The organism is Kiritimatiellales bacterium (assembly GCA_041656295.1).
In the GTDB taxonomy this organism is placed as follows: Bacteria; Verrucomicrobiota; Kiritimatiellia; order Kiritimatiellales; family Tichowtungiaceae; genus Tichowtungia.
This window is the reverse complement of the sequence record JBBADV010000013.1, coordinates 1-57,671: the sequence shown is the minus strand read 5'-3', so window position 1 is coordinate 57,671 and position 57,671 is coordinate 1. Positions and strand designations below refer to the sequence as shown.

General features: G+C 49.1%; 50 protein-coding genes (1 of these 50 running past the window's edge). 29 read left to right on the top strand and 21 right to left on the bottom strand.

Annotated features, from left to right (window positions below; genetic code table 11):
* The 7 genes from WC959_09155 to WC959_09125 all read left to right on the top strand — a co-directional run.
* Nucleotides 1-1,614 carry the 3' portion of an alpha-galactosidase gene (locus WC959_09155; protein MFA5689299.1) on the top strand. It extends 543 nt beyond the left edge of the window, so 1,614 of the gene's 2,157 nt are visible here — the last part of the coding sequence; its start codon lies beyond the left edge, outside the window; the stop codon is at nt 1,612-1,614.
* Nucleotides 1,615-1,698: 84 nt separating this feature from the next.
* On the top strand, nt 1,699-3,672 hold the full coding sequence (locus WC959_09150) for a DUF3748 domain-containing protein (GenBank protein ID MFA5689298.1): 1,974 nt from the start codon (nt 1,699-1,701) through the stop codon (nt 3,670-3,672).
* Between the two features lie 10 nt (nt 3,673-3,682).
* Entirely contained in the window at nt 3,683-5,119 is a 1,437-nt protein-coding gene (locus WC959_09145; GenBank protein MFA5689297.1) for a sulfatase-like hydrolase/transferase, read from the top strand.
* A 25-nt stretch (nt 5,120-5,144) separates the two neighbouring features.
* Entirely contained in the window at nt 5,145-6,053 is a 909-nt protein-coding gene (locus WC959_09140; GenBank protein MFA5689296.1) for a dihydrodipicolinate synthase family protein, read from the top strand.
* A 506-nt stretch (nt 6,054-6,559) separates the two neighbouring features.
* Nucleotides 6,560-7,693 (top strand): Fic family protein, encoded by a 1,134-nt coding sequence (locus WC959_09135; GenBank protein ID MFA5689295.1) that lies wholly within the window; start codon nt 6,560-6,562, stop codon nt 7,691-7,693.
* 494 nt (nt 7,694-8,187) lie between these two features.
* Nucleotides 8,188-9,573 (top strand): tRNA uridine-5-carboxymethylaminomethyl(34) synthesis GTPase MnmE, encoded by a 1,386-nt coding sequence (gene mnmE / locus WC959_09130; protein MFA5689294.1) that lies wholly within the window; start codon nt 8,188-8,190, stop codon nt 9,571-9,573.
* A 140-nt stretch (nt 9,574-9,713) separates the two neighbouring features.
* Nucleotides 9,714-10,130, top strand: a complete 417-nt coding sequence (locus WC959_09125) for a very short patch repair endonuclease (protein MFA5689293.1) — start codon at nt 9,714-9,716, stop codon at nt 10,128-10,130.
* Here the strand turns inward: WC959_09125 and WC959_09120 are convergent.
* Genes WC959_09120 through WC959_09100 form a run of 5 tightly spaced genes read right to left on the bottom strand, consistent with a single transcriptional unit; the run spans nt 10,123 to nt 15,396 of the window.
* The gene (locus WC959_09120) at nt 10,123-11,715 is read right to left on the bottom strand and encodes a DNA cytosine methyltransferase (protein MFA5689292.1); all 1,593 of its coding nucleotides are present in this window, start codon (nt 11,713-11,715) and stop codon (nt 10,123-10,125) included. The genes WC959_09125 and WC959_09120 overlap by 8 nt on opposite strands.
* Nucleotides 11,687-12,427 (bottom strand): hypothetical protein, encoded by a 741-nt coding sequence (locus WC959_09115; protein ID MFA5689291.1) that lies wholly within the window; start codon nt 12,425-12,427, stop codon nt 11,687-11,689. Before WC959_09115 ends, WC959_09120 begins: the two co-directional genes overlap by 29 nt.
* Nucleotides 12,424-13,230: a hypothetical protein gene (locus WC959_09110; protein MFA5689290.1), complete on the bottom strand. Its 807-nt coding sequence runs from the start codon at nt 13,228-13,230 to the stop codon at nt 12,424-12,426. The genes WC959_09115 and WC959_09110 overlap by 4 nt, the downstream gene beginning before the upstream one ends.
* On the bottom strand, nt 13,211-15,139 hold the full coding sequence (locus WC959_09105; GenBank protein MFA5689289.1) for a hypothetical protein: 1,929 nt from the start codon (nt 15,137-15,139) through the stop codon (nt 13,211-13,213). Before WC959_09105 ends, WC959_09110 begins: the two co-directional genes overlap by 20 nt.
* A gap of 26 nt (nt 15,140-15,165) precedes the next feature.
* Nucleotides 15,166-15,396 (bottom strand): hypothetical protein, encoded by a 231-nt coding sequence (locus tag WC959_09100; GenBank protein ID MFA5689288.1) that lies wholly within the window; start codon nt 15,394-15,396, stop codon nt 15,166-15,168.
* A gap of 145 nt (nt 15,397-15,541) precedes the next feature.
* Here WC959_09100 and WC959_09095 point away from each other — a divergent pair, with 145 nt between their 5' ends.
* On the top strand, nt 15,542-15,772 hold the full coding sequence (locus WC959_09095) for an addiction module protein (protein MFA5689287.1): 231 nt from the start codon (nt 15,542-15,544) through the stop codon (nt 15,770-15,772).
* Between the two features lie 7 nt (nt 15,773-15,779).
* Here the strand turns inward: WC959_09095 and WC959_09090 are convergent, their stop codons facing one another.
* A complete protein-coding gene (locus WC959_09090) occupies nt 15,780-15,902 on the bottom strand; it encodes a hypothetical protein (GenBank protein ID MFA5689286.1) in 123 nt (40 codons plus the stop codon).
* A 64-nt stretch (nt 15,903-15,966) separates the two neighbouring features.
* Between WC959_09090 and secA the strand changes: the two genes are divergently transcribed.
* From secA to WC959_09075, 3 genes are all read left to right on the top strand, one after another.
* Nucleotides 15,967-18,996: a preprotein translocase subunit SecA gene (gene secA, locus WC959_09085; protein ID MFA5689285.1), complete on the top strand. Its 3,030-nt coding sequence runs from the start codon at nt 15,967-15,969 to the stop codon at nt 18,994-18,996.
* Nucleotides 18,997-19,107: 111 nt separating this feature from the next.
* Complete coding sequence (locus WC959_09080) at nt 19,108-20,277, top strand: Fic family protein (GenBank protein ID MFA5689284.1); 1,170 nt, start codon at nt 19,108-19,110, stop codon at nt 20,275-20,277.
* Between the two features lie 12 nt (nt 20,278-20,289).
* On the top strand, nt 20,290-21,099 hold the full coding sequence (locus WC959_09075) for a ZIP family metal transporter (protein MFA5689283.1): 810 nt from the start codon (nt 20,290-20,292) through the stop codon (nt 21,097-21,099).
* Nucleotides 21,100-21,364: 265 nt separating this feature from the next.
* On the opposite strand, the gene WC959_09070 is transcribed toward WC959_09075, so the two are convergent.
* Nucleotides 21,365-22,612 (bottom strand): M48 family metallopeptidase, encoded by a 1,248-nt coding sequence (locus WC959_09070; GenBank protein MFA5689282.1) that lies wholly within the window; start codon nt 22,610-22,612, stop codon nt 21,365-21,367.
* Nucleotides 22,613-22,670: 58 nt separating this feature from the next.
* Between WC959_09070 and leuC the strand changes: the two genes are divergently transcribed.
* The 8 genes from leuC (at nt 22,671) to WC959_09030 (ending at nt 29,246) form a co-directional block, all read left to right on the top strand.
* A complete protein-coding gene (leuC, locus tag WC959_09065; GenBank protein ID MFA5689281.1) occupies nt 22,671-24,086 on the top strand; it encodes a 3-isopropylmalate dehydratase large subunit in 1,416 nt (471 codons plus the stop codon).
* A gap of 25 nt (nt 24,087-24,111) precedes the next feature.
* Entirely contained in the window at nt 24,112-24,492 is a 381-nt protein-coding gene (locus WC959_09060; GenBank protein ID MFA5689280.1) for a four helix bundle protein, read from the top strand.
* Nucleotides 24,493-24,561: 69 nt separating this feature from the next.
* Nucleotides 24,562-25,179 carry a 3-isopropylmalate dehydratase small subunit gene (gene leuD / locus WC959_09055; protein MFA5689279.1) on the top strand — a complete coding sequence of 206 codons (618 nt, stop codon included), beginning with the start codon at nt 24,562-24,564 and terminating at the stop codon, nt 25,177-25,179.
* Nucleotides 25,180-25,229: 50 nt separating this feature from the next.
* Nucleotides 25,230-26,339, top strand: a complete 1,110-nt coding sequence (locus WC959_09050; GenBank protein MFA5689278.1) for an AI-2E family transporter — start codon at nt 25,230-25,232, stop codon at nt 26,337-26,339.
* Nucleotides 26,290-27,153, top strand: a complete 864-nt coding sequence (nadC, locus tag WC959_09045) for a carboxylating nicotinate-nucleotide diphosphorylase (protein MFA5689277.1) — start codon at nt 26,290-26,292, stop codon at nt 27,151-27,153. Before WC959_09050 ends, nadC begins: the two co-directional genes overlap by 50 nt.
* Nucleotides 27,154-27,181: 28 nt before the next feature.
* On the top strand, nt 27,182-27,445 hold the full coding sequence (locus tag WC959_09040; protein MFA5689276.1) for a hypothetical protein: 264 nt from the start codon (nt 27,182-27,184) through the stop codon (nt 27,443-27,445).
* Nucleotides 27,446-27,516: 71 nt separating this feature from the next.
* Nucleotides 27,517-28,455, top strand: coding sequence for a Fic family protein (locus WC959_09035; protein ID MFA5689275.1), 939 nt, complete (start codon nt 27,517-27,519; stop codon nt 28,453-28,455).
* Between the two features lie 47 nt (nt 28,456-28,502).
* Nucleotides 28,503-29,246 carry a type III pantothenate kinase gene (locus WC959_09030; GenBank protein ID MFA5689274.1) on the top strand — a complete coding sequence of 248 codons (744 nt, stop codon included), beginning with the start codon at nt 28,503-28,505 and terminating at the stop codon, nt 29,244-29,246.
* A 448-nt stretch (nt 29,247-29,694) separates the two neighbouring features.
* On the opposite strand, the gene WC959_09025 is transcribed toward WC959_09030, so the two are convergent.
* From WC959_09025 to WC959_09010, 4 genes are all read right to left on the bottom strand, one after another.
* Complete coding sequence (locus WC959_09025) at nt 29,695-29,853, bottom strand: PEP-CTERM sorting domain-containing protein (GenBank protein ID MFA5689273.1); 159 nt, start codon at nt 29,851-29,853, stop codon at nt 29,695-29,697.
* Between the two features lie 35 nt (nt 29,854-29,888).
* The gene (locus WC959_09020; GenBank protein ID MFA5689272.1) at nt 29,889-30,398 is read right to left on the bottom strand and encodes a hypothetical protein; all 510 of its coding nucleotides are present in this window, start codon (nt 30,396-30,398) and stop codon (nt 29,889-29,891) included.
* Nucleotides 30,399-30,467: 69 nt separating this feature from the next.
* Nucleotides 30,468-31,106, bottom strand: coding sequence for a hypothetical protein (locus WC959_09015; GenBank protein MFA5689271.1), 639 nt, complete (start codon nt 31,104-31,106; stop codon nt 30,468-30,470).
* Nucleotides 31,107-31,124: 18 nt separating this feature from the next.
* Nucleotides 31,125-32,444, bottom strand: a complete 1,320-nt coding sequence (locus WC959_09010; protein MFA5689270.1) for a beta-galactosidase — start codon at nt 32,442-32,444, stop codon at nt 31,125-31,127.
* 776 nt (nt 32,445-33,220) lie between these two features.
* On the opposite strand from WC959_09010, the gene ileS reads away from it, so the two are divergent.
* The gene (ileS, locus tag WC959_09005) at nt 33,221-36,340 is read left to right on the top strand and encodes an isoleucine--tRNA ligase (GenBank protein ID MFA5689269.1); all 3,120 of its coding nucleotides are present in this window, start codon (nt 33,221-33,223) and stop codon (nt 36,338-36,340) included.
* Nucleotides 36,303-36,779 (top strand): 3D domain-containing protein, encoded by a 477-nt coding sequence (locus WC959_09000; protein MFA5689268.1) that lies wholly within the window; start codon nt 36,303-36,305, stop codon nt 36,777-36,779. The genes ileS and WC959_09000 overlap by 38 nt, the downstream gene beginning before the upstream one ends.
* Nucleotides 36,780-36,827: 48 nt before the next feature.
* Here WC959_09000 and WC959_08995 read toward each other — a convergent pair whose 3' ends face one another.
* From WC959_08995 to nth, 4 genes are all read right to left on the bottom strand, one after another.
* Nucleotides 36,828-37,118 (bottom strand): hypothetical protein, encoded by a 291-nt coding sequence (locus WC959_08995; GenBank protein MFA5689267.1) that lies wholly within the window; start codon nt 37,116-37,118, stop codon nt 36,828-36,830.
* A 114-nt stretch (nt 37,119-37,232) separates the two neighbouring features.
* Complete coding sequence (locus tag WC959_08990; protein ID MFA5689266.1) at nt 37,233-38,909, bottom strand: Na/Pi cotransporter family protein; 1,677 nt, start codon at nt 38,907-38,909, stop codon at nt 37,233-37,235.
* Nucleotides 38,910-38,980: 71 nt separating this feature from the next.
* On the bottom strand, nt 38,981-40,669 hold the full coding sequence (locus WC959_08985) for a Na/Pi cotransporter family protein (protein ID MFA5689265.1): 1,689 nt from the start codon (nt 40,667-40,669) through the stop codon (nt 38,981-38,983).
* A gap of 196 nt (nt 40,670-40,865) precedes the next feature.
* Nucleotides 40,866-41,519 carry an endonuclease III gene (gene nth, locus WC959_08980; protein MFA5689264.1) on the bottom strand — a complete coding sequence of 218 codons (654 nt, stop codon included), beginning with the start codon at nt 41,517-41,519 and terminating at the stop codon, nt 40,866-40,868.
* A gap of 149 nt (nt 41,520-41,668) precedes the next feature.
* On the opposite strand from nth, the gene nspC reads away from it, so the two are divergent.
* The 4 genes from nspC (at nt 41,669) to miaA (ending at nt 45,266) form a co-directional block, all read left to right on the top strand.
* Nucleotides 41,669-42,826, top strand: a complete 1,158-nt coding sequence (nspC, locus tag WC959_08975) for a carboxynorspermidine decarboxylase (GenBank protein ID MFA5689263.1) — start codon at nt 41,669-41,671, stop codon at nt 42,824-42,826.
* A 190-nt stretch (nt 42,827-43,016) separates the two neighbouring features.
* Nucleotides 43,017-43,691 (top strand): TraR/DksA family transcriptional regulator, encoded by a 675-nt coding sequence (locus WC959_08970; GenBank protein MFA5689262.1) that lies wholly within the window; start codon nt 43,017-43,019, stop codon nt 43,689-43,691.
* Between the two features lie 18 nt (nt 43,692-43,709).
* Complete coding sequence (gene lspA, locus WC959_08965) at nt 43,710-44,177, top strand: signal peptidase II (protein MFA5689261.1); 468 nt, start codon at nt 43,710-43,712, stop codon at nt 44,175-44,177.
* Nucleotides 44,178-44,321: 144 nt separating this feature from the next.
* Nucleotides 44,322-45,266 carry a tRNA (adenosine(37)-N6)-dimethylallyltransferase MiaA gene (gene miaA / locus WC959_08960; GenBank protein MFA5689260.1) on the top strand — a complete coding sequence of 315 codons (945 nt, stop codon included), beginning with the start codon at nt 44,322-44,324 and terminating at the stop codon, nt 45,264-45,266.
* Nucleotides 45,267-45,352: 86 nt separating this feature from the next.
* On the opposite strand, the gene WC959_08955 is transcribed toward miaA, so the two are convergent.
* The 4 genes from WC959_08955 to WC959_08940 form a co-directional block, all read right to left on the bottom strand.
* Nucleotides 45,353-46,036, bottom strand: coding sequence for a 3'-5' exonuclease (locus WC959_08955; protein MFA5689259.1), 684 nt, complete (start codon nt 46,034-46,036; stop codon nt 45,353-45,355).
* A 206-nt stretch (nt 46,037-46,242) separates the two neighbouring features.
* Nucleotides 46,243-48,177, bottom strand: coding sequence for a DUF294 nucleotidyltransferase-like domain-containing protein (locus WC959_08950; GenBank protein MFA5689258.1), 1,935 nt, complete (start codon nt 48,175-48,177; stop codon nt 46,243-46,245).
* 74 nt (nt 48,178-48,251) lie between these two features.
* Nucleotides 48,252-48,980 (bottom strand): hypothetical protein, encoded by a 729-nt coding sequence (locus tag WC959_08945; protein MFA5689257.1) that lies wholly within the window; start codon nt 48,978-48,980, stop codon nt 48,252-48,254.
* Nucleotides 48,981-49,232: 252 nt separating this feature from the next.
* A complete protein-coding gene (locus WC959_08940; protein MFA5689256.1) occupies nt 49,233-50,579 on the bottom strand; it encodes a phosphomannomutase/phosphoglucomutase in 1,347 nt (448 codons plus the stop codon).
* A 234-nt stretch (nt 50,580-50,813) separates the two neighbouring features.
* On the opposite strand from WC959_08940, the gene WC959_08935 reads away from it, so the two are divergent.
* The 4 genes from WC959_08935 to WC959_08920 all read left to right on the top strand — a co-directional run bounded on the left by WC959_08935 (nt 50,814) and on the right by WC959_08920 (nt 55,304).
* Nucleotides 50,814-52,571, top strand: a complete 1,758-nt coding sequence (locus WC959_08935; protein ID MFA5689255.1) for a 30S ribosomal protein S1 — start codon at nt 50,814-50,816, stop codon at nt 52,569-52,571.
* Between the two features lie 717 nt (nt 52,572-53,288).
* The gene (tyrS, locus tag WC959_08930) at nt 53,289-54,491 is read left to right on the top strand and encodes a tyrosine--tRNA ligase (GenBank protein MFA5689254.1); all 1,203 of its coding nucleotides are present in this window, start codon (nt 53,289-53,291) and stop codon (nt 54,489-54,491) included.
* A gap of 188 nt (nt 54,492-54,679) precedes the next feature.
* Nucleotides 54,680-54,976, top strand: coding sequence for a nucleotidyltransferase domain-containing protein (locus WC959_08925; GenBank protein MFA5689253.1), 297 nt, complete (start codon nt 54,680-54,682; stop codon nt 54,974-54,976).
* Complete coding sequence (locus WC959_08920) at nt 54,969-55,304, top strand: HepT-like ribonuclease domain-containing protein (GenBank protein MFA5689252.1); 336 nt, start codon at nt 54,969-54,971, stop codon at nt 55,302-55,304. The genes WC959_08925 and WC959_08920 overlap by 8 nt, the downstream gene beginning before the upstream one ends.
* A 413-nt stretch (nt 55,305-55,717) precedes the next feature.
* On the opposite strand, the gene WC959_08915 is transcribed toward WC959_08920, so the two are convergent.
* The gene (locus tag WC959_08915; GenBank protein MFA5689251.1) at nt 55,718-56,713 is read right to left on the bottom strand and encodes a serine hydrolase; all 996 of its coding nucleotides are present in this window, start codon (nt 56,711-56,713) and stop codon (nt 55,718-55,720) included.
* Nucleotides 56,714-56,946: 233 nt separating this feature from the next.
* A partial coding sequence (locus WC959_08910) for a hypothetical protein (GenBank protein ID MFA5689250.1) occupies nt 56,947-57,671 on the bottom strand: 725 nt, incomplete at its 5' end.

Sequence of the window (57,671 nt, the reverse complement as noted above, 5' to 3'; positions counted from 1 at the left end):
GATTTTTCTTCGACTGATTTTCAATTGCTCCATCTCACCGGCGGATGGGCCTCCGAACGGCACATCACCGTCGAGCCACTGAATTGCGGGACAAAAATTCTGCAGAGTAGAAAAGGGCAGAGCTCACATCGGCAAAATCCGTTTTTTGCATTGCTGGACCCGCATGTGACAGAGACATCCGGCGCTGTGTATGCTTTTAACCTGGTATACAGCGGAAGCTTTTCCGGTGAGATTGAAGTGATTCCATCCGGGTTACTGCGTGCTCAGATCGGGATTAATCCATACGTATTTGACTGGACGCTTCAGCCGGGAGAGGGTTTTCAGACACCGGAAGCCGTGATGGTGTATTCCAGCAGTGGCCTGGGAGAAATGAGTCGTACATTTCACCGGCTTTATCGCAATAACCTTTGTCGCGGACATTATAAATCAAAAGAACGTCCCATACTTGTGAATTCATGGGAGGCAATGTATTTCAAGTTTAAATCGGATGACATTATCAAACTTGCCGGCATAGCACAGAAAGTTGGAATTGAATTAACGGTGCTGGATGACGGCTGGTTTGGAAAAAGGAATGATACCACATCTTCATTGGGTGACTGGTTTGTTGATAAAGAAAAAATTCCTGAGGGAATTGACGGGCTGGCACAGCAAATTCACCGAATCGGAACGGGATTCGGGCTGTGGGTTGAACCGGAAATGATCTCGGTGGAAAGCGAGTTGTATACAAAGCACCCTGACTGGTGCATTCATATTCCGGAACGTCCGTTAAAATTCGGACGGAATCAACTGGTACTGGATTTATCACGAACAGAAATACAGGATTATGTCGTTGATGTGTTATCGGAGGTTTTCAGCTGCGGACTGATTAATTATGTGAAGTGGGATATGAACCGCAGTTTATTCAATCTCGGTTCATCCGGCAGCTGTCCGCCCGGCGAATTATCTCATCGCTACGTTTTAGGATTATACGCTGTTCTTGAGCGAATTACGGCGGCGTTTCCCGATATATTATTTGAAAGCTGTTGCGGCGGTGGCGGGCGGTATGATCCTGGAATGCTCTATTATATGCCGCAGGTCTGGACAAGTGATAATACAGACGCTATCAGCCGGCTTGAAATTCAAAAAGGAACAGCACTTGTTTATCCGCCGGTTACAATGTGCGCTCATGTTTCATCCGTTCCGAATCATCAGACCGGACGGGTTACTTCATTAAAATTGCGCAGAGATGTTGCGATGTCCGGCAATTTCGGTTATGAGCTCGATCTTTGTAAATCGAATGAAGATGAACTCAAAGATATTGCCCGGCAGGTCAAATTTTATAAACAGATACGCCCGGTGATTACAGCCGGCGATATGTACCGGCTGATTGACATCCGTGAGAAAAACAGTTCGGCAGTGCAATACATTTCTGCGGATCGGAAAACGGTTATTGTATTCTATTATAATCTGTCAGGCGAAAGTCGAAAGCTGCTGCTTCAGGCTTTAGATTCAACGGCAGATTATTTCATCGAAAAAGATCAATCGTCATTTTCCGGCGGTGTACTGATGGAGCAGGGAATTAATATTCCGTTAGAGAATAATCAGCAGAGCGCAGTGATTGTTTTCAGAAAGTGATGTGAACAATTTATTATGGAGATGAAATTAAAAAACAGGACTGTGCGGCCTTTTATGGAGAGATGCTTTTTTGAGACATGAAATATGAAAGCTAATATGTGGAATATTTTCATTATTGTATGGATGTTTTGGAGCGCAGCGTTCTCTTCAGATATATCGATTCGTCAGATAACATTTGATAACGACAGTCATTTGCTCGGCCCATATAATCCGTGGTCACCGGATGATGAATGGATCGTTTACACGTGCGGTCCGAATCATTTGAATGATGTTGTAAAACGGACTCATGTAAAATCCGGCAGAAATGAAGTATTATTTGCAATAACGAATCAGACTGAGTTCGGGCCGGGCTGCGGCACTGCCAGTTACGGAGAAAATGGATCGGTTATTTTTATTTACGGCCCGCATAATGCGTCTGCGGAACGGAAATATGAATTCTGGCGGCGCAGCGCAATGATTGTGAATAAAACAGGCACTGCTTTTATTCCGGATGCGCGTGACATCATCGCACCTTTTTCAGCCGGCGCGCTGCGCGGTGGAACGCATTGCCACCAGTTCAGTAAAGACGGGCAGCGGATCGCCTTTACATATAATGACATGCTGGTATCACCGGATTTACGAACCGTCGGAGTTTCTGTTGCAGGGCGGCAGATAACAGTTGATGAACATCCGGAGAATCATAATGGAAAATGGTTCAGTTTATTATTAGTTCCGGTAAAAGAAAATCCTGTTCCGGGCTCCGGTGAACTTTCGCGCGCTTACGAAAACTGCTGGGTCGAATGGCCGGATGGACGTCGCGCAATCGCGTTTAAGGGGAATCATATCGCAACCGATGGAACATCGGTTACGGATATTTTTCTGGTAGATGTTCCGGAAAAAATCGAACCGCAGAATTCCGGCCGCCCGCTTGCCGGAACAGAAACAGAACTGCCGTTTCCGCCTGCCGGTGCGGCCGTTCGGGAACTCACTGATTTTTCAAAGCCCGGGTTGTTGAAAATAACAGCGCGTCCGCGTTTCTGGCTCAGCAGTACACCGGACGGCAGTGCAGTGTTTTTTCAGGCGGAAGATACTGCCGGAATTAATCAGATCTATTCTGTAAAAACAGGTTCCGGTGAAGTTTCGCAGATTACCGCGCATGAAGCGGATGTTTTCGGAACGGTCAGTGTTCATGCATCGGGAAAAAAGATTGCGTATTTGTGCGACGGGTCGGTTTTTGTAACATATCTGTCCGCCGGCGGTTCAGAACGGTTGACCGCCAAGGAGGAATATAATCCGGCATTTGTTTATTGGTCACATGGCGACCAGCTTGTTTTCGGGAACCGCAGTGCTGCCGGTGCACCGGTTCAGCTGTTTATGATTGATCTGTTCCCGCCGGCCACGGTTATTCCCCGTTCACGGTTTGATAAGAGCGGATGGGGCGCGCGGCATGAGACGATTCTGAAAGAAATTGAAAATAAACCGGAGCTGATTTTTGTCGGCGATTCAATCACTGAACGTTGGTATAGCGCCGGGAAAACGGTTTGGGATCGTTATTATAAGCCGCTGAATGCCGCCAATCTCGGTGTCGGCGGGGATGGAACTCAGCATGTGCTGTGGCGGTTAAAAAACGGTGAATTGGACAGAATTTCTCCGAAAGCCGCTGTTGTCATGATCGGGACAAATAATTCCAACGGGGATACTCATACTGCGGAGGAAATCGCGGATGGTATTATTGCAGTGGTTTCAGAACTTCGCGCCCGTATTCCTGAAACAAAGATTCTGCTACTGTCGATTTTTCCACGCGGGACATTTGCGCAGCGCGAACAGCTTCCGGCGCCGGCAGAATATAATGATCAGCGCAGAAAAAATGAGGAGGCCAGCCGGATTGCAGCGGAAATGGCGGACGGAAAACATGTGTTTTATCTGGATATCAACAGTGAGCTTGTTGACCGGAAGAATCGCGTAACTCCGGAAATAATGCCGGATTTAGTTCATCTGAGTTCTGCCGGATATGAAATATGGGCAAAAGCAATGAATCCGGTTCTCGGAAAATTAATGGGAACAAAACGCCTCCCTTAGAGTTTATGAAATGAAACCGTGGAACATAATTTTTATTGTGGCCGATGATATGGCACCGTGGGTATGCGGTCCTGATCGGCATCCGGATGCAAAAGTGCCGACGATTGATTCTTTAGCCAAAGAAGGCGCTTTATTTTCGAATTGTTTTACCGCATCGCCGGTGTGCAGTCCGGCACGAAGCTGTCTGTTAACCGGGCTGTATAGTACAGAAACCGGTCTTACGGATTATTTGTGTACTGATATTCATGATGATTTAGGCGTTGGAGAAGCAACCCAAACCTGGGTGAGAGAATTGCGGGATCATGGGTATCAAACCGCACTGTTCGGCAAATGGCATCTGGGCGAGGCCGATTGTTTTCACCCGACAAAATGCGGCTATGATGAATTCAAAGGCTGGCGTTCAGGCGCCGGAATTTCTTTAAACCCGGAAATGGAAATTGACGGAGTCAATGTTACTGCATCCGGGTACAGCTCTGATCTCATCACAGATTATGCGATCGATTTTATAAAAAAACGGGCTGATGCCCCGTTTCTTGTTTCATTGCATTTCTGGGAGCCCCACGTCAATCAGAACATCACTACCAGTGACGGCGATAGAACATGGCATCCGTTGAAAGATGATGATTGGGATTTATTCAAAGATATTGATCCGGAAGTTCCGAATCCGGATTATCCTAAACTGGATATTCCGCGAGTGAAACGGATGACTAAAGAATATCTGGCCAGTGTTCATGCGGTTGACCGGAATCTCGCCCGGATTTTAAATCTGCTGAAAACAGAGCAGATCGATGATCAGACGGTGATCATTCTTACGTCCGATAACGGATATAATTTAGGGCATCATGGAATCTGGCATAAGGGCAACGGATGGTGGATTCTCACTGATAATCGCGGTGACCGTCCGAATATGTATGATAATTCATTACGGGTTCCGACAGTTATTAAATGTCCGTTCATAAAAAACCCAGGAATCGTTATTAATGATCCGATATCAACATTCGACTGGTTTCCTACGATTCTCGGAATTGCGGGGATAGAGCCGGCCGAACGCATAACTGTTCGCGGAAAGAATCTTTTACCGGTACTTCAACATAGTGAGGCTATTGAAAGAGACGGGCTGTTTATGCAGTACCGGATGTGGGACTGGAATCAAACGGGCGCTGACCTCCGAGCATGTCGTACAAAAAAATGGAAATTGATTATCGATTTTAAAAATACGGTTCCTAATGAACTGTATGATCTGGAAAATGATCCGCATGAAACAGTTAACCTGTATCACTCAGATTCTCCGGAAATAATTGATTCAAGAGAAGCATTGCTGATAAAAATTTTAGAAACAATGAAAAGTATCGATGATCCGATACTTAAACGGTTGGAAATATGTAGCGGAAAATTCGATGGCGAATATGGCTGGATTTTACAAAGAGGTTTCCCCCGAACACGTTGATATATAATTTCCGAGGAAAAATATTATGGCTGACGGAATTTCATTGAATGGGATTATTCCTCCGCTGGTGACTCCGCTGATGGATCGGGATACGCTGGACGCAAGGGGGTTTGAGCGTTTGATCGAGCATGTTCTGTCCGGCGGTGTTCACGGGCTGTTTGTTCTTGGGACTACGGGAGAGGCGCCAGCACTCAGTTATAAGCTGCGCAACGATATTATATCACGTGCCTGCCGGCAGATCAGCGGGCGGGTACCGGTGTTGGTTGGTATCACTGATACCTCATTTTCGGAATCTGTGGCGCTTGCCGGAAGAGCTGCTGATTGCGGTGCCGATGCCGTTGTGCTAGCTCCGCCTTATTATTTTACTGCCGGGCAGGCGGAGCTGATTGAATATGTAGAGCATCTGATCGAAGAACTGTCTCTGCCGCTGTTTCTTTATAATATGCCGGGCTGTACAAAAATTAATCTCGAACCGCAAACAGTAAAATACCTGGCACAATTTAAAAAAATTGCCGGATTGAAAGACAGTTCCGGCGACATGGTTTATTTCCATCGGGTAAGGGCGCTTTTAAAAAACCGGCCGGATTTTTCTTTTTTCACCGGACCGGAAGAACTACTGGCGGAAAGCGTTCTTCTTGGTGCAAGCGGCGGGGTTTGTGGCGGTGCAAATATGTTTCCGGACCTGTATGTTCGTCTATATAATGCGGCAAAAACCGGTGATTTAAAAATCATCAGAGCACTGCACGAAAAGGTTATAGAAATCAGTACTACAGTGTATAGCGTTGGGAAACATGGGTCAAGTTTCCTCAAAGGTGTAAAGGCGGCTTTAAACCTGATGGGAATATGCAGCGATTTTGTTTCGGAGCCGTTTCACCGGTTTAAAGCGCCGGAAAAAGAGACGGTACGAAAACTTATAAACTCATTGGATTTATAACCGGGGTTGTAAATGAAGTGGAATTACCGAAATAGAAGACGTTAGAGAGAAAAATTTCGAAAATGAACGTCTTCGTTGCGATGCCTTCCGAGTGCATACGAAATGATGCCGTTTTTCATCTGATGGACATGGTTGTAGTATATACTGCAAGCGAGTCCACGTCCTCGGTCTGCCTGAACGGTTCCAAGTTTAATTTTAAGCTCATGCAGTCTTCTCGTCAAATTTTTTCAGTAGAGCACCATTTTTCTGATGGTTCGAATTGTCGGATGTTTAGAAATTTTTTATAACCCGTAGCCAGAAAACCCCAATCTTTTAAGACCGAGGATGAATGGCACCCATACTCCGGACTGGGAGCTATTATGCAGAAGACCAGAAGCCACGGGCTTTAGCTCGTGGAGTGGTTCACTAAAAAAATCATACATCAAAATGATATCAAAATATTTGAAAAAATCATAACCTAACAATCATTTGATGAGCCGATTAATCCTTTTATTCGGCTCATGATTATGTTTGTTTTTGAGCTGAATAATTTATATAAACGGCTCATGAAATATAACTGGCAGTTTCCAGAGTGGCCTGAGTTTCATTATGAAATCGCTGGAGTTCAGGATTTAATACTCAAGTTTATCGAAAAAACAGGACGAACAGACGGGCTTTTATCAACATTGCCGGAAACGGAAAAAACGGAAACGATTATTGACCTGATGGTTTCGGAAGCGCTTACAAGCGCGGCGATTGAAGGCGAAATGCTCAGCCGTCCGGATGTAATGTCCTCAATTAAAAAAAACCTTGGATTGCACGCTAAACCGGAAAAAACAGGAGACCAGAGAGCAGAAGGAATTGCGGAGCTACTGGTTTGCGTACGGAATAGCTTTAAAAAACCATTAAGCAAGGAAATGCTTTTTAATTGGCATTCTATGTTAATGAAAGGTGCTGTAAAAATTCAAGTTGGCACATGGCGAACGCATAAAGAGCCAATGTTGATTGTCTCAGGCAGTATCGGAAACGAAACAGTACACTTTGAAGCACCGCCATCGACTGCCGTTCCGGCGGAAATAAAACGGTTTATCTCATGGTTCAATAGAACAGATAAAACAATACAAAGTTTCCCCGTAAAGGCGGCAATTGCGCATCTCTATTTTGAATCGATTCATCCATTTGAAGATGGAAATGGACGAATCGGGCGGGCTCTTTCGGAAAAAGCATTGTCTCAAGGATTTGGATATCCGGTACTACTCAGCCTTTCTCAAGCCATTGAAACAGACCGTACCGGTTACTATGCTGCACTCAAGCAGGCACAACGATCGCTTAATGCCACTGAATGGATTGAATGGTTTGTAAGGACATTGATTACCGCACAGCAACAGGCAGAAACGCAGATTGAATTCGCGGTACGTAAAACAAAATTTTATACCCGCATCAATGGCATGAAACTCAATGAACGACAATTGAAAGTATTACATCGGATGCTAAAAGAAGGCTCGAATGGATTTCAGGGCGGAATGTCGGCAAAAAAATATATGGTGATCGCAAAAACAAGCAAACCTACCGCTACACGTGATTTACAGGCTCTCGTTGAATATGGCGTTCTTATATCTTCCGGCGGCGGACGTAGCACAAATTATCAAATTTCTTTATAGCATTGTTACCTGCGCGATACTGATTTCGTTTATTTACCGGTTGTAACTCGCGATAAGATCACATTTACGGAACAACATGTACTTGTTTCTGAAGTCATAGTATCCGTTCAATATATCTCCCTCTTATCGTGTGATGAGACAAAAGGCGCATAAGGATGTTAGAGTACCGACCCTAAAAACCTTCCGAGTTGCCCGCATTAGGGTTTTTATAGCCCTCTGGCCGCAGTGAACGACGGATGCGAAGATTCTTCTTTTGGGTTGCAGGATTTCCAGCTTGCAAACTGCTACACACGATCGCATATTTTGCTACACAAGCTCTGCAAAGAGGCGGAGCGGATACGACAACAAAGAAAAGTAGTGCCGTTTGTAACAACGTGGTAGTGAGAGGGTTAGCTCAGTCTGGTAGAGCGCTTGGTTTGGGACCAAGAAGTCGCAGGTTCAAATCCTGTTTCCCCGACCATTCTTTTCTTAACAGAAACTCTTATTGTATCAGGATGCAGAATTCCAATATAACCCTGCCGATGAATCAGCACGATACTATTGCCGCAATCGCAACGCCGCCGGGAGAGGGCGGCGTCGGTGTTGTGCGCGTCAGCGGCACCGGCGTTTGGGAAATTGCCGATAAAATTTTTTTCGGCACGCAAAAACCGTCGGATGCCGCCGGCGGGACATTTCTGTTCGGAAAAATTATCGCGCCGGACGGTGAAAAAATCGATGAGGCGCTTTGTCTGATTTTTCGTGCACCGCGCAGTTATACCGGCGACGATACCATCGAAATTCAGGGTCACGGCGGCGCCGTAGTTCTAAAAAAAATTCTGCGCAGCTGTCTCGCTGCCGGTGCCCGCATGGCGGAGCCCGGCGAATTTACACGTCGCGCATTTTTAAACGGTAAACTGGATCTGGTGCAGGCCGAAGCCGTAGCTGATTTAATTCACGCACGCAGTGACCGTGCCGCCAAAGCAGCGGTTGAGCAGCTCGAAGGCGGACTCAGTAAACAATTCACTGAATTATATGACGGAGTGGTTGCTGTTGCCGCTGATATTGAAACGACGCTCGATTTTGTGGAAGACGAACTGCCGGATGATGTTTTTCCGGCGCTTGCCGGCAAATTGAAGGCAAATTTAATGCTGCTGGATCAACTGTTTGCAACGTGGGATGAAGGGCATCTGCTGCGCGAAGGTGCACGCGTTGCTATTATGGGACGGCCGAATGCCGGCAAATCAACGCTGTTTAATGTGCTGCTTGGACGTGACCGTGCGATTGTCTCCGATATTCCCGGCACGACGCGCGATGTCATTGAGGAAGCGTTCATTTTAAATGGAATTCCGCTGCGTATACTCGATACGGCCGGTCTGCGCGAAACCGGCTGCCTGATTGAACAGGAAGGAATCCGGCGCGCGCGCGTTCATTCCGGTTCCGCCGATATCACGCTTTATCTGATCGATTTATCGCAGCCGTTTGCCGGCGAGGATCAATCGTATTTAGAAACACTCAATCCGGCGCGGACGGTTGTTGTCTTGAACAAAAGCGATAAAAAAAAATCCGGTTTCCGGTTTCCGATGTCTGATTTCAAAACCGTTGAAACCTCGTTGATTCACGGCACAGGAAAAAAAGTGCTCGATGTAATCGCCGAAAAACTCGGCGGTATAACGAATGCGCCGGCACACGCCGTAATTTCTGAACGTCATAGGAATCTCTTAATCAATGCGCGCACCGAGCTCGAGCTCGCGCGCGAACAGATTTCCGCCGGCGAAGAATCCGCTGTGCCGGCGGCAGAGCATCTGCGTGCTGCACTCGAGAGTCTCGGACAGATTACCGGTCGTATTTATCACAACGAACTGCTCGACAACATTTTTTCACGTTTTTGTATCGGAAAATAAATATAAGCAGAGTCAAGCAGTTTGAAATTGCAAACCCCGCACTGCAAGCCGGTGCGGTTTGTTTGTCTTTATGCCCGACCATAAAACTCTTCGGGTTTCTTTGCGTGAATTTTTATGTGTTTTATGGCTGAATTTTCACTATGGCAGATCATTTAACACCGGAAAAACGCTCGTGGAATATGTCGCGGATTCGCGGCACCGACACAAAGCCGGAAATCCTCGTCCGCTCCATGCTGCACCGTGCCGGTTATCGTTTTCGTAAAAATGTCAAAACACTTCCCGGCAAGCCGGATATCGTTCTTCCGAAGTATAAAACCGTTATTTTTGTTCACGGATGTTTCTGGCACCGGCATAAAAATTGTAAAGATGCAACCACTCCGAAAACCAATAAAGCTTTCTGGAATAAAAAATTCGAACGCAATGTCGCCAACGATAAAAAACATGCCCGTGAATTAAAAAAACTCGGCTGGCGTGTTATTACCGTTTGGGAGTGTCAGGTAAACACCGGGAAAAAACTGTTGTCACAAATAGAGAAATCGTTCAATTGCGCTAAGTAGAACGCGTATTGTATTTTTTAAAAATATCGTAAACTACTTCTGCAAGTTGCTTTGCAAGATATGGAGGAACTGCATTACCAACTTGATGATATTGTTGAGTCCGTCCGCCTTCAAAAAAATAATTATCCGGGAAAGTTTGAATTCTTGCGGCTTCCCGAACAGTTAAACTGCGGCATTGTACTGGATCAGGATGAATAAAATAATGTCCATCTTTTGAAATATGGCAGGTAATTGTCGATGACGGTTTATCCCAAACCTGAACCTTAAACCGGTCAGAAAATTTTTGATCAGGATTATCTTTTCTTATGTTTTTGTGCTTCGGAAGTAATTCATCAGGAAAATTTTTTAAATGCGGTGCGCGGTTTTTAGCCTTTCCATATGCCGCTACAAACAAATAACGGGCAAGATCTGAATCCATGTGGGTTCGTGTTTCATGATGTGAAATTCCTTTTAATTCCGGATCTGTATACCATCCATTAAGTATATCTAATGGAAATTTCCCCCATCTGTTATAAACTTGTGATTCATTACTTCCGGAAAGTTCTTGCAGCGCTGCAATCAATTCATCGCGGACTTCTTTTTCAATAGATTTCAGCCAAGGCGCCTTTTTTAAATCATGAAAATATTTTTTCCACCGTTCTATGGAATCAGTTCCTTTTGAAAAACCACTCCTCAGTTTTGGAAGATTTCCAATTACTTTCTTTATCGTTATTTCGTTTTTTTCTACTAAAGGCGTTATTCCCCCGTGAATGGCATCAAAAATATCTTCCCGAAGTCCTAAAAGAATTACCCGGTGCCGTGCCTGTGGAATTCCATATTTTTCTGCCTTGATCAAAAAATCCGCTTCCGATCCCTCTGACGGCTCTTCTCCTGTTACAAAAGAGACGATCCGGTATTTATTTTGTTTTACTTTTCCCCACCCATATTGTTTTGCGGCAACAGAAGGGTCTCGAAGATCTTTTAATATTCGCGGGAAAATTTTCTTCCCATGCAATTTAGACGAAAGAATCCCTTTAACATTTTCCATTACAAAAACAGCCGGGGCGTATAACGCTATAATCCGTAAATACTGCTGATAGAGCTTATGCCTGTCGTCATTTTCAAAATCGGCCTTTGTTTTTCCGCTTCGTTCGCTTTTTAAATATCCCAAAATACAACTGCGCCCGATTAGGGAATATGCCTGACAAGGCGGTCCACCAATTAACACCCAGTCTTTGTGATCTTTAATGGCAGCAGTGATTTTTTTATCAATCCAAGGTTGATGATCTGAATGTTCATTTCCTAACTCGGCACAAATAGCTTCGTTATAAGCAAGTTTCCATTCTTCCGGATATAATTCTTCAAGTTCTGTACGGGAAATAATACCTGAGAGATATTGATAATATTCTTCAGGGACTGATCTCCCTGTGTGCTTAAAATAACGAAAAAATGCACGTAACGATAATGTTTGCCGTGCACACGGATCTTTTTCAACAGAGACACCGATACGAAAAGGCCTTTCTCTAAAAATTTCAGAAGAAAAGCCTTCGCCCAACCCGCCTGGTCCTGCAAATAAATCAACTATCGGTATTATGCCCTGCGCCATCTTTCCACCACAAATCAAATTCTCTCGGGAAAAGATGTAGAATATCATCTCGGGTCATTGAAAAAAAGTCATATGTCAAATCAAGCTGTTCTTTCACACGCCAAAATCGATCAACAGATCCCGCTTTTTTTCGGGTAGTCGCCCCTCGCTTAAACGTTTGTAGTTCTTCATCATAATATAATTTGTGAACCGCTTTCATCATTTCCTTATTAGAAACTATCTCTTGACGCGATGCCAGTTGTTCATTGATTTCGCCAACAATAGATACTGGATTAGATAAAAGGGCTGAGGCGAATTCGCCATGGAGTTCAAATAAACTATATGGACCTAAAAGTTTGTGTCGATAGTATTCTGTATATTTTGATGATGGGATATATCCACAAATTTGGCCGGGCTTGCGCACCCCAGTTGTAGAAACTGGGCAAACCTGATCAAAATACGCTAAACTTAACCAAGCCCATAATTCAGGAATTTTTCGAACTCGTGCATTGATTCCACCCAACACTTCACAGAAATATTTTCCAGCAGCCAATCGAGAAGAAAACATTATATCTCTATCAATTTCAGAAAATCCATCAAGAGAAGTAGTCAAAGTTATATCTTCAAGATATTCAAATGGTATGGGCGTATCCCCGCAATCTTGAAGCATCTCTAAGAATTTTCTAAATTTATTCATGCCAACAGCATTAAATGTCCGAACTGTCATTTTCATTCAGGTACCTCCAGCGCTTTGCGCACCATTTCCATCACTTTCTTGGTTCGGCAGAAACAATCTACACAATTTTCTATCCATGCGCTGCATTTTTCACCACCGTGATATCGTCTCGGCCATTTTTCTCCACTCAACTTGCGACCAAACCACAGCCAATTCAATTGCCATTCATCGGTTCCGTCTTCTGTATCCGCAACAGACCAATCTTCTTCACCATATAATAATATGTAGGCAAGAATTTGCCGGACGAGTTCCGGATAAATCATGCAAAAGATCATTTCGTTATTATGTAAAAAACGAACTAAATCAGGAATTGATGAATTTATAACCAGCCAAGGCACCCCGCCGCCTCTTTCAAGATCCAGCCTCCAGATTCGATTGCCTAAATCTTCAAAATCCAGGCCGAGCAAACTCAGTCGGTTCGCATCTCGTTCACTTTCGCTAACAGAACCAACTCCATCAGCCATTGCCAAAATCTGACCATGTGACCCGCTTTCATCCACTATCTTGACTCGAAAGCGAATATCTTCTAAATCAGTGACGGTAAATGAATGTAAATTCCGTTCTTTCGGAACAACCGGATTGCCCACTGTACCAAAACAGAATCGATCAAGCCGAGTGCGATGGTACGCCTCAACATAAATTTTCCCAATATCAGGAAGTTTATTGCGATAATTCTTAAGGTGAATATCGGCTTCGAGGCGCGGGATAGCGCAGGAACGGTCAATACTGATCAATAGATCTGATCGTAGAATTTTAATGCGGTTAGTATAATTAAATTTCTTAGTCCTGCCTTTCATCATTCTCCTCTTTTGTCGGAACAACTTGAACCACTAAATCTCGATTGGGATCGAAGCCGGTTACATCAATCCGAAAATTTTCATTTATTACTTTCAGCTTAAGAACATTATTTTCGCAATAAATGATTTCCGAGCCATTCGTTTTTAATTTCACCGGAGCTTTATTAAACCGAAAATCAAATAAACTATATTTACTGAAATGATTGCCGGACGGAACTCTATATGCTGCTTTGATAACAATAATTTTTGGCGTATAAGTAGCATTTTCAACAGGCAATACCACAAAACCAGTATCGCGGCCAGCGATCTTTTCAGTACGCACCATTCGGATGGAAGGTTCTAGCGGATCAACCGTTTCTTCTAACTCCTTCTTCTTTTTTTCTCCATTGGATTTTTGTAGCTTTCCTGATGGAATATCGTTGGTATTTAGATAAAAAATATCCCTAAAAAAATTCCGATTCTGCTCAGTATTTTTCCGCGAAAGCAGCCGCCAGAGCTCATGTGGAGCATTCTTTACAAATCCGATAGTTTTACTTCCTCGATCGTATTGCTTTGAAAGGTCTTCATTATTACATTGTTCCCATCGATCATGAGCTGGCGGCTCAGAAATTCGAAGTAATCCCCCGAGAACGGGGTCATGCACTTCTATGAGTGCAATACAACCCACATCAAGTTTATTAGGATTCGCACGTTTTATATCAATTCCCTGCCGGATATACTTAGCAGGCACACGCTGAGTAAGATCGGTCTGAGCAAAACAAATATCAAATTCCCCACGATCTGGGTTTGCATCATTTTTTTTGACTCGAATGGGTATCCGCAGCGCAGTTTTTCCGTTTTCTTCAAGTTGATTTTTGATAACACCTAATACATCCTCTGGGATTTGAATATCTGTAACTGAAGGCGACTTGTTCAGATCCGATGTATTTAAAACTATAATGTCTTCTCTGGGAAGTTGAGCACTCCAAATAGCTAAATCAAGTGTTTTCAACAACACTTCATCCGAAGTAACATATTCGCGGGCAACAGCTTTTATCGTATTAAAATTTATAGTAATCTCATCACATCCCTTATAACAAATCCGAACTCTTAATTGATCACGAATAATCGGGTAAAAATAATCTCTGAGAATTGCATTAACTAGAGGCCCTGGAGCGGCGACTCCTATTTTCGGAAACGGAATAATGACAGACAGCCCCGGCTCTGTGCTACGTTGAATATGAAAAATCTCTGTAAATGAAGAAATTTGCTGATTATCTTCCAGTGGATATGCGAAAAACTCTTCATTATTAAACCGTCCATAATATCCGTAAGGCGCATATTTCCGGCCATTACGATGATGTATCTTTAAAATAGATTTTCCCATCAGTAATTTCCGACTATCTTCTACACGGCAAGTTAAACCGAAATAAGTATTAATGCGCGATGCCGCAGAGAAAACATGTTTGCCAAGCCCCCAGCTGCCAATACCTTCCTTTTTTCCGGATCGTCCGATATTGCGCCAGAAAAAAAAGAAATCATACAACCCGCGTCCCTCAAAAGATGCGGGACTGTGATTATCATCATATTCTGGATTTCCGCCCAATCCGCGTGTGCCAAAATCTTCTATTGTCAAATATTCTATTTTTTCACTCGGCGCCGGCAAATTTTTTTGATCAAGACCGCTGTTTTCAGAAAAAAGATGCGGAGCCAATCCCTCAAAAGGCATCCCTTTCGCCTGAAGATCAGAAAAAGAATAGTCAGCAAATCGATAAGATATAATTATCTCCGCAGCTATCTGGGTTTCATCTACTCTGGCATCAAGGGAGTTCTGTATGGCTTCGCGAATTAAAATTTCAGCTAGATCGCCGATTTCTTCGGATGCAAAAAATTCTCCTTGTATCGGGTCAACACTATCTTCGCCCTTTATCATTTGTCGGAATTGCCACATTTCATCTCCTATATTTTAAACTTAAATCCGCCTTTTTCTGTCCGTCCTTTGTGATCGAATCGATTTTCTACTTCTTTAACAGCGTCTTTTAGAGCTTTTATTATCTGTCTTGCATGCGTTTCAGTATATTCATAATTGCCCGTGTTGGAAAGATTTCCAATTAAATTTATTTTTTTTAATACCTCATTCACCCGTCGCTCCGCCAGTTCTTCAAATTTCTGCATTTTTCTAGATTTCATATATGTAATTACCTTATATTTTGAATATGTATATATAAAGGTATGTGAAAATCAAGATATATTTTAAAAATATACAATAAAATGTAGAATCATTCCGGTTTGTCCCCTTGACTGGAAACGAGCAGAACCCTATCGTTTGCTTTATATGAATCCTGCCACAGATACACTCATCACCGACGCGTTGAAATTACCTGTTCAACTTCGTGCTTTCGTTGCCGAAAAACTGCTCGAAAGTTTAGATGCGGCAGCGGAAACGGACATTTCTCCGGCATGGCGGGCAGAAATTCGTAGGCGCAGCCATGAAATTGAAACCGGTACGATTTCTCTGCGCCCGGCAGGCGATGTATTTAACAATGCGTATGCCGTGCTGAAATGATCACTGTTTATTTCCTTCCGATATCATTTTTAAAATCAAACCGGACACGCTGATTATTACAGCCGTTATGCACCACCGCCGGAATCCTGCTAGATTGAGATCCCGGATGCATCGCGATTAAATTCTTCACATAGATTTTCCGTGTATTTTAGTATATTCCGTGGTTAAATTTTAATTTTTACGGAGTATTACGCATGGTGAACGCACTTTTGAAAAAGATTTTCGGCTCGAAGAACGATCGGGACATTAAAAAGATGATGCCGCTGGTGCAGCGGATTAATGAACTTGAAGCGGAATATCAGTCGCTTTCCGAGGAGGCGCTGAAAGCTAAAACCGGCGAGTTTCAGCAGCGCCTGCAAAACGGCGAAACCGTAGATAACATTCTTTGCGAGGCGTTTGCGGCGGTGAAAAATGCGTGCCGGCGTTTGTGCGGCACAACGGTGCATGTCTCCGGTCATGATCTGACATGGGATATGGTGCCGTTCGATGTGCAGTTGATCGGCGGCATGGTTCTGCATCAGGGCAAGATTGCCGAAATGATGACGGGGGAGGGGAAAACGCTGGTGGCGACGCTGCCGGTGTATCTGAACGCGCTCGCCGGCAAAGGGGTACACGTTGTGACAACGAACGACTTCCTGGCGGAACGCGACTCGGCGTGGATGGGGCATGTGTACAAATATCTCGGCCTCACCGTCGGCTGTCTGAAAAGCATGATGCCGCCGCCGGACCGGCGCGAGCAGTATGACTGCGATATCACGTACGGCACCAACAGCGAATTCGGTTTTGATTATCTGCGCGACAACATGGCAATGCGCGTTCAGGATATGGTGCAGCAGCGCGGCCATCAGTATGCAATTGTCGACGAAATCGACTCGATCCTGATTGATGAAGCGCGCACGCCGCTGATTATTTCCGGCCCGGCGCCTTATTCTGCCGACGAACAGTACCGTGCGCTGAACGGGGTGGTTCGCAACCTTGTGCGCCGTCAGCAGGATCTGGTTACGCGTCTGATGAAGGATGCGCAGGATCTGCTTGCCGGCGACGATAAGGATGCGGCGCAGCGCAAATTATATCAGGTTCATCAGGGCATGCCGAAAAACAAGCAGCTGGCAAAACTGATTGAAGAACCGGCGCACCGGCGTCTGCTGGAGCAGGTGAACAATATGATGATCACCGATTCCTACAAAGAGGAGGCGCGTGAACTGCGCGAAGAGCTGTTTTTTACGGTGGACGAAAAGGGCCATGATGCGAGTCTCACAGATAAGGGCTGTGAACTGCTGAATCCGGACGATCCGGAACATTTTGTGATGCCGGATCTCGCGACGGAACTTTCGGAACTCGAAGGCCGCGTCGGCCTCGCGCCGCAGGAAAAACTGGTGATGCGCCAGAAACTGCAGGACGATTTTGCACACCGCAGTGAACGCATTCATGCAGTGAATCAGTTGATCCGCGCCTACTGCATTTATGAAAAAGATGTGGAATATGTTGTGCAGGACAATCAGGTGATCATCGTCGATACGTTCACCGGACGGCTGATGGCCGGGCGCCGGTGGAGCGACGGTTTGCATCAGGCGGTGGAAGCGAAAGAGGGCGTGAAGATCGAACGCGAAACGCAGACACTGGCAACCATTACCATTCAGAACTATTTCCGCATGTATGAAAAACTTTCCGGCATGACCGGTACGGCGGAAACCGAGGCCGGCGAGTTTCACGAAATTTATAAACTCGATGTGGTGGTTATTCCAACCAACCGTCCGATCCGCCGCCTCGATATCAACGACCAGATTTATAAAACCAAACGCGAAAAATATAATGCGGTGATTGAGCAGATTAAGGATTGTCACAAACGCAAACAGCCGGTGCTCGTTGGAACGGCAACGGTGGAAACGTCTGAAGTGATCAGCCGCATGCTCGACCGGCAGGGCATTCCGCATAATGTGCTGAATGCGAAAAACCACGCGCGCGAAGCGGAAATTGTCGCGCTCGCCGGTCAGCCCGGTGCAATTACCATTGCCACCAATATGGCCGGACGCGGAACCGACATTAAACTCGGCGCCGGTGTGATCTGGCTGAGCAGAGAGCAGATTCAGGATAAAGCGCTTAGTTTGAATTCCACGCCCGCCGGAGGCTCGCAGGCGTTGAAAAAACTGCTGGCGGAACGCCCGTGCGGGTTATATGTGATCGGTTCTGAGCGCCACGAAGCGCGCCGGATCGACCGTCAGCTGCGCGGGCGCTGTGCGCGCCAGGGCGACCCCGGAATTTCGCGTTTCTACGTTTCGCTCGAGGACGATCTGATGCGCCTGTTCGGTTCCGACCGCATTTCAAATATTATGACGCGTCTCGGCATCGAAGAGGGCGAAGTGCTTGAACACCCGTGGCTGAATAAATCCATCGAGCGCGCGCAGCAGCGGGTTGAGCAGATGAACTTCGGCATTCGTAAAAACACCCTGCGCTACGACGATGTGATGAACCAGCAGCGCGAGGTGATCTACGGTTTCCGGCAGACTGTGCTGCGCAGCGAAAATCCGCGCGAAGAACTGTACGACATCATTACCGATATCATCGAAGAGAACGCCGGCGCGCCGGCGGAAGAGTTCCTCGGCTGGGCGAACACCACCTTCCCGGTCGGACTGCGCGCCGAAGATATTCCGGAAGGACCTGAAGCACGTGTTGAGCTGCTGTTCGGCCGCATCAAAGAAGCGTACGAGCTCAAAGTTTCGCTGGAAGATCCGGAGCGCATTAAACATATCGAACAGATGATCATTTTGCAGTCGGTCGACGAACACTGGCAGGAATATCTGCGCAATATGGACAGCCTTCGCGAAGGAATCGGACTGCGCGCCTACGGACAGCGCGACCCGCTCGTTGAATATAAGCGCGAAGCGTTTAACCTGTTCGGCGACCTGATGGATCGCATCAAATCTGAAATCGCGCAGAACATCTTCCGCACCGGCTCGTCGATGGAAGCGCTGCAAAGTTTCTGGCAGTCATTAAATAAAATGATGGTCAGCAACCGCACGCAGCAGGATGCATCGGCGCTGGCCGCCGCGCGCCAGCACGCCGCCCTGCAGGGGCGTGCTGCTCCGGGACATAACGCTCCGCCCGGCGCCGGGGCGCCGCCGGTACCGCAACCGATCCGCCGCGCCGATAAGCAGGTCGGCCGCAACGACCCGTGCCCCTGCGGCAGCGGCAAAAAATACAAAAAATGCTGCGGTGCATCCTAAAATAAGAAACTTCGGTATTTTAGGATAATCACTAAAACTAAAATAACGCGATTTTTTATTTTACTTTCATGTATTATCCTAAAATAATGATTTCGGTATTTCAGGATAAATATGAACAGGATGATACAAGGACATTATGTTCCGGTTTCAACCGCTGGAGAAACGGTTAAATCATTTATTCCGGCACCACTTCCGCCGGAACCACCGATCGAATGGTCGGCGGACCTGAGAAAAAAATTTGACGATGCGTTACTTGCCCTCGGCCGACTGGACAGCGTGTCGTTACTGCTCCCGGATGTTTCTTTATTTCTTTATACGTATGTCCGGAAGGAGGCCGTTCTATCTTCAATGATCGAAGGAACACAATCTTCGCTGTCCGATCTTCTTCTTTATGAGCTCGAAGAGATTCCAGGCGTCCCTTTAGACGATACGACAGAAGTCAGTAATTATGTTTCCGCCTTAAACTATGGATTAGAGCGGTTACGTTCAGGCTTCCCGCTTTCTTTGCGTCTGTTGCGGGAAGTGCATGAACGTTTACTGTCAAAAGGACGTGGCAGTGAAAAACAACCCGGGGAATTCCGGCGCTCACAAAACCGGATCGGGGGGACCCGTCCCGGGAATGCTGCGTTTGTTCCTCCGCCGCCGGAAAACGTTTCGGAATGTATGGGTGCAATGGAACTGTTTCTGCAGGATGACCCGGAACCAACGCCCGTTTTGTTAAAAGCAGCGCTGGCGCATGTTCAGTTTGAAACAATTCATCCGTTTCTTGACGGCAACGGCCGGCTCGGCCGGCTCTTAATCACGCTTCTTCTTTGCGAGTGCGGCGCCCTAAAAGAACCGATGCTTTATCTCAGTCTTTATTTGAAGCTTCACCGGCAAACATATTATGACCTTTTAATGAACGTCCGCTTGAAAGGTGACTGGGAGAGCTGGCTGGATTTCTTTGCCGATGCCGTCATCTCGGTTGCCGGACAGGCAGTTGATACCGTGCAAAAACTTGATTCGTTAGCAAAAGAGGACCGGCAGAAAATCCAAACGCTTGGACGCGCCGCAGGCTCCGGACTGCAAATTCATCATGAACTTCTGCGCCGCCCGATTTTAACTGCGACTGCAGCCATGAAAGGTATCGGCCTCAGTTCAGCAACCGTAAATAAAACATTTGAACATTTGCAAAAACTCCACATCGTTTCTGAATTAACAGGACAAAAACGGAATCGTATTTTTTGTTATACAGACTACCTTTCAATTTTAAATGAAGGTATAGAACCACCCAACTCATAAGAAGGCTTCATTATGACCGTAAATTGGTTTACTGAAATTCATCCGGTTGTTCAGGCGCTGATTGCAACGCTGTTTACATGGGGTATGACCGCTGCCGGCGCGGCGCTGGTTTTCTTTTTTAAAACGATCAACCGGCAGGTTCTGAATGCGATGCTCGGGTTTGCGGCAGGCGTGATGATCGCCGCGAGTTTCTGGTCGCTGCTCGAACCGGCGATTGAAATGGAGCGAGCCGCCGGAAATATTCCGTGGATTCCGGCGGTGACCGGTTTTCTGCTCGGCGGATTTTTTCTGCGCGGCATCGATATTATTCTGCCGCACCTGCATCCCGGCGCTGAACAGCCCGAGGGACCGGAGACTTCATGGCGCCGGAGCATCCTGCTCATCCTCGCCATTACACTGCACAACATTCCGGAAGGGCTTGCTGTCGGCGTCGCATTCGGCGCAGTGGCATCGGGACTTCCGGCGGCCTCGCTCGCCGGCGCGATCGCACTCGGCATCGGAATTGGAATTCAGAACTTTCCTGAAGGCGCGGCGGTTTCCGTTCCGCTCCGGCGCGAAGGACTGTCGCGTTTCAAATGTTTCTGGTACGGACAGCTGTCCGGCATCGTTGAACCCGTCGCCGGCGTTGCCGGCGCGGCGGCCGTGATGTATATGCAGCCGATTCTGCCCTATGCGCTTTCATTCGCCGCCGGTGCCATGATTTTTGTCGTCGTTGAAGAGCTCATTCCTGAGTCGCAATCCGACAAAAATACGGATACTGCCACCATGGGCGCCATGATCGGCTTTGCCGTTATGATGCTGCTCGACGTTGCACTGGGATAAAATTTTTGGTTTTGGCGGAAAAACTGATGCCGGCTCTATCAAGGTTCATCTTCGGGATGCATCCATCATTGCGGTGATTCCGCCGCGCAAGTATCGCAAGGAACAACAACCCTGTGATGAAGCCTTATATAAGCGGCTTCATTTGGCTGGAAAATGCCTGTGTGTATCTTAAACAGCGGCGCAGAATAACACACCGTCACGCGAAAAATCTATCATCGCTCCAGGTCGCAGTTCATATTCATTGTCTGGGCTTTGGCTGAAGATTTTATGGCGACATGCGCTGGCATTTTCTCAACGCTTGAATGCGTTCCAGCACGGGCGGGTGGGAGTATTGGAGAAATACTTTCAGCCAGTGCGGGGTGAGGTTGGAGAGGTTGTCGACGGAGAGTTTTTTTAGGGCGGTGATCAGGGCACCGGAGTCCCCGGTGGTTTGGGCGGCAAAAGCATCAGACTGATATTCATGTTTGCGCGAGAGGATGCTGCCGGCGATGCCGAGAAGCATGCTGATGGGCGTGTAAAGAAATCCGAAAAAGATAAATCCGGCGTAGAGCGGTGTGCCGCCGGTAATCCCGAATGCTTCATAGAGTCCCTGTTGCGTGATAAAAAGCGACAGGATGAAGAGCATGAGCAGCGATGACAGGAGTGAAATGAAAATACTCTTTTTGATGTGCCCGAGTTTGCTGTGTCCGATTTCGTGAGCGAGAACGGCAACGAGTTCACTGGTGCTGTGTTTTTCGATGAGTGTGTCGAAGAGGGCGATGCGTTTGGTTTTGCCGAAGCCGGTGAAGTAGGCGTTGGATTTGGTGGAGCGGCGCGAGCCGTCGATTTTAAAAATTCCGCTGAGTTTATAGTTCTGTCCGGCGGCATAGTTTTCAATCGCGGTGCGGAGTTCGCCCTCTTCGAGCGGTGTGAATTTGTTAAAGAGCGGCAGAATGACCGCCGGCGCGATGAAGAGAATAAAAATCTGAATAACGGCGAGCGCCGCCCACGCCCAGAACCAGGCGTACGGCACGGCGGAAAAAATCCAGAGCACAAGCGCGAATACCGGTGCGCCGAGCAGGAGGGTGAGCATCCAGCCTTTGAGCAGATCGGCGATGAATGTTCTGGCGGTGGTTTTATTGAAGCCGTACCGCTCTTCAATGACGAAGGTGTCGTAAATACTGAACGGCAGTCCGGCGAGCTGTCCAATCAACAGGAGAATCCCGCCAAAAATGAGCCCCTGCAAAATCATGCTGCCGGCGGCGGCAACGGCGATGTTGTTGATCCACCGGAATCCGCCCAGCAGGATGAACGCAATGGTGAGCGGCAGCATAATGGCAGCCTGCAGCTGACCGAAGCGCGTGTTGTCGCGCAGGTAGCGCTGGGATTTGGCATATTTTTCGGCGTCATAAATGCCGGTGAATTCCGCCGGAATTTCGGGCCGCGCCGCTTTGAGGTTCAGGGTTTCGACAACGAGCGAAAGCAGCCAGTTAAAAATCAGCAGCGCGAGGATGAAAATCAGATATCCGTTCATAATTTGCTGTTCCTTTTACATTGATGCAATACGGAGTAAACCTATATGTTTACCGGCTATGAGTAAAACACTGTTCGACAAAATCTGGGATGCGCACGTTGTTAAAGATCTTGGCAACGGCGAAGTGCTGCTTTATATCGATCGCCATCTGGTGCACGAGGTAACGAGCCCGCAGGCATTTGAAGCTCTCCGGCTTGCGGGGCGCAGCGTGCGCCGGCCGGACCGCACGTTTGCGACGATGGATCATAATGTGCCGACGGACGAAAACCGCATGAATGTAACCGATCCGGTTGCAAAAGCGCAGATTGACGCGCTGACGGAAAACTGCACAACAACCGGCGTAACGCTGTTTGGACTCGGTGACGATCGGCAGGGGGTAATTCATATTATCGGACCGGAGCAGGGCATTGTGCTGCCGGGAATGACGGTGGTTTGCGGCGACTCGCACACGGCAACACACGGTGCGTTCGGTTCCATCGCATTCGGTATTGGAACGTCGGAAGTGGAGCACGTTTTAGCGACGCAAACCCTGCGCCAGAAAAAGCCGAAAGGGTTTCGTGTTGAATTTACCGGTACACTGCAGCCCGGTGTTACGGCAAAAGATATGGTGCTGAAACTGATCAGCATAATCGGCACCGCCGGCGCAACCGGCTGTGCATTTGAATTTACCGGCGAAGCGATTCGTACGCTTCCGATGGAGGGCCGTTTGACGATTTGCAATATGGCCATTGAAGCCGGCGCGCGCGCCGGACTGGTTGCACCCGATCAAATCACCTTTGATTATATCGCGTCCGGAAACCGCGTTTATGCACCCAAAGGTGAAGCGCTCGAAAAAGCGATTGCTGAGTGGAAAACATATTTTACTGACGACAATGCAGAATTTGATCATGAACTGACGATTGATGTAACCGATCTTGCGCCGCAGGTAACGTGGGGAACGAGTCCCGGCATGGGAACGGACATCACCGGCGCTGTACCGGAGCTCGACGCTGTGCCGGAATACAGCCCGGCGGACGTGCGTGCCGCGCTGGATTATATGGGGCTTGAGCCGGGCATGAAAATGACCGATATCAAAATCGATACTGTATTTATCGGCAGCTGCACGAACGGGCGTTTGCAGGATTTGCGCGCTGCCGCTGCAATGATGAAGGGCAAGAAGGTGGCGCCCGGCATTCGCATGCTGGTTGTGCCCGGCTCAGAAGCGGTGCGTTATGCTGCCGAAAAAGAGCGGCTTGACCGTATCTTCGTTGATGCCGGCGCGGAGTGGCGCTATGCCGGCTGCAGCATGTGCCTGGCGATGAACCCGGATAAACTGAGAGAAAAAGAACGGTGTGCATCCACCTCCAACCGTAACTTTGAAGGACGGCAGGGCAAGGGCGGGCGCACGCACCTGGTCAGTCCGCAAATGGCAGCGGCGGCGGCAGTCGCCGGACATTTTGTGGATGTCAGGGAGTTGTTAAATTCGAAATCCTGAATTTCGAAGTACGAAACAAATTCAAATGACAGAAAAACAAAATTCCAAAATTTACGATCTTGAAGATCGGACATTCGGGTTTGCAAAATCTGTACGTAGATTTGTTCGTGCACTAAAACAGGATATTCCTAATTATGAAGATTCGAAACAGCTTGTTCGTTCTTCCGGTTCAGTCGGTGCAAATTACATTGAAGCGAACGATTCGCTGAGCAAAAAAGATTTTATCATGCGGATTAAAATCTTCCGGAAAGAAGCAAAAGAAAGCCGTTACTGGCTTAATTTGATTGAATCATTTGAGGATAAAAAGCTGGCTGAAGAGAGACATGCCCTGGCCCGTGAAGCTCAGGAATTAATGAATATCTTCGGTGCCATTTTGCAAAAATCAAAACAGGGTGGAGTTTTATAATTTTTGAATTGAAGATTTGTTTCGGATTTCGAGTTTCGTGCTTCGAATTTTATTTTGTAAGGAGTAGATATGGAGAAGTTTACAACAGTGACCGGCGTCATTGCCGGAGTGGATCGCGCGAACATTGATACAGATGCGATTATCCCGAAAGAATATTTAAAATCAATCAAGCGCACCGGGTTCGGTGCGGCGCTGTTTTCTGACTGGCGTTACAACAGCGACGGCACGGATAACCCGGAGTTTGTGCTGAATAAACCGGAAAACCGGTGTGCGCAGATTTTGGTGGCGCGCAATAATTTCGGCTGCGGTTCGAGTCGTGAACACGCCGTCTGGGCGGTTCAGCAATACGGTTTTAAAGTGGTGATTGCAGCGACTGACCACGGAATTCCGGCATTCGCTGATATTTTCCGTAACAACAGCGGCAAGAACGGGCTGCTGCTGATTGAGCTGCCGGACGAAAAAGTCAGCGAAATTTTTGCAGTACTCGCCAAAGAACCGGGCGTACAGACAACAGTGAATCTGGATGCACAAACCGTTACATTGCACAGCGGCGCCGGCGATCAGGTTTATGTGTTTGATATAGATGCCCTGCTGAAAAACAAACTGCTGAACGGTCTGGATGACATCGCATTAACCCTGCAGTATGAAGCTGACATCACAAAGTTTGAAGAAAATTCGAAATTCTAATTCGGATTTCGAGTTTCGTGCTTCAAATTTAATTCCTGAAAGGAATTTTTATGAAAGAACAGCGTTTTCTGATTCCGCTGGTCGGAGTGATCGCGCTGGTGGCGGTCGGTTTTGTGCTGAAAGTTGCGCAGGCGGTTATTCTTCCGCTGATTATCGCGTGGCTGCTTTCGTATCTGCTCGCACCGATTGTTAATTTTCTGGTATGCCGCCGGATTCCGCTGGCGGTTGCAATTTTTTGCGTAGTGCTGCTGCTGATCGGATTCTGCTATCTGATCGGATTTTTTGTCTACGGCCGCGTGATGAGTTTCGTTGGACAGTACGATGTATATGCCGCAAAACTGCTGCAGATCAGCACCGATTTTATGACGCGCCTGCACATCCCGCCGGAATATATCAAAGAGTTTCACTGGACCGGTGAAATCGGGCGCTGGCTGGTGTCAAAATCCGGCTCATTCGTTGGGTTTATGGGTGACATGACAAAAGTGCTGATTTTTCTTATTTTCATGCTGACCGGCAAGCCGTATGCCAAAGTAAAAATTGAAGCGGCACTGGGGGAAAAATCCCAAAAAATTTCTGAAGTTACGGAATGTATCGCCGGCGAAATCAGCCGTTATCTGTCCATTAAACTTTTTATCAGTACGATCACGGCGCTGCTGGCATTGGCTTTACTCACCATCATGGACATTGATTTTGCGGTCACCTGGGCAGTGCTCACCTTTCTGTTAAACTTTATTCCGACCATCGGTTCAATCGTTGCCACCATTCCGCCGGTGCTGATTGCGCTCGTGCAGTTCTATCCCTCATTCTGGCCGGCGGTCATTCTGCTGATCGGGCTGATTGTGATTCAACAGGTCATGGGTAATATTCTCGATCCGAAGCTGACCGGCGACCGCCTGAATCTCAGTCCGGTGGTCATTCTGCTTTCGCTGCTTTTCTGGGGCTGGCTGTGGGGTATTACCGGCGCGCTGCTTTCCGTACCGATCACATCGGCCATCAAAATCGCCTGCGAAAACATTGAACTGCTCAAACCTGTCAGCGTCATGATGGGCTCCGGCAAAATCGCGCACCGCAAAAAACAGGAAGAAGAACGCGAAAAGGAACAAGCCGCGCATGAACCTGCCCGATATTCTCTCGTTTCCCGACATCAAGCAGCGGATTAGAGAAGCACTCGCTGAAGATCTGGGGCCGGACAGACTCGATGCAACCACCGTCGCACTCGTACCGAAAGGCGAACAGGCTGCCGCGAACCTTGTAATGCGTGAACACGGAATCCTGTCCGGCGCGCCGGTCGCCGCCGAAGTATTCCGGCAGGTGGAACCGGCGCTTGAGGTTAAACTGCATCAACCGGACGGAAGTGCGCTGAGTGCCGGCGATACCGTTCTGACCGTTACCGGCCCGGCGCGCGGAATTCTGATTGCCGAACGCACCGCACTGAACTTTATTCAGCGTATGACCGGCATCGCCACCATGACGCGCCGGTATGTCGACGAAGCGAACAATTCCGCTGTTCTGATTCTCGACACGCGCAAGACAACGCCGGTACTGCGCACATTCGAAAAATATGCCGTGCTGTGCGGCGGCGGCACCAATCACCGCTACGGGCTTTTCGATCACGTGCTGATTAAAGACAATCATCTCGCGCACCGGACGCGTGCCGGCGGCACGCTCGCCGGCGCTGTCAACGAGGCGCGCAGGCAATACCCTCAATTACTCATTGAGGTTGAGGTCGACACAATTGAACAGCTCAAAGAAGTACTCACCGCCAAGCCCGACTGGGTTCTGCTCGACAATATCCCGCCGCTCAAACTGCGCGAATGCGTAAAACTCTGCGCCGGCATTTGTAAAACCGAAGCCTCCGGCGGAGTAAATCTCACAACGATTCGCGAGATCGCAAAAACCGGCGTTGATGCCGTTTCTGTCGGCGCGCTCACACACTCTGCGCCGTCCGCCGATCTGGCGTTAGACTTTGTCTAACCCTGGAATAAAGGATGATTAACCACGCATGAACATGAATGCAGCGCTGCATTTGCCTCTTTGTAAAAAAATCCGTGTATCCGGTGTATTTGCCGTTTTCACTGCCCGCCTTTGGCGAGCCTTTGCCGCTTTCGCTGCTTTCTTTCAGAAAGCCACTCTTCGAATCCAGCCTGTTCGCGCATGCATCGTTGTGGGGCAGACATTCTTGTCTGCCCTGCGCAGGCAGGAATGCCTGCGCCACATTTGCCGCTCCGTCGTGGCAGGCAAGCAACTGTGTTTTTTGTGGCTATAATTTTTCTTAATACGCTCTGGTGAAGCGATATATTAATTGACAAACACTATAAACTTTATGATGTTGCGTGCATGAACTCCGTTCCTGAAAAACTGACGCGCATCTGTGCCGCCGGGGGCTTCACTCAGGAAGCGCTCGCCGCCCGCCTCGGGGTATCGTTCGTCACACTCAACAAATGGGTGAACGGCAGGGCCGTGCCGCGCCAAAAGTCGCAAGAGAAAATTGACCTGCTGTTTGCCGACATCCTTGGCAGCGACAGCGTTGATGCCGCTTCTGTGACAAACGCCAAGCTGCTTGCACTCACCAAACAATTCACCATCGGCCGTCTGCTCGCAAACCGTGAAATTCTCGACCGGATCACCGTCAATCTTACCTATCACAGCAATGCCACCGAGGGCAGCACGATGACCGAAGCGGATGTTGCCGCTGTGCTCTTTGATAGCAGGATTCTGAAAAACCGCACCGCCATCGAACAGTGCGAAGCGATTAATCACCGGTCCGCGCTGAACTTCCTGCTCGATGCGCTGCAGACAGGCGGCACCGCTTTTATGTTTACTCCCGACCTGCTTCGCGCCACACATCTGAGACTGATGAACGGCGTCATTTCCAATGCCGGCGAATACCGGAATCACGGCGCGCGGATTCATGGCGCGTTTGTTCCGCTGGCAAACTTCATAAAAATTCCTGAACTTATTAACCTTTGGTGCGAGCAAATGAATGCGCAATCCGGCGATCCTGTCAATCTGCTTGCCGCAACCCATGCCGAGTTCGAGCGCATCCATCCATTCAGTGACGGCAACGGACGCACCGGACGGCTTTTCCTGTTCATCAAAGCGCTGCAGCTTGGCCTGGTGCCGCCGGTGATTCACAAGGAACGCCGCAATGCCTATTACAAATACCTCAAAATCTGCCAAACCCGCGGGAACCCGGCTCTGCTCGAAAAATTCATCGCCGAGGCGATTCTTGAAACAGCCGGAAAACTTGCTCCGCCGGAGGAGGTGCCGCAATGAGATGCTCTGATAAAAAAACTCATACGATGCCCGCAAAGGAAAAGAATATGAAACAATCCATCGTTCCGGCGCTGGTGATTGATATCGGCAATACAAGCACATCGCTTGCCGTTGCGCGCGGGCTGACACTTTCGTCCGTGCAGCGCGCGCCGTCCGGCGAACCGGCGTTGAACCTTAAAAACGTTCCGGCGCGCGCCGTGGTGGCGTCCGTTAAACCGGCAGTGAATCAACGCTGGGAAAAATTTTTAAAAAATTCCGGTGTCACGGAAATTCTGTATGTGAATCATAAACTCAATTTAGGCATTCCCGTGACCTATCCAAAGCCGGAAACCATCGGCGCCGACCGGCTGGCGAACGCCTGTGCAGCTGCCGCCGCTTACGGCACGCCGGTGGTTGTGTGCGATTTCGGCACGGCGCTCACATTTGATATTATTAAAAAGCGGGCAGGGTATTGCGGCGGGATTATCTGTCCGGGACTGCCGTTAATGTTTGATTATCTCGCCGAAAAAACGGCGCTGCTGCCGCATATTCAGCCGGAGAAGACAGAACATCTGATCGGGCAGAGCACCGCAGAGGCAATGCGCATCGGCGCGCATCTCGGTTATCTCGGTATGGTCAAAGAAATTCTGGCGCGGTTGAAAAAAGAACTCGGGCGCGGAACCAGAGTCTGCGCCACCGGCGGTTTTGCAGAATGGGTGCTGGCTGGCTGGGATCATGCTGTGCCGGTTGACCCGCACCTGACACTCAAAGGCCTCGCGCGAATTGCGCTGATCAATCCGCCGCACGTCTGAACGCCGTACAGTCAAACACGGATGCGGAGAATTGATTGCCGGCACTAAAACAGTTTCGGTTTAGAGCGTATTCAGAAAAATTATAGCCGCAAAAACACAGTTGCTTGCCTGTCCACGACGGAGCGGCAAATGTGGCGCAGGCATTCCTGCCTGCGCAGGGCAGACAGGAATGTCTGCCCCGCAACGATACATGCACGGACAGGCTGGATTCGAAGAGTAGCTTTCTGAAAGAAAGCAGTGAAAACGGCAAATACACCGGATACACGGATTTTTTACAAAGAAGCAAATGTGGCGCAAGGCATTCCTGCCTGCGCAGGGCAGACAAGAATGTCTGCCCCGCAACGATGCATGCGACCGGCAGCATAAATAAAACGGCAGCTCAGGTGGTGGAGCTGCCGTTTTATTTTATAATTCAAGACCCGTTAGACGGTATCTTGAGCCTGTTCCATTATCCTTTACGAAACTGGCGGATGCAGAACGTTCCCAGCATTCCCAGCACCAGCAGACCCATTGAACCCGGTTCAGGAATAGTCTGGATAGTCAGCGTCGGCCAGTGTCCTGCTCCATTTGCATGGTCTTTGGCTCCGACCCTATACCCGTCAACCACACCATCGCCGTTACCCGCTATCCAGTCCTGCAGACTCAGACGGAAACGACATATTGATCGCCGTTGGCATAGGCGGTATTAAAGGCGTCAATCAGCGCGTCATCATCCCAGGTATACCTTATTCTCGTTGAAGCAGGTGTCATGAAATCCTGCAACGAAAGGACCGCAGCAGCTTCGTAATCGGTTTTTACCACAGCGCCCGTATCCTTAAAGAAGACCTCCGCCTGCAGATTCGGAGGAGCACCCATGATGCCATCCAAAAACCATGATGCTTCAATCTTCGTTATGACCTCGTCGACAGCAAGTGTTGGCAGCTCATAAATATAGATCCCTCTGGAGATGTTTATACCATCAGGATTGTTTGGAATGGCTATTGCAGCATCCGCTATGCCGATATTCTGATCAGTTGTGTTAAGCGGAGCGCCATCGCCTTTCCCGTCCTGGTTGAGATCTGCTATACGCGCATTGTCAACCGGATATATCACCGCAGCCTGTGCGATGCTGCAGACAAGTACTGCAGCGAATATACTTTTTAGATACTTCATTATTTTACTCCTTTTATGTTATGTCCCACCTGTTTCGTTGATCCACTATACCCGGTCTCTTCCTCTTCGTCAGTCTGTTATAGTTAATTTCAGTTCCGGGCGCCATGCTCTGTTGCCGTGAAGTTGTGTAAAGACGCTGTAGGCATCATCCTGTCCGTTTTTATCGCTGACGGGGAATTTTTCTCCGCCTGACCAGCGCAAACGAAATACAACGTATTTAAATTCCGGCGCGCCGTTATTATAATTTTTCTTAATGGCGTTCAGCATGTCGTTGTCCGACGTCCGGACGGCTCCGCTCGGTGTTTTTGCGGTCAGGATGCGTTTCACGGTGGAGACTGCCGGAGCGGCATAGTCGGCAAGCGTTACAGATCCGGTTGTTTTGAAGAACATATCCAGCTGTGCATCTTGCGGCGTCCCGTAGACTCCCTGCAATCGCCAGGCGGTTTCCACTTTCAGCAGATCCGCGTTTTCCGGTAAATCCGGCAGTTCAAAAATGAATACCGCCGCACAGATATTGTTCAGATGATTGTCGCCGAGGCGAATGCCCATGGCGGTAACATCCAGCGGTTTTCCGTCTGCCCGGCCGTCTTGCGGAGTATGATCCGCCAGCCGTGCATGTTCAACGGGATTAAGGCGGATATCTTTTGCCGCCAGTGAACCGGCGGTGATGAATGCAGCAGCGATTGTCAGTATTGTTCTTTGCTTCATGGATCCTCTCCTTTGCTGTTATTTAACTTTACGCAGTTGAAGTGTTTTGACCATTTCGGAAAAACGTTCCGCCGCTTTTTCCGGATCTTCGCCGCGTTTGTTCAACGTTTGTTCAAAAATTTTCCAGTCCGGCGAGGTTTTCCGGAACTCCTCATCCCGGAATGCTTTGATGACGCCGATGTGCGGGCCGAACAGATTGATGTAGCGCGGTCTGACCAGCTCCACGGCTTTAAGCATGGCATCGGCATTGGTTTCCGTCTGCGGCGGCGCTTTCATCTCGTTTTCCACCGGGAAGCCGGCATCGCTGTATCGCTTTAACAGCCAGTAGGTTGCTCTGGGCGACTGCTCCATGTTTTCAATGTCGGAGAGGGTGGCATCGCTTAACCCGTTATTTCCCATCATGATGCCATGGATTAAACAATAGTCCAGGAACCGGTCTGCCTGCATGAATTGGGCGGCATCCGTTTTATATACATAACCGGCCAGAATCATGTTGATGCTGAGCGGCGTCGTCTTAAATGCCAGTCTGTACTGCCCGCACAGCCAGATGCAATAATCATACCATGTTTCAGGAGTCGCTCCGTCGGCGGCCGCTTCCTGAAAGATTTCTTTTGTCCAGTGCCGGCTGCTGCTGCCGACTGTCGTCACTGGAAATGTTTCTTCTCCGATATGGCCGATTCCGACACGCACAAATGCAATGGATGGATTTCCATCATAACGCTTTCCGAATCCGGTGATCAAACGCGTAAGATGTTCCCGGTATTTGCCATCCAGAAACAGCGGAACCGCGAGCGGTGCTTTTTGCCCCTCAAACAGGTTGCCCATGATGTTGACACTCGATTCATAATACTTAACCTCTTTCCGTGCCCAGGCGGGAAATGCATCCTGAACGCCGCCCCACGCATCGCTGAATGCCACCGGAATTGCCCACGGTGCAATGCAGATCGCCACGGTTTTCCCGCGTTCCTTCCAGTAGTCAATCACCTCATCGATGATTTCCCAGCGATAGACACCCGGTTCCGGCTCAATCACCGACCAGTAAATAATCAGCATCATGCCGTCAACTTCTTCGATATCCGGGAAGAGGGTGGTCAGGTGTGCGGTCTCTCTGCCGACGAGCCCCGGCCAGTTAACGCCGCTGTCGATGTAACGGGTCGGATAAGAATATATTCCGTATAAAAATTCCTGAGATTTTTCTTCCGCCGGAAGAGTTTTTACCGCGTCCAGATGCCGCTGCATCGAGTCGCTGTATAAACAGGATCCGCACATTAGAAACAGCCAGGCAGCAATCGAACGATACTGCAACAGGCTTCGCTTTATATAAAATACTCTCTGCATTCCACGACACTTAATTTTTAATACGGAATAAAGATAGCTCTGAAAATGAAGTTTAGGAATCTGTTTTTTTTATTAAACGGTTAACTTTAAGAAATCAAGCTGATTTCAGCTGATGGTGGATCATCTGTGTTGTATGAGATACCGGAAGAATCAGCGTTTTTAGAGCATTTTAAATTAATGTATAGCCGCAAAAACGCGCAAAAATCGCCAAATAATTATGGGCCGAATGATTGATAAACCGCAGAGCGCACTGAGAACTTTTCAACTCTCAACCGTAAACTGAAAACCCTGAACACGGAACGCGGCGAGGGCGCCGCGTCTACTGCTCTGCCTCTCTGCTAATCCCTGAATGCCTGATGCTTTCTGCAAAACTTCCGTGTGTGTTGTGTATCCCGTGATTTAAATATCTGCGTTATCTGCGGATTTCCCAAGGCAGGCAAAGATGCCTGCGATACATTACACTTTTGTGTGTTTGTGTGTTTTTTGTGGCTATAATTTTTCTTAATACGCTCTAAATGATAACGGACTGACCCCCGCCGCATGCGGATTGTATTCTTATTGAATACCGGCGCGAAATGCGGAGGGCGCGAGGCCGGTTGATTGTTTGAAGAGCTGCGAAACATAACCGGTGGCGTTAAAACCGAGCGAACAGCCGACCTGTTCAATGTGTATCTGCCGGAGATATTGCAGCGGCGCGAATTATACCGCCTAACGCTTGTTTTCAGTGTTAACGCCGGTTACATTATTTCGTTTTACCGTTTTAAGGAGTGTACGGCATGTTTAAACCGGTTTCTACTAAGACAGATTTTGCGAAAATGGAAGAGGGTGTGGGTGCGTTTTGGGAAGAGCACGGCACATTTACCAAATCAATTTCAAACCGCGCCGGCGCCAGGGAGTTTGTCTTTTACGACGGCCCGCCGTTTGCCACCGGTCTGCCGCATTACGGCCATCTGCTCGCCGGAATGATTAAAGATATCGTTCCGCGTTATCAGACGATGCGCGGTTATAAAGTAGAGCGCCGGTTCGGCTGGGATTGTCACGGCCTGCCGATTGAAGCGCTGGCGCAGGAAGCGCTCGGGCTCGCCGGCGCGCCGGCCATTCAAGAGGCGGGCGTGGCAAAATTTAATGAACAGTGCCGGTCGATGGTGACGCGCTATGTGGAGGAGTGGGAACGCACCGTTACGCGCATGGGGCGCTGGGTTGATTTTAAAAACGACTACAAAACCATGGATAAAGAGTTCATGGAGACGATCTGGTGGGTCTTTTCAGAACTGTGGAAACAGAACCGGATTTACCGCGCACACAAAATTATGCCGTACAGCTGGAAGCTGAACACGCCGCTGTCAAATTTTGAAGCGGGACGGAATTATCAGGAGGTGCAGGACCCGGCGGTTACAGTGCGCGTGAAGCTGAAGGGTTTTGAATTTGAAAATGCGTATGCGCTGCTGTGGACGACCACACCGTGGACGCTGCCGGCGAACCTCGCCATCTGTGCCGGCGCCGGAATAGCGTATGTGGCGGTTCGGGACATCGCCGCCGGCGATATCTATCTGCTCGCTGAAAACCGGCTGAGCGCCTATTATAAATCAGAAGATCAGTATGAGCTGCTGAGAAAGTTTACCGGCGCGGAGCTCGCCGGTTTAGAATACGAACCGCTATTCGATTATTTTAAGGATAATCCCAATTCATTCCGTTTGCTGCTCGATGATTTTGTCAGCACTGAAGAGGGAACCGGCATTGTTCATTTAGCGCCGGCGTTCGGCGAAGATGACTATCGCATCTGCCGCGCCGCCGGCATTCCGCTCATTGATCCGCTGGACGACGACTGCAAATTTACGGCGCTTGTGCCGGACCGGGCCGGGCAGTTTTGTAAAGATGCCGACAGAGAGATCATCCGGCGCCTGAAAGATGCGGGCAGGCTGGTTCATCAGTCGACGGTTCAACACAGCTATCCATTCTGCGAGCGCACCGATACGCCGCTGATCTATCGCGCGATCGACGCGTGGTATGTGCGCGTTGAAGATTTGCGCGCCGAGATGGTAGCAAACAATGAACAGGTCCACTGGATGCCGGAATTTGTCGGTGAAAAACGGTTTGCCAACTGGCTTGCGAACGCGAACGACTGGAATATCAGCCGCAACCGTTTCTGGGGTTCATGTATTCCGGTGTGGGTGAATATTGACGATGCGAATGATATGATTTGCATTTCATCGGCAGCGGAGCTGGAGCAACTCTCCGGCGAAAAAGTCGATGATCTGCACAAGCATATCATTGACGATATCCTGATTCACAAAGAGGGAAAAACTTATAAACGCACGCCGGAAGTGCTCGATTGCTGGTTTGAGTCCGGTTCGATGCCGTATGCGCAGCAGCATTATCCGTTTGAAAATAAAGCGCATTTTGAGGCGAATTTTCCGGCGGACTTTATCGCGGAAGGTCTCGATCAGACGCGCGGCTGGTTTTATACGCTGATGGTATTGTCCACCGCGCTCTTCAAAAAACCGGCCTTTAAAAATGTGGTCGTGAACGGCCTGGTTCTGGCGGAAGACGGACGCAAAATGAGCAAGCGCCTGAAAAATTATCCCGATCCGCTCGACGTTATCGACAAATATGGAGCCGATGCGCTGCGTCTTTACATGATTAATTCGCCGGTGGTGCACGCCGAACCGCTGCGCTTTTCGGAAGAGGGTGTGAAACACGCACTGCGCCACCTGCTGATTCCGTTATGGAACGCCTACATCTTTTTTGTAACGTATGCGCTGATTGACAAATGGAAACCGGCGCCGGCAAAAGCCCGCAGCGAAAACCTGCTCGACCGCTGGATTGAAAGTTCGCTGGCGAATCTTTGCCAGGAAGTTACAGCGGCGATGGATGCGTATGATTTACAGCGTGCGGTACGTCCGTTTGTGACGTTCATCGAAGATTTGACGAACTGGTATATCCGCCGCTCGCGCCGGCGTTTCTGGAAATCCGGCGACGATGCAGATAAACAGCAGGCGTATGCGACGCTGTATCATGTGCTGACGGAGCTCTGTAAAATTGCGGCGCCGTTCGTCCCGTTCATTGCTGAAGAAATTTACCGGAATCTGCGAACGGATGGTATGCCGGAATCGGTGCACCTCTGCGACTTTCCGACCGCTGCCGGAATTCAGCGCGACCTCGATCTTGAACAGCAGATGCGGATTGTGATGGATGTGGTGGTGATGGGGCGCCAGCTGCGTAAAGAGCATGATATAAAAGTGCGGCAGCCGCTGCGCCGGCTGGATGTGGTCAGCCGCAACAGCGCACTGCTGAACAAAGTCGATGAATTAAAAGAGATGATCGCTGAGGAGCTGAACGTGCATGAGGTGGTTTTCGGCGATGACGAAAGCGGATTCGCCGAACTGAAAGCCAAAGCGAATTTTAAAACGCTCGGTCCAAAATTCGGCAAACAGGTTCAGCAGATTAATACCGCCGTGCAAAAACTTCCGGCGAAAATGCTTCATCCGGTGGCGGCCGGTGAAGCCCTGGTGCTGACGATTCAGGGTGAAACTATTACCGTGGACGCTGCCGATATTATTCTGGAGCACATTCCGAAGGATGGACTCGCCGTGCAGACGCAGGGTGCGCTCGTGGTCGCGCTCGATCTGGAAATTGACGCTGCGCTGATTCGCGAAGGCATCGCGCGCGAGCTGATCAAAGAGGTGCAGCAGCTGCGTAAAAACAGCGGACTGGATGTAACCGACCGCATTTATTTGACGGTCGCCGCCGATGACGCCGTTGGCACCGCTATTTCTGCATTTGAAGAATACATCAAATCTGAAGTGCTCGCGCTTTCGATCGAAAGCGGAACAATAGGAGGAGAGCCCGTTGACCTTAATGGACATTCCTGCACGCTGGCATTGCGTAAAGCATAAACTGCGCTGTTTACTGCCGGCGGCGCTTGTGCTGCTTGGAACCGGATGTTCAACCATCCGTCCGCCGCAAAATATTCCGCCGCGCAAAGTTGCCATGGAGGCGACCGCATATTGTCCGTGCGGCAAATGCTGCAGCTGGGAGCGCAGTATTTTAAAGCTCGGCCGGCCGGTCTATTCCTCGGGACCGAATAAAGGCAAAGTGAAAAAAACCGGCCTCACCGCTTCCGGTACGAAAGCAAAATACGGCACCATTGCTGCTGACACGCACTATTATCCGTTCGGCACCATCATGTATGTTCCGGGGTATGGCTACGGTCGCGTGGAGGATACCGGCGGCGCTATTAAAGGACCGAGCCGCATCGATCTTTTCTACCGTACACATGACCGGGCGCTCAAATGGGGACGTAAGAAAATCAATGTCGTTGTGTGGAGAAAATGATCATTGTCAAAAATCTAAAAATTAAAAACTTTTGACATTTAGAGCGTATTAAGAAAAATTATAGCCACAAAAACACAGTTGCTTGCCTGCCACGACGGAGCGGCAAATGTGACGCAGGCATTCCTGCCTGCGCAGGGCAGACAAGAATGTCTGCCCCACAACGATGCATGCGCGAACAGGCTGGATTCGAAGAGTGGCTTTCTGAAAGAAAGCAGCGAAAGCGGCAAAGGCTCGCCAAAGGCGGGCAGTGAAAACCGCAAATACACCGGATACACGGATTTTTTTACAAAGAGGCAAATGCAGCGCTGCATTCGTGTTCATGCGTGGTTTATCAATCATTCGGCCCATAATTATTTGGCGATTTTTGCGCGTTTTTGCGGCTATACATGAATTTAAAATGCTCTAGACTTTTGATTTTCGACAAAAATCTTCAATCTGAAATCAGCAATGTCTCTATTTCTGCCCGGCGATAATTTCCGCAATGTTGAGCGCGTGGTCTTTTAAGCGCCGGTAGCTGTTGAGCATATCCGGCAGGACAAGACTGAGCTGCGGGGCGACTTCCCCGGCAACGAGGCGTTCGAGATGGCGCGCGCGAAATTCCCGCATCATGCGGGTCAGATCGTCGCTGCGGCGTATGGCCTCGGCCAGAAAATCTGTCCCGGGCTGGGCTTGAAATGCAGCCGTTACAAAATCAAGATATTTTGCAGTACGATCATGGAGAGTCATTATTTCATCTATTCCGTCCTGCGTCGGAACAAGTTTATTTTCACGTATTTTCAACTGCATCTTTAAAATTCCGGTGATGTAATCACTGATGGTCTCGTATTCGTCGGCCATGCGGATCTGTTTCCGTGCTTCAACAGAAATCCGGTAAGTGACGGTTTCTTCTCCAAGCAGAATACCGAGAAATTCGGTAATTTCTCTTTGGACGTTGTCCAGAATTTCTTCGCGTTTAAAAATCCACCGGCGCGTTTCTTCATCCAGTTTTTCAACAAACATGCAGGTGCGCAGGGAGTCCATCATTCTTCGATCACTGTCCGCCATGAACAGCAGTTCCTGTCGCGATTGTTCCAGGCTGAGTGCGGGTGTTGACTGTTCGAAGTAGGTGAGATGCGGAATTTCCTCAGTGTCAGAGTCAGGAAATAACCGCGTAAGTGCTGTTGCAATTATTTTAGTAAACGGCAGGAAAAAGATCACCAGAAAAATGTTGAATGTTGTATGTGCAACAGCAATCCCTTTAATCATCGCCGGATAAACCGCTTCACCGCGAATCATCTCGACGGCATTCGGATCACCGGACAAAAGTAATTTGATCGTCGCCAGATACCAGGGGAAAATACCGAGAATAATGATTACGCCGATGATTTTTATGAAGATGTGCGCATACGCCACGCGCTTGGCGGTGCGCGTTGCTCCGAGTGATGCAAGAAATGCGGTAATCGTGGTTCCAATGTTCTGCCCGAGAACGAGCGCCACAGCAGTTTCAAAATCTATGACGCCGGCAATCGCCAGGCTCATGGTAATTCCGACAGTGGCGGAAGAAGATTGAATAACGGCAGTGACAGCTGCGCCGGCGAATATACATTTGATTAAACCCCACAAGGAATCCGGTCTGAATTTTGAAAACCATTCAAGAAACTCCGGCATTTCGCGCAACGGGTAAAAACCCTCTTTCATGAGTTCAAGACCAAAGAACACCATGCCGAGTCCTATGATGAGCAGGGCAATGCTGCGCAGATGTTCTTTTCGTAAAAACAGATAAAACAGTGCAGCGAAACCGAGCATCGGCAGACCGGCTTTACCAATGTCCAGCACAAGAATCCAGCCGGTTACCGTGGTTCCGATATCTGCGCCGAGAATGACGCCGATCGCCTGCGTTAATGTCATCAGTCCTGCATTGGCAAAACCGACGAGCATCACAGTGGTCACTGAACTCGACTGAATCAGTGCGGTGACCAGAAACCCGATCATACATGCAATAATACGATGTCCGGTTGCGGCGGCAATCAAAGCCCGGAGTTTTTTACCGGCAGCAGCCTGCATGCCGTCGGACATATTTTTCATGCCAAGCAGAAACAGTCCCACTCCTCCGCCGACCTGCCAGAAAACATTAAAAATCAAATGATCCATGATTGAATTAAAAGTTATTTGTTATTGGTTGTTGAAAATTTGTGTCAGTTCATTCTGCTCGTCTCTTACATTTATTTTTTGTCGGTGACAATTTCAGCGATGTTCAGCGCATGATCTTTCAAGCGGCGGTAGCTGTTCCATATATCGGTGTAGACCAGGCTGCTGAGCGGTGTTGAAACATTATCGACAATGCGCGTCAGATGCGCCTGCCGGTATTGTTTCATGATGCGGGTAATTTCATGACTGACCAGGACAAGGTCGGCAGCCAGACGCACATTATTTGTGCGGACCGCCAGATTAACCTTTTTCACATAGTCCAGCACACGCCGGTTGATGTCGATGAATTCCTGAATATCCATCGGTGCAAAATCAAGTTTATTTTCATGCCGTTTTAAAAGACCTTTTAAAACGGCGGCGGCGTAATCGCTAATGGATTCATATTCATCCGCCATACGCATCTGGTGCCGACCGGTGAGCTGTACATCATACGAAAGTTCGCCATTAATCAGTTCACCGAGGAATACGATGATCTCTTCTTGCATAGTATCAAGCAGTTTTTCGCGTTCAAAAATTTTGGCTTTATCTTCTCCGGTTATCTTGTCTGATTCTAAAACCGCACCCAGTGTTTCTAACATTATTTCATCGCTGTCCGCCATGAACAGAATATATTTTTCAGATTGCAGCACACCGAGCGCCGGTGTATCGCCGCGTACAATTTCGAGCGGCGGCAGTGTAAACGGTGCGGTACTTTTTTTATCCGGCACCAGCCATGTCACCAGTTTTGCAAGCACTCCGGTGAACGGCAGAAAAACCAGCGTGTTCACTACATTGAATCCGGTGTGTACCATTGCAATTCCGACGAGAATATATGGAAAAGATTCTTCACCGTTTGCAAGCACAACCATCGTATTCGGGTCGTGGCCAATCAATTTTGCAACTAATGGAAAATAGATTGGAATCGTAATCAGTGTAATCCAGAGCACGCCGATGAGGTTAAACAAAATATGCGCATACGCCGCCCGTTTGGCATTCGGTGTTGCACCGAGTGACGCCAGAAACGCCGTAATTGTGGTTCCGATATTTTCACCAAGCACCAGCGCACCGGCAGTTTGAAAATTAATCATGCCGGTCGATGCCAGCCCCATGGTGATTCCGAGTGTTGCCGAAGACGACTGAATAACCATGGTAATCAGACAGCCGACCAGTGCGCATTTTAAGACGCCGAGATACGACGCTGCCTGGAACGCAATGAACCATTCTTTAAGTTCCGGAATTGTATGCAGCGGTTTAAACCCTTCACTCATCAACTGCAGTCCAAAGAAAATCATGCCGATTCCCATGAACACCATTCCAGCATAGCGGATTTTCCCGGGTTTTGCGAAAATAAAAACCAGAGCGGAAATACCGAGCAGGGGCAGACCGTATTTTCCGATATTCAACGTAAGAATCCAGCCAGTGATTGTCGTTCCGATATTTGCACCGAAAATCACACCGATTGCCTGTGTCAGCGTCATCACCGCACTGTTCACCAGTCCGATCACCATTACCGTCGTCACCGAACTTGACTGCACAATACAGGTTACCGTGAGACCGACCAGCATTCCCATGATGCGGTTGTCTGTAATTAAACCAACGATCTTTCGCAACCGGTTGCCGGAAACAGCTTGCAGCCCCTCCGACATATACTTCATTCCAAGCAGGAAAACTCCCAGTCCGCCAAGAACGCTGATCGCGATCGAGAACCACAGTCCGTTACTCATGATTCCCTTTTGCTGTGTGTTTACATTGCATCATTTCTGCGAAATTAATGTATTAAAAACGAATTTCAGTTAATCAGAAAACCAGTGACGGAACAACTCCGTATCTCAAACTTTCTTTTCTAAACAAAAGCGGGCAGATTGTAAAAGCAAGTCTCCGGTTGAAGCTTTTTGATTCATGCGGCTGCTCTGCGTCCAATTATTTCTTCGTCTTCACCGGTGTTTTCCGCTGTGGAAATAATGTGTGACAGATTTCGCATCTGGTGCCGTCGCAACCGCGTGCAGAACAGTGTTCTCGTCCATAGAGAATCAGTTGAATGTGGAGTCTGTTCCACTGTTCCGGCGGGAACAGTTTTTTTAGGTCAGCTTCCGTTTGTTCAACGTTTTTACCATTCGTCAGTTTCCACCGTTGTGCAAGCCGGTGAATATGCGTATCTACCGGAAACGCCGGAAAGCCGAATGCCTGCGCCATAATGACCGATGCAGTTTTGTGTCCGACGCCCGGCAGGCTTTCCAGCTCCTTAAATGTTTGCGGAACCCGGCTGTTAAATTTTTCGACAAGTAATTTTGATGTTTCGTAGATGGATTTTGATTTGCTGTTATCGAGTCCGCAGGTTTTGATGAGCTGCCGGATTTTTTCGCGTCCGAGCTTCACCATTTCCTCCGGTGTGCCGGCTTTTTTAAACAGCACCGGTGTCACTTCGTTTACACGTTTGTCGGTGCATTGCGCAGAAAGAATTACTGCGACAAGCAGGGTAAACGCGTTGCAATGCTGCAGCGGAACATCAACTTGTCGATACAGTTCATCCAGCCGCTTTGCAATATAATCTGCACGTTCTTGTTTTGTTTTCACTGTTTATCAGAGTAAATTTTTTCATCGCGAGTTACAGGATAAAAAACCACAATCTGTTCCATTTGTCTGCCGCTGTTGTGCAGATACTTTCTGGCGCAGTTATTTGATTTGTCGTGCATTTGCCGGAGCAGAGCATTAAAACACGGGGTATGAAGTTGAATGAAATTCCGACGCCGTGTTATGTGGTTGATGAAGCACTGATTCAACACAATCTCGATATTTTGGCCGGTGTGAAAGAGCGCACCGGTTGTAAAATTTTACTGGCGCTGAAGGGTTTTGCGATGTGGAGCATGTTTCCGCAGTTGCGCAGGGTGCTTGATGGCGTCTGCGCCAGTTCACCGTGGGAAGCGCGGTTGGGCCACGAAGAGTTCGGCGGTGAGGTTCATGCATTTGCAGCAGCGTACAGCGAGGATGATGTGCGTGAATTATTAACGCTGTGCGACGAGATCGATTTTAATTCGTTTACGCAGTGGAAGCGCTTCGCGCCATTGGTGGAACGGGCGCTCCGCGCCCGTTCGAGCGCGCCCGGAGGTCGCGTTCCACCTAAATTTGGATTACGGATCAATCCCGAATGTTCGACGCAGCCGCATGCGATGTATGATCCATGTGCACCGGGGTCGCGGCTCGGAATTTTACGGTCGCAGTTTACCGGCGAGGATTTGAGCGGCATCAGCGGTCTGCATTTTCATACACTGTGCGAACAGAACGCAGATGCGCTGCAAATTACATTAGCGGCGGTGGAGGAAAAATTTGGCGGGTTTCTGCCGCAGATGGAGTGGGTGAATTTCGGCGGCGGCCATCACATCACACGCGAGGATTACGACATTGATCTCCTGTGTAAATTAATTAATGACTTTAAGCAAAAATACGGTGTACAGGTGATTCTTGAGCCGGGCGAGGCGGTGGCGCTGAATGCCGGTGTGCTGGTAACGTCGGTGCTGGATGTGATTCAAAATTCCGGTGACATTGCGATTCTGGACTGTTCGTGCACGTGTCATATGCCGGATGTTTTGGAAATGCCGTACTGTCCGCGCATCGCCGGCGCCGGGAATTCCGGAGAAAAAAAATATAATTACCGGCTCGCCGGCATCAGCTGTCTTGCCGGCGATGTAATCGGCGACTGGTCATTCGACCGTCCATTGTTACCGGGCGACCGGTTGGTATTTGAAGACATGGCGCATTATACGATGGTAAAGACGACGATGTTTAACGGCATCCGGCATCCGGCGATTGCAATCCGGCGTGCGGGCAGGATTGAAATTGTCCGGAAATTTGAATATGCAGATTTCAAAAACCGTTTGTCATGAACGCCATGCGTCATACATAACGCGCTGTTTCTTACCGGAGTTTACGATATAAATCTTTATATATTATCCGGTGCAAATTATTCCTCTAAAATAAAACGCCTTGCCGGTTGACACGGTTGCGGCCCCGTGATAAAAGCGGCGCCTATTTTTCGACTCGTCTGTGTAAAACCGGCAAAAGAAAGGCTTTCAAATGGCAACTGCAAAGAAGAAAACACCGGCCAGGAAAACGGCGGCTAAAAAGAGTATCAAAAAAGCGGCAGCGACCAAGAAAACAGCGCCGAAAAAAACACCGGCCAAAAAAGCCGTTGCTAAAAAAGCGCCGGCAAAGAAACCGGCAGTAAAGAGAGCTGTAGCAAAAAAACCGGCAGCCAAAAAAGCGCCGGCAAAAAAAATCGAAGTAAAAAAAGCTGTGGTATCAGCACGTCCGGCTCCGGCACCGGTTCCGGTGCCGCCGGTACCTGCCGCACCGGGTAAAAAAAAGCTGACGGCTAAAGAAGTGGCGATGTTTAAAGAAATGCTGCTGAAACTGCGCGAACGCGTTTTCGGCGGCTACAACATTCTTTCACGCGATAACCTTGAAGCCAATCAGCGCGATCCATCGCTCTCCGATCAGGGCACCGATACCTTTGACCGCGAAATGGAGCTCAATATGATGGGTTCCGAGCAGGAAGTGCTTGCTGAAATCGACGCCGCTCTGCGCCGCATCGAAAAAGGAACCTACGGTATTTGCGAGCTTACCGGCAAGCCGATCAACATTGAACGTCTCAAAGCACTGCCGTATGTTCGCTATACCGTGCGCGCACAGTCCGAGCTTGAAAAGGGCCGTGCGCACTACCGTCCGTTCGGCAGCACCATGCGCGGTTAACACCGGAAAGGCGCGCTCATGCTGGTTTTTATTCTTGGTTTAGTTATCATACTTGCGGATCAGTTAACCAAGCTGTGGGTACGTAATACATTTATTTACGGCGGCGAGCCGCGGGTTGTCATTCCCGGATTTTTTAATCTCGTGTACGTTCGTAACGAAGGTGCGGCATGGGGCATTCTCGGCGGACAGCAGCTGCTGTTAATTCTGCTGTCCGTCGGTGTGCTCGTGATTCTTGCGGTGTACCGCCGGAAATTACTGAATCCAACGCTCGATCACCGGATTGCATTCGGGCTCATGGTCGGCGGAATCTGCGGCAACCTGATCGATCGCATCAAGCTTGGATGGGTCACCGATTTTCTCGATTTTTATATCGGCAGCTGGCACTGGCCGGCGTTCAATGTCGCCGACTCCGCCATTTGCATCGCTGCCGGTATCTATTTGATTTCTTCTTTATGGCACAGCCGCCATCCGTTGAAGAAACCCTGAACTCGAAAGCCTGACTCCGGAATACTCTGGCACGGAAGAAAATCCGAAATACGAAAGACCCAAGTCTGAAAAAATATACTCCCTTTCACGAAATTTTGTGTTTTTTGTGGCTATAATTTTCTTCGTTTGTTTTAGAATTTTTAAATGTTGAACAGTCCTCAAGCTTATGTTCTGACCGGTCCAACGGCCTCGGGTAAAAGTACACTCGCGCAATGCTTTGCCGAAAAAACCGGCGCGCCGGTTGTCTCTGCCGATTCAATGAATATTTATCGCGGCATGGACATTGGCACCGCCAAACCGCCGGCGGCAGAGCGCACCGGAATTTCATATTACGGAATAGACATTGTGTCGCCGGAACAGAATTTCAGCGTCGGCGACTGGCTGAATGCCGTTTGCCCTGCATTTGAAAATGCAGTTCCCGTTGTTACCGGCGGCACCGGGCTTTATGTGAAATGTCTGCTGCAGGGACTCGACAATTTTTCCGGTGCCGACGAAACTCTGCGTGTACGCGCCGAAAAAATGACATGCGCCGAACTGCAAAATGAAGTTCGCACCACCGCTCCGGCACAATATGAACAGCTCGCCGACAAAACAAATCCGCGCCGGCTGATTCGCTTATTGGAACAAAGCCAACGTAGACGTGATGTCCCCGGCGCGTCCACGATGGAAGAGAACGCGGCGGGGACGCCGCGTCTACATGCTTTATGGCAGAAAAATCCATTGCCGAAAATTATCGGACTGCATGTCGAACGCGCTGAACTTCACCGGCGCATCGCCGTACGCGTCGAAACAATGTACACCGCCGGACTTTTGGCAGAAGCGGAAGCATTGATGAAGATTGAATTATCTTCTACCGCGCAGCACGCCATCGGCTATGCCGAAGCGTTCGCGGTATTGCGCGGTGAATTGCATGTGAATGAAGCCAAAGAAAAAACAATCATTCGTACGCGTCAGCTTGCCAAACGCCAGATGACCTGGTTCCGGCATCAGTTGAATGTGGAGTGGATTGATGCTGCGGCGCCGCCGGAGAAAGTTTTTGAACTGCTGAGAAGAAACGGTGCGGTGGAATGCAGAGGAGTGCGGGAATAAAAAACTTACGGTGCATCATGCGCCGCCGGCCGACGATTTGTATGAAGATACATTTCACCGGTGCGCCGCGTTTCCGCATTGAACAATCAATAATTTCTTACCGGCAGATCGCGGAGTTGAACTGCACGCCCGGTGCGGCGGCGGATGCGTCCGCAAAGCAGCAGAAAAAGTTTGGCGGTGAGAAACGCATCGCCTTCGGCGGTGTGACGCGCAATGACGGGAATATCGAAATGCGCGGCGAGTTCATCGAGTGTCGGCGGGCGCTGCCGTGCGTAACCGGTGCGGTGGAATGCGGTGAGTTCGTTCATCGCGAACTGCGCCGTATCAATTGTCCGGCTGCGAAATTTAATTTTGCAGTGCCGCAGCATGGCTTCATTAATCATATCGGCGTCGAACCGGACGTGATGCCCGACAACGATCGCGCCGGTGAGAATTTCAATCAGTTCATGAATAACTTTTGCCTCATGGATTCCGGCATTTGATTCATTCGGCAGAATGCCGTGAATGGCAGTGGCGGCATTTGTTCCTACTCCGGGCTGATGAACCAGCCACTTGCGGCTGGACTCAATTTGAATCTGACCGCTGACAATATTGAACAGTGCGATGGAAAGAATATGGTCGGTTTTAATCTGAAAACCGCTGGTTTCTGCATCGAGTACGACAAAGCGCAAACTGTTTGCCGGTGTTCTTCGTGCCGGCTTCTGTTTCGCCGCTGCAAGATAGTCGGCACAGAATTGCGGTAGCGGTTTTTTCTGGAAGAGGGCAATCATTTCATTAACCACGGATTACACAGATATAAACGGCTGGAAAAATCGAGATTCGAAACGAGATGAAGACTCGAAGAGTGGCTTCCTGAAAGAAAACAGCGCCCGGAGTGAGCGGCAACGGCTCGCTGGAAGGCAGGCAGCGAAGCGGCAATGAAAACTGAATATTGAGCATTGAACATTGAAAATCTCTCTATTCACCATTCCACTGTTTATATGTTGCGTATGTCGAGCTGGAAATGAACGCGCACAGCAGCCTGCACCATGCGCTGAACATCAAAAACATTCACAAGCTGTCCGCGCTGAAGTCGGGAAAGTTCAGCCGGATCAAGATAGCGTCCGTCGTCGCCGCGCTGCAGTCCGGTGGATGTGCGGATCCGCAGCAGCTGGTCAAATCCTTCCCGGGCAAGTCCGGCGATTTCAGCCATATCCGGCTGTGCGGTCATCAGTTCAAGCCAGCGCCCGCCGGTGGAATGATGTTTTTTCAGCCCGTAATGCAGTGCGAACAGCCGCGCCGCATCGCGCAGCGGTGCGAGTCCGCGTTTTTTAATATCGAATTCACCTTCATTGCCGCCTTTTTTTTCAACAACAAATTTGCCGCGAAAATTTAACGGCGGCGGCGTGGCGACAATCATTTCCGCCATATAGTGCTGCAGCGCTGTATCTTTGCCGGCCGTTTTAAAAACGGTTTCACGCACAGCGGCGCTGAGCATTGGATCGCCGGCGACATAGCGCAGATCATAAAGGATCAGCGCTCTGATCAGTTTTTTGTTGTCATGAAGCAGATTGGGATCGTTCAGTTCGGCGATCCATTCGGCATCGGTTCGGCACCATTTTGGGTTACTTGCCATGACGCGCCCCTGACAGCGTGTAAAACCGGTATCGACCATCATTTCAATCACGCGTGCGGCGAGTTTTAGAAAATAAACGCGGTTGGCCTCATCTTTTTTGCTGCTGCCGGACGATGCAAAAATGATGGCATTATCCATGTCGGTGCGTAATACCTGCTCACGGCGTCCGTCGCTGCCGACGGCAATCCACGCCCACCGCGCTTCCGGCAGCTGCATACCCTGATCGGTCAGTTCGGCGAGTGAAATATCAATGAGCTGGCGCACGAGTTCATTATAAAGTTCAGCGCAGATTTCACCGAGCAGAATGCCGGAAATTCCGGCGTCAAGATAGGTTTTTGCCATCTCTTCAATATCATCGCAGATTTCGCGGAAACGTGCCGGCGTTTGCGCAATGTGCAGTTCGTGAATAAAACCGGCGGGATGACGTCCGCTCTGTGCAAGCAGATCTTTCTGCGTGCAAACGTCGAGCGCCGGTGTATCTGCCGTTCCGTCCTCCGTTACACAGACCTGTCCGATGCGTTCACGGAGCATCGTCAGCGCCGCCGCCGCAGTGCTTGAATTTGTTGCAACGGTGACCACCGGCGCCGACATGATGCTGGAAACCGGCTGGCGGCTGTCGCGCCCGTTGACAATCACTTCGCGCACCAGATCGTTGCCGGTGACAATTCCCAGCGGATGATTCTCTTTGTTTGTAATTAAAATCGACGGTATGCCGCGCTTTGCCATCAGTTCAGCGGCGTCGCGAATGGTTGTTTCCGGCAGGCAGTGCAGCAGGCGTTCCGGCGGTCGCGGCGTAATGATGTGCGCGCCTTTCAGATGCGCCTCAAGGACATTTTCACCGCCGATGCTCGCTTCAATACCGTCCGGAATTGCACGGCCGAGGCGCGTGCCCCAGAACAGATGCCGGCGCACGTAATAGCGCGCTTCATCGTTGGTTAACAGCAGTTCCTGGACAAGCGGCCAGGGCAGAACATAAAGGATGGAATCATCTTCCGCGATTGCAGTAACGCGGTACGGCTCGCTCTCGTGCTGTGCCGAAAGGCCGAGAATATCGCCAACATCGCGCACATCAATCAGCTCGCTGCCGGCATAATACTCTACGCGACCACGCGCCAGAAACAGCACTTCGCCGCACGGCGGATCGCCCTGATGCCAAACCGTGTCACCCTTGGTTAAAACCTGAACCTTGGCGGTGCATGCCAGCTCTGCCACCATCGCTTCATCAAACATTGAAAACGGCGGAAACTGACGCAGTGCAGTCGCAATACGGTCCGGAATCTGATTTTGGGCAGGCATAGAGAGAGTTAATCACGGAATACACCGGAGACACAGAAATTTTTACTGTCAGTGTATTCTGTAGTTTCCCGTGGTTAATTTAATTCTGTCAGAATTGTGCGCAGCCACTCCTCTTTTTTGCTTTGCAGCATCGGGCTGGGATGCGCGGTCAGCGCCGGATGATTGCCGGCGGGAACGGTAATGATGCGTTCGCCGGCAATGCAGTTTAAGCACTGTTCCGCCAGCGGAATTAAACCGGCATTCTGTCCCCAGCCGATAATAAACGGTGCGCCGGATTGCCGGCGCAGCATAACTTCCCGTTCCGCACGGCGTTCGCCGGAAAACAGACTGTGCGCGCCGCCGCCGGGGAATTCCGCCAGCTTTTGCGTGCGCGCCATAAAGTCCGGGCTCTTCGGATCGCGCAAATCGGAAATATTCAGTACGCGCACATGACGCCAGTTTTGCGCCGCCATAATGCGCATGATTTGATACTGCGTGTTGTCCGGACGCGTCAGCACCAGCGGCTTCACAAAATTTGCCGGCAGCGGCATCGACAGCAGACTTTCCGTGTCGCCATTCTCAACCGGTTTCGACGAACCCGGATTCATCATAATCACCACTGCGTCCGGCAGATGTTTTTCCGGCCTCGCGCCGAACAGATCATCCGGATCGTTTCCTGCACCGACCGCTTCGCGCGGCAATGATGTAATTTCAAGCACGCTCCGGCACAGCTGCGGCTCCGCGCCGGCAATATTCAACCGGTAAAAATGACCGTAGCAGCGAAACATCTTTTTTAATTCCGCCGCGTATGCAAATTCACTCATGCAGTAATGAAACCATAAAATCACCAGTGTCGGAATTTTTTTAGACAGGATTTACAGGATGAACAGGATTTTACACCGTGCGATTTTTTGTTTCCAGAGCATTTTAAATTAAATATAGCCGCAAAAATGCGCAAAAATCACCAAATAATTATGGGCCGAATAATTGATAAACCGCAGAGCGCATTGAGAACTTTTCAACTCTCAACTGTAAACTGAAAACCCTGAACACGGAACGCGGCGAGGGCGCCGCGTCTACGTTAAGAAATTCTTAATGACGGCTTCGGCGGCGGCGCGTTTTGCGGCGAGGAGCGCCGGTGTGCGGGCTTCGATAACGAGGCGGAGCCAGGGTTCGGTGTTGGAGGGGCGGATGTTGAACCACCAGTCGGCAAATTCCAGGCGAACACCGTCGAAATCATACAGGGCGGCTGGTTTTTCTTCAGATGCAAATTTATGCACAACGGCAGCGATCGCGTTTTCTTTCTGATCGACGCGAAAGTTGATTTCGCCGGAATTGGCATAGCGCATTAAACCATCGATACAGCTTGAAAAGGGTTTGCCGGCGGCGTTGAGTCTGCCGGCGATATTTAAAACGATAAGCGCGGTGAGAATGCCGGAATCGCAGTTGAAGAAGTCGCGGAAGTAGTAGTGTCCGGCGAGTTCACCGCCGACGACGGCGCCGAGTTCACGCATTTTTATTTTGGCGAAGGAGTGTCCAACTTTCCACATATGCGGTTCCCCGCCGAGCTCAAGAATGCGTTCGGTGACCGCTTTGGAGGTGCGGATGTCGTGCAGGACGCGACTGCCGGGATTTTCGGCGAGAAAATATTCGGCGAGGACGGCGGTGATTAAATCGGGCGGAACACAGCGCCCGCGCTCGTCGATGAACATGACGCGGTCGCCGTCGCCGTCGAAAATCAGTCCGATATCCAGCTGGTTTTCAATGACGAGTTTTTTGAGGCCGGCGCAGTTTTCTTCGATGAGCGGATTCGGTGGATGATTCGGAAAGGTGCCGTCGACCGTGTCATAGATATATTTGGTTTTTTTACCGAGCAGATCTTTGATGAAAAGGGCGGCCATGCCGTTGGAGCAGTCGACGCCGATTTTCAATTTGGAGAGATTTTCCGGCAGATACTGCCGGAGAAAGTCGAGGTAGTCGTCATGGATATCCAGCTCCGAAACGCGGCCTCTTTTTTTTAGAGGGACGACATCTCCCTGCGCGCACATTGTTTCGAGGTCGGCGAGGCCTCTGGCATAGTCGACCGGCAGTGCGCCGGTTTTGCAGACTTTGAGTCCGTTATATTCCGCCGAATTGTGCGATGCGGTGATCTGTACGGCGGCATCAAATTTTTGGGTGGCGGTGGCAAAATAAATTTCCGGTGTGGTGGAGAGTCCGATGGAAACGACATCCGCGCCGGCGGCATTGATGCCGTAACAAAGCGCGGTAAAAATTTCCGGCGAGCTGGCGCGGTCATCGCGCCCGACGAGAATGCGGCGGGCGCTTAAAAGCTGCGGCAGAAAAAATCCGATTTTTTCTACATCGGCGGCAGTGAAGTCGCAGCCGTAGACGCCGCGAATGTCATATGCTTTAAAGGCTTTCATCAGGGGAAATAGGTAATATGTAACGGGAATTGCGTAAAGGGAAAAATGGCTGAGCCGTATTATTCCCGGACTGCACTACATATATTTACAGTATAGATTCATGTTTTTCCGCTTGCGCCGTCATACTGAACCGCTAGTATGCCCGCTCTTTTAAAAACCGCAGCAGCGAGATAACCGGCCGGGTGGCCGTGAGCTTTGCGGAAGAAAAGAGATAACCCCGGGCCGGGGCGCATCGTGCAATGCGATGACAAAGCGGCGCCGGATCATTATAGAAAAGTTAATATGGATAATACACTCAGTGGCGATGCAGCAGCCATCGACGCAATGTACAACGATACCCTGAAGGATTTTACTGTCGGTTCTATTGTACCCGGAAAAATTCTGCGGATCCAGGACGACGAAGTTCTGGTGGATATCGGTTATAAATCAGAAGGTCTCATTGACGGCGATGAATTTGACGATCTCGAAGCGATAAACATTGGCGACGAAATCGAAGTGCTGCTTGAGAGCCTCGAAAATGAGCACGGTATGGTCGTGCTCAGCAAAAAACGCGCGGAACAGCAGCGCAAATGGGATCATATCGTTAACGACTGCGAAGAAGGCAGTGTGGTTGACGGCCTTATTACCCGCGCCATTAAAGGCGGCTTCATTGTGGATATCGGCGCCGATGCGTTTCTGCCGGGATCGCAGGTGGATGTTGTGCCGGTGCGCAATCTGGATGATTTCATCGGACAGACAATTCAGATTAAAATTCTTAAAATCAATAAAGAGCGCAAAAACATTGTTGTTTCCCGGCGCGAAATCATTGAAGAAAACCGCCGCGAACAGAAACTCAAACTGCTCGGCGAAATTAAAGTGGGTCAGGTTCGTAAGGGTTCTGTTAAAAATATCACTGATTTCGGCGCGTTCGTTGACCTCGACGGCATCGACGGCCTGCTGCATGTCACCGACATGAGCTGGGGCCGTATCAATCACCCCTCTGAGCTGGTAAAAGTCGGCGACGAAGTGAACGTGATGATTCTTGATATCGATCTCGAAAAGGAACGCATTTCGCTCGGTCTGAAACAGACGCAGGATAATCCGTGGGAAAACATCGACGCCCGTTATCCGATCGGCGCCCGGGTGCGCGGTAAGATTGTCAGTCTTGCCCCGTACGGCGCATTCATTGAGATTGAAGAAGGTGTTGAAGGTTTGGTGCACGTTTCCGAAATTTCATGGACGAAACGTGTTCAGCGCGCTTCCGACGTACTGAAAGTCGGCGATGAGGTTGATGCGGTCATTCTTTCCATCAGCCTCGACGAGAAGAAAATTTCACTTGGCATGCGCCAGACAGAGGAAAATCCATGGGAAGTTGCCGCGCTTAAATATCCAATCGGCTCGCTGGTTAAAGGTAAAGTCCGCAACTTCACTTCATACGGCGCGTTTGTTGAAATTGAAGAGGGTGTTGACGGCATGATTCATGTTTCCGATATGTCCTGGACACGCAAGATCAACCATCCGTCTGAACTGCTTAAGAAGGGCGGCGAAGTTGAAACTGTTGTTCTGGAAATCGATTCCGCCAACCAGCGCATCTCCCTCGGCCTGAAACAGGCGCAGGAAGATCCGTGGGCGCGCATCACCGAAACCTATAAAGAAGGTCAGAAGATCAAAGGCAACGTCACGAAACTCACCAACTTCGGTGCGTTTATTGAGCTCGAGGACGGGATCGACGGACTGGTTCACATCAGCCAGATCAGCGATGAGCGCGTCGAAAAAGTCAAAGACGTTCTCAGCATCGGCGATGAAGTGGAAGCCCGTATTGTTAAGATCGATCCGGTGGAGCACCGCATCGGCCTCAGCATTAAAGCGGCCAGTATTGCCGATGAAGATTTCGTCATTAACGACGACCTCCTCACCGGTCTCCGCCCGGGCGAAGAACTCGTTGACCTGTCATCAGCGTTCGACGATCTTAACCTCGGCGAAGCCTGGCGCCCCGGTGAAAAGACTGAATAAAAACAGAACCATAAACTCTGTTGACGAAAACCCGCAGGTTAAACCCCTGCGGGTTTTTGCGTTAAAAACCAGAGAAAAACAGTTTGTCACAAAATTTTATGGGAGTTTGACTACGGAGTGCGCGGATATAAACGGATAAAACTTCTAACAGATGGACGCAAAGAAACGCAATGGAATATCCAAATCCAATGCTTCGGTTTCATCTTTGGTTGAATCTTCGCGCACTTCGCGATCTTTTGTGGAGAATTTATCTTGAGTGTACCTGTGTTTTCTCTTCGTCAAAAATCCGTTTATATCCGCGCAATCCGCGGTTCAAAACTCTGCGGTGTCAGAATTATTACGGATAAAATTTTTAACAGATGGACGCAAAGAAACGCAATGGAATATCCAAATCCAATGCTGCGGTTTCATCTTCGCGATCTTTTGTGGAGAATTTATCTTGAGTGTACCTGTGTTTTCTCTTCGTCAAAAATCCGTTTATATCCGCGCAATCCGCGGTTCAAAACTCTGCGGCATCGGAATTATTTTCGGATTCTACCGCTATGTTTTTACAAATAATAAAATCCGATTATGTAAACCCGCAAGGTTGAAAACCCCGGTGGGTTCTTTTATTCTCCGTTTTCAGTCGACAGGATTTTTTGCGGGCTCAAGGCAGGCAGGGATGCCTGCGATACGTGCCGCCGGCCTTGAAAAATTTAAAATGGGTGAGGATTTAAAATGACAATTGATGAACAGTTAAAATTCCTAACGGCACGGCATGTGGATCTCGTTTCCGGTGCAGAACTGAAAAAGAAACTTGAAGCCGCGGCAAAAGAAAAACGGCCGCTGCGCATCAAGCTCGGCGCCGATCCGTCCGCACCGGATATCCATCTCGGTCACGTAGTGGTTTTAAACAAACTGCGCGAATTTCAGGAGCTGGGGCACACCGTCGTTTTCATCATTGGCGATTTTACCGGCATGATTGGCGACCCCTCCGGCAAATCCGCCACGCGTCCGGCGCTATCACGCGAACAGGTAGTTGCAAACGCCGAAACCTATAAACATCAGATCTTTTCCGTACTCGATCCGGCGAAAACCGAAATCCGTTTCAATTCAGAGTGGTTCGGCGAAATGAAATTCGATGAAGTCATCCGGCTCGCCGCCAAAGTCACCGTTGCCCAGCTGCTCGCGCGCGACGATTTTTCCAAACGCTATGCCGAAAACCGCCCGATCTCTCTCGTCGAATTTCTCTATCCGCTCGTGCAGGCCTACGACTCCATCATGGTCAACGCCGATCTTGAACTCGGCGGAACCGATCAGCTCTTCAATCTGCTGCTCGGCCGCGAAATGCAGAAAGCTCACGGCATGGAACCGCAGGTTGTCATGACCATGCCGCTGCTCGAAGGACTCGACGGCGCGCAGAAAATGAGCAAGAGCCTCGGCAACTACGTCGGTGTTAACGATTCCGCCAAAGATATTTTCGGCAAACTTATGAGCGTCAGTGATGAACTCATGTGGAAATATTTCTTCTACGTCCTCTGCCGTGATCCAAAAGAAATTGAAGCCATGCAGACCAAAGTAAACTCCGGTGAACTGCATCCGCGCGCCGTTAAAGACGAGCTCGCGCAGGCTGTCACCGACCGCTTTGCCGGCGCCGGTGAAGGCAGAAAAGCCTCTGAAGAATTCGCCCGCGTTTTCGCGCAGAAAGAAATCCCCGACGACATTCCGGAAATGAAACTCGCCGGCGAAACCGGACTGCTCGAACTCATCGTCAAAGCCGGATTTGCACCATCGAACGGCGAAGCCCGCCGGTTAATCCAGCAGGGCGGCGTCACCATCAACGATGAAAAAATTTCCGATGTCAAAACTATCATCACTCCCGGCGCCGAACAAATCCTCAAAGTCGGTAAACGTAAATTTTTACGGATTCTTATGAAGTGAACCACTCCACGAGCTAAAGTCCGTGGAGTGGTTCACTAATTAAATACTCGCCGTTACAAAAATATAAAAAATATTTGGGCATGTAGCTTTTTTTATAAAATACAATTGGCAAAAAGCAGTTGTGTGTAACGTTTTGAATCTTTCCGGAAACGGTTGACCAGTGTTTTCTTATTTCGTAATTTACCGGTATGGATCTGGAACAGATTAAATTAAAAGTTACTCCGATTTGCCGGCGTTATTTTGTCCGGCAGATGGATCTGTTCGGTTCGAGGGCACGCGGCGATGCCGGCGGGAAAAGCGATTTTGATTTTTGCGTCCGGTTTAATGAACTTTCGCCGGCGGAATATTCACGGAACTATTTCGGATTACTGCATGAATTGGAAGATTCTTTTGAATCCCCGGTTGATTTGCTGCCCGCAGAGTCTGTGACGAGAACATCGTTAAAAAAGAATCTTCATTCAGAAGGAATCCGTGTTTATGGATGATCGCGTCAGAGAATGGCTGAATGATATTCTGATGCAGGTTCAGGAGATTCAAACATTCACGAACGGTATTTCTTTTGACCAATATCAGTCTGATCGGAAAACACAGGCGGCTGTTGAACGGAAATTTGAAATTATCGGTGAGGCGTTAAACCGGATCAGTTGTGCCGATGACGGACTTTTACAGCGAATTCGCAATTATCGCGATATTATCTCTTTCCGTAACATTCTGGCTCACGGATATGATTCTATAGATGTCCGGATTGTCTGGGGAGTTATTGAAAATAATCTTGAGGAATTGAACGATGACATCGGGAAAATTTTATTCTGATGTCAGTACATAGTCCTATTGATACCATCTTGCGGCTTCTTGTGTTTTTCGTGGCGATTAGAGCGTATTAAGAAAAATTATAGCCACAAAATATACACAAAAGTGTAATGTATCGCAGGCATCTTTGCCTGCCTTGGAAAATCCGCAGATAACGCAGATGTTTAAACCACGGGATACACAAAACACACGGAAGTTTTGCAGAAAGCATCAGACATTCAGGATTAGCAGAGAGGCAGAGCAGTAGACGCGGCGCCCTCGCCGCGTTCCGTGTTCAGGGTTTCCAGTTTACAGTTGAGAGTTGAAAAGTTCTCAGTGCGCTCTGGCGATTTTTGCGCGTTTTTGCGGCTATACATTAATTTAAAATACTCTGAAATTCGCGTAATTCACGGGGGGTAATAAAGAAATTTTTGCTATTACCTTTTGTGACGGAATCTCATAAAAATTAAAATGATGATCGTTCCGATGACGCACGAAACGAGAATGAAAACCGGCTTAGGATAAGCGGCGGATTCATCCGGCACCGGTTCAGAATGATCGGCCAGCAGCGCTGCCGCGCGTTCCGTAATGTCGATCATTTCCGGCGGCACCTTATGCCACAGTACAAACCCTTTTTCGATCCATTCCGCTGCTTTTGCATCACGGACTTTGGCTTCTTTGCTGCCGAGAATGACCGCGATCACACGCTTGCCGTCGCGTTTCGCCGTTGCGGCCAGTGAGAATCCGCCGATCTGAATGAATCCGGTTTTTAGACCGTCGCATCCCGGCACAGAACCGAGCAGTTTGTTGGATGACGTTAAAACCATCGGCTTATCTGCCCGGAAACTGCGTGTGCGCACGGATGTATATTTCAGTGTTTGCGGATACTGTTCCAGCAATGCACGCGACAGCCGGGCAATATCAAGCGCCGACGATGTATCCGGCTTTTGTCCATGTTCCGGCGGCAGTCCGTGCACCGAATGAAATTCGGTGTGATATAAACCGAGCTCTTTAGCTTTCGCCGTCATGCGTGAGGCGTGTGCGGCACGCGAGCCGGATGCGTGAATTGCCAGCGCGGCGGCGGCGTCATTCGCAGAATGCACCATCATGGCATAAATCAGTTCTTCCACCGGAAACACTTCGCCTTCTTTCAGCCAGACCTGCCGTCCGCCGATGAGGGCCACTTCCCGCGAAATTTTAATTTGATCGGTCAGATGAATTTTTCCGGCGGTCAGATCGTCGAACAGCACAAACAGATTGGCGAGTTTGGTCATGCTGGCCGGAAATCCCTGCAGTGCGGCGCGGTCACCGTCCAGCAGTGTACCGCTTTTAGCGTCAATCACCACCGCGCCGTAATACGGCGCGCGCGCGCGAACGGATTGCGCATGGGAATAAAACGCGATTGAAATGAAAAACAAGAACGCTCTGAACATGGGACACAGTTAACCACGAATGACACGGATTTACACAGAAATTTTTTGAACTGGAATATTACAAGGATGAAATATATGATGAATAAAAGAACTGTCTATATTGGTGTGGATGTGCCGAAAGAGTTTCTGGATGCCGTCCGTTTGATTCAACACAGCTCCGGCAGGAGCTGTGCTGCAATAAGAAAACCCCGGGGTTCCCCGGGGTTTTTATGTACACCGGCTTAACATCCGGTTTATCGCATACGGCGGTATGTTATCAGCGCCAGTCCGGAAATCAGAAACATTGAGAGTGCCGCTGGTTCAGGAATCATAATTGTGTTTCCAACAATATTAAAATCGGAAGCAGTTTTGATTTTCCCATCAATTCTGATTTGTCCGGCATTAATAAAACCATCAAAATCAGCAGCATCGGTAAAGCTGGTGACGGTTAAACTGCCGTCAGAACCGGTGACAAAATCAATATATCCACTATTGAATGTCAGATTATTAGCGGTAAGCGATGCGTCCCCTTCGGCAAAAACCAGACCTGAACCCCTTAAATTCGTATGGAATTCAAGAGTTCCATCAATCGTCCAGGATCCGCCGGAAAGTGTCAGCCGTGAGCTGTCAGCAATATTAGTACTGCTACTACCGCTGATTGTTAAGTTGGTCGTTATTGTTGCTGTTCCGCCTCCAACATTTACTTTGCTGCCGGAGTAAATTTTCATGCTGCCGGCAGTTATATTTCCTCCGGTTTGCTCTAGAAGAGATTGATATTGTACGTTGAGAGCCCTGCCGGCATTCAATGTTCCGCCGCTTATATTGACGGTTGCGTTGCTTATTGGATTGTCAGTATATCCGATGCTAATGTCACCGCTCCCGCTGCTCAGCAGGCCGCCTTGCAGATACCATACGGCGTTGCCATTCAAAAGCACATGATTCGAACCGATTGTCGCGTTACCATTTGTTTGGGTTACGG

What these genes read in the sequence shown, in the direction of transcription:
- WC959_09135 (MFA5689295.1), top strand. Translation starts at nt 6,560, where the DNA reads ATGTTTGTTTTTGAGCTGAATAATTTATATAAACGGCTCATGAAATAT.
- WC959_09075 (MFA5689283.1), top strand. Translation starts at nt 20,290, where the DNA reads ATGACCGTAAATTGGTTTACTGAAATTCATCCGGTTGTTCAGGCGCTG.
- WC959_08940 (MFA5689256.1), bottom strand. Translation starts at nt 50,579, where the DNA reads ATGAAAGCCTTTAAAGCATATGACATTCGCGGCGTCTACGGCTGCGAC.
- secA (MFA5689285.1), top strand. Translation starts at nt 15,967, where the DNA reads ATGGTGAACGCACTTTTGAAAAAGATTTTCGGCTCGAAGAACGATCGG.
- WC959_08920 (MFA5689252.1), top strand. Translation starts at nt 54,969, where the DNA reads ATGGATGATCGCGTCAGAGAATGGCTGAATGATATTCTGATGCAGGTT.
- WC959_08925 (MFA5689253.1), top strand. Translation starts at nt 54,680, where the DNA reads ATGGATCTGGAACAGATTAAATTAAAAGTTACTCCGATTTGCCGGCGT.
- nadC (MFA5689277.1), top strand. Translation starts at nt 26,290, where the DNA reads ATGAACCTGCCCGATATTCTCTCGTTTCCCGACATCAAGCAGCGGATT.
- WC959_09105 (MFA5689289.1), bottom strand. Translation starts at nt 15,139, where the DNA reads ATGATAAAGGGCGAAGATAGTGTTGACCCGATACAAGGAGAATTTTTT.
- WC959_08955 (MFA5689259.1), bottom strand. Translation starts at nt 46,036, where the DNA reads ATGATTGCCCTCTTCCAGAAAAAACCGCTACCGCAATTCTGTGCCGAC.
- WC959_09010 (MFA5689270.1), bottom strand. Translation starts at nt 32,444, where the DNA reads ATGCAGAGAGTATTTTATATAAAGCGAAGCCTGTTGCAGTATCGTTCG.
- WC959_09140 (MFA5689296.1), top strand. Translation starts at nt 5,145, where the DNA reads ATGGCTGACGGAATTTCATTGAATGGGATTATTCCTCCGCTGGTGACT.
- miaA (MFA5689260.1), top strand. Translation starts at nt 44,322, where the DNA reads ATGTTGAACAGTCCTCAAGCTTATGTTCTGACCGGTCCAACGGCCTCG.
- WC959_09000 (MFA5689268.1), top strand. Translation starts at nt 36,303, where the DNA reads ATGGACATTCCTGCACGCTGGCATTGCGTAAAGCATAAACTGCGCTGT.
- lspA (MFA5689261.1), top strand. Translation starts at nt 43,710, where the DNA reads ATGCTGGTTTTTATTCTTGGTTTAGTTATCATACTTGCGGATCAGTTA.
- WC959_08970 (MFA5689262.1), top strand. Translation starts at nt 43,017, where the DNA reads ATGGCAACTGCAAAGAAGAAAACACCGGCCAGGAAAACGGCGGCTAAA.
- leuD (MFA5689279.1), top strand. Translation starts at nt 24,562, where the DNA reads ATGGAGAAGTTTACAACAGTGACCGGCGTCATTGCCGGAGTGGATCGC.
- ileS (MFA5689269.1), top strand. Translation starts at nt 33,221, where the DNA reads ATGTTTAAACCGGTTTCTACTAAGACAGATTTTGCGAAAATGGAAGAG.
- WC959_09015 (MFA5689271.1), bottom strand. Translation starts at nt 31,106, where the DNA reads ATGAAGCAAAGAACAATACTGACAATCGCTGCTGCATTCATCACCGCC.
- WC959_09050 (MFA5689278.1), top strand. Translation starts at nt 25,230, where the DNA reads ATGAAAGAACAGCGTTTTCTGATTCCGCTGGTCGGAGTGATCGCGCTG.
- WC959_09110 (MFA5689290.1), bottom strand. Translation starts at nt 13,230, where the DNA reads ATGATGAAAGGCAGGACTAAGAAATTTAATTATACTAACCGCATTAAA.
- WC959_09035 (MFA5689275.1), top strand. Translation starts at nt 27,517, where the DNA reads ATGAACTCCGTTCCTGAAAAACTGACGCGCATCTGTGCCGCCGGGGGC.
- WC959_08995 (MFA5689267.1), bottom strand. Translation starts at nt 37,118, where the DNA reads ATGATTGATAAACCACGCATGAACACGAATGCAGCGCTGCATTTGCCT.
- WC959_09150 (MFA5689298.1), top strand. Translation starts at nt 1,699, where the DNA reads ATGAAAGCTAATATGTGGAATATTTTCATTATTGTATGGATGTTTTGG.
- WC959_08950 (MFA5689258.1), bottom strand. Translation starts at nt 48,177, where the DNA reads ATGCCTGCCCAAAATCAGATTCCGGACCGTATTGCGACTGCACTGCGT.
- nspC (MFA5689263.1), top strand. Translation starts at nt 41,669, where the DNA reads ATGAAGTTGAATGAAATTCCGACGCCGTGTTATGTGGTTGATGAAGCA.
- WC959_09100 (MFA5689288.1), bottom strand. Translation starts at nt 15,396, where the DNA reads ATGAAATCTAGAAAAATGCAGAAATTTGAAGAACTGGCGGAGCGACGG.
- WC959_09115 (MFA5689291.1), bottom strand. Translation starts at nt 12,427, where the DNA reads ATGAAAATGACAGTTCGGACATTTAATGCTGTTGGCATGAATAAATTT.
- WC959_09120 (MFA5689292.1), bottom strand. Translation starts at nt 11,715, where the DNA reads ATGGCGCAGGGCATAATACCGATAGTTGATTTATTTGCAGGACCAGGC.
- WC959_08985 (MFA5689265.1), bottom strand. Translation starts at nt 40,669, where the DNA reads ATGAGTAACGGACTGTGGTTCTCGATCGCGATCAGCGTTCTTGGCGGA.
- leuC (MFA5689281.1), top strand. Translation starts at nt 22,671, where the DNA reads ATGAGTAAAACACTGTTCGACAAAATCTGGGATGCGCACGTTGTTAAA.
- WC959_09060 (MFA5689280.1), top strand. Translation starts at nt 24,112, where the DNA reads ATGACAGAAAAACAAAATTCCAAAATTTACGATCTTGAAGATCGGACA.
- WC959_08990 (MFA5689266.1), bottom strand. Translation starts at nt 38,909, where the DNA reads ATGGATCATTTGATTTTTAATGTTTTCTGGCAGGTCGGCGGAGGAGTG.
- mnmE (MFA5689294.1), top strand. Translation starts at nt 8,188, where the DNA reads ATGCAGAATTCCAATATAACCCTGCCGATGAATCAGCACGATACTATT.
- WC959_09020 (MFA5689272.1), bottom strand. Translation starts at nt 30,398, where the DNA reads ATGAAGTATCTAAAAAGTATATTCGCTGCAGTACTTGTCTGCAGCATC.
- WC959_09040 (MFA5689276.1), top strand. Translation starts at nt 27,182, where the DNA reads ATGAACATGAATGCAGCGCTGCATTTGCCTCTTTGTAAAAAAATCCGT.
- WC959_08915 (MFA5689251.1), bottom strand. Translation starts at nt 56,713, where the DNA reads ATGTTCAGAGCGTTCTTGTTTTTCATTTCAATCGCGTTTTATTCCCAT.
- tyrS (MFA5689254.1), top strand. Translation starts at nt 53,289, where the DNA reads ATGACAATTGATGAACAGTTAAAATTCCTAACGGCACGGCATGTGGAT.
- WC959_09095 (MFA5689287.1), top strand. Translation starts at nt 15,542, where the DNA reads ATGAATCCTGCCACAGATACACTCATCACCGACGCGTTGAAATTACCT.
- WC959_08945 (MFA5689257.1), bottom strand. Translation starts at nt 48,980, where the DNA reads ATGAGTGAATTTGCATACGCGGCGGAATTAAAAAAGATGTTTCGCTGC.
- WC959_09030 (MFA5689274.1), top strand. Translation starts at nt 28,503, where the DNA reads ATGAAACAATCCATCGTTCCGGCGCTGGTGATTGATATCGGCAATACA.
- WC959_09080 (MFA5689284.1), top strand. Translation starts at nt 19,108, where the DNA reads ATGAACAGGATGATACAAGGACATTATGTTCCGGTTTCAACCGCTGGA.
- WC959_09145 (MFA5689297.1), top strand. Translation starts at nt 3,683, where the DNA reads ATGAAACCGTGGAACATAATTTTTATTGTGGCCGATGATATGGCACCG.
- WC959_09125 (MFA5689293.1), top strand. Translation starts at nt 9,714, where the DNA reads ATGGCAGATCATTTAACACCGGAAAAACGCTCGTGGAATATGTCGCGG.
- WC959_09070 (MFA5689282.1), bottom strand. Translation starts at nt 22,612, where the DNA reads ATGAACGGATATCTGATTTTCATCCTCGCGCTGCTGATTTTTAACTGG.